The sequence below is a fragment of the Brenneria salicis ATCC 15712 = DSM 30166 genome, assembly GCF_003315515.1.
GTDB lineage: Bacteria > Pseudomonadota > Gammaproteobacteria > Enterobacterales > Enterobacteriaceae > Brenneria > Brenneria salicis.
Genome location: NZ_QNRY01000018.1, coordinates 1 through 57,671, shown reverse-complemented (window position 1 = coordinate 57,671; position 57,671 = coordinate 1). Strand labels below are relative to the sequence as shown.

Annotated in this window: 47 protein-coding genes (1 of these 47 running past the window's edge); 24 read left to right on the top strand and 23 right to left on the bottom strand. The window is 56.4% G+C overall.

The features are described from left to right. Window positions 1–1,501, top strand: partial view of a glycogen phosphorylase gene (gene glgP / locus DES54_RS09730; RefSeq protein WP_113866862.1) — the 3' portion only. It extends 947 nt beyond the left edge of the window; the window shows 1,501 of its 2,448 coding nt (coding positions 948–2,448); the start codon falls outside the window, past its left edge; it ends in the stop codon at window positions 1,499–1,501. A 115-nt stretch (window positions 1,502–1,616) separates the two neighbouring features. On the opposite strand, the gene DES54_RS09725 is transcribed toward glgP, so the two are convergent. From DES54_RS09725 to glpD, 7 genes are all read right to left on the bottom strand, one after another. Further along, entirely contained in the window at window positions 1,617–2,408 is a 792-nt protein-coding gene (locus tag DES54_RS09725; RefSeq protein ID WP_113866860.1) for a YdhT family protein, read from the bottom strand. 37 nt (window positions 2,409–2,445) lie between these two features. Beyond that, window positions 2,446–3,231 (bottom strand): thiosulfate reductase cytochrome B subunit, encoded by a 786-nt coding sequence (gene phsC / locus DES54_RS09720; RefSeq protein ID WP_113866858.1) that lies wholly within the window; start codon window positions 3,229–3,231, stop codon window positions 2,446–2,448. Further along, window positions 3,228–3,899, bottom strand: coding sequence for a 4Fe-4S dicluster domain-containing protein (locus tag DES54_RS09715; protein WP_113866855.1), 672 nt, complete (start codon window positions 3,897–3,899; stop codon window positions 3,228–3,230). Before DES54_RS09715 ends, phsC begins: the two co-directional genes overlap by 4 nt. A gap of 126 nt (window positions 3,900–4,025) precedes the next feature. Next, the gene (locus DES54_RS09710; protein ID WP_113866853.1) at window positions 4,026–4,718 is read right to left on the bottom strand and encodes a YdhW family putative oxidoreductase system protein; all 693 of its coding nucleotides are present in this window, start codon (window positions 4,716–4,718) and stop codon (window positions 4,026–4,028) included. Window positions 4,719–4,738: 20 nt separating this feature from the next. Then, on the bottom strand, window positions 4,739–6,841 hold the full coding sequence (locus DES54_RS09705) for an aldehyde ferredoxin oxidoreductase (RefSeq protein WP_113866894.1): 2,103 nt from the start codon (window positions 6,839–6,841) through the stop codon (window positions 4,739–4,741). Window positions 6,842–6,899: 58 nt separating this feature from the next. Then, the gene (locus DES54_RS09700) at window positions 6,900–7,529 is read right to left on the bottom strand and encodes a ferredoxin-like protein (protein ID WP_113866851.1); all 630 of its coding nucleotides are present in this window, start codon (window positions 7,527–7,529) and stop codon (window positions 6,900–6,902) included. Window positions 7,530–8,207: 678 nt separating this feature from the next. After that, window positions 8,208–9,707, bottom strand: a complete 1,500-nt coding sequence (gene glpD / locus DES54_RS09695; RefSeq protein WP_113866849.1) for a glycerol-3-phosphate dehydrogenase — start codon at window positions 9,705–9,707, stop codon at window positions 8,208–8,210. 608 nt (window positions 9,708–10,315) lie between these two features. Between glpD and DES54_RS09690 the strand changes: the two genes are divergently transcribed. Genes DES54_RS09690 through DES54_RS09680 form a run of 3 tightly spaced genes read left to right on the top strand, consistent with a single transcriptional unit; the run spans window position 10,316 to window position 14,454 of the window. Further along, entirely contained in the window at window positions 10,316–12,538 is a 2,223-nt protein-coding gene (locus DES54_RS09690; RefSeq protein ID WP_113866847.1) for a bifunctional diguanylate cyclase/phosphodiesterase, read from the top strand. 40 nt (window positions 12,539–12,578) lie between these two features. Continuing rightward, window positions 12,579–13,535: an amino acid ABC transporter substrate-binding protein gene (locus tag DES54_RS09685; RefSeq protein WP_205680187.1), complete on the top strand. Its 957-nt coding sequence runs from the start codon at window positions 12,579–12,581 to the stop codon at window positions 13,533–13,535. A 13-nt stretch (window positions 13,536–13,548) separates the two neighbouring features. Beyond that, complete coding sequence (locus DES54_RS09680) at window positions 13,549–14,454, top strand: amino acid ABC transporter substrate-binding protein (RefSeq protein ID WP_205680186.1); 906 nt, start codon at window positions 13,549–13,551, stop codon at window positions 14,452–14,454. 60 nt (window positions 14,455–14,514) lie between these two features. Here the strand turns inward: DES54_RS09680 and DES54_RS09675 are convergent, their stop codons facing one another. Then, a complete protein-coding gene (locus DES54_RS09675) occupies window positions 14,515–16,248 on the bottom strand; it encodes a sigma 54-interacting transcriptional regulator (protein WP_113866890.1) in 1,734 nt (577 codons plus the stop codon). Window positions 16,249–16,578: 330 nt separating this feature from the next. Here DES54_RS09675 and DES54_RS09670 point away from each other — a divergent pair, with 330 nt between their 5' ends. The 5 genes from DES54_RS09670 (at window position 16,579) to DES54_RS09650 (ending at window position 25,483) form a co-directional block, all read left to right on the top strand. Next, window positions 16,579–17,766 (top strand): diaminopropionate ammonia-lyase, encoded by a 1,188-nt coding sequence (locus DES54_RS09670; RefSeq protein ID WP_113866843.1) that lies wholly within the window; start codon window positions 16,579–16,581, stop codon window positions 17,764–17,766. Window positions 17,767–17,818: 52 nt separating this feature from the next. Next, window positions 17,819–19,210, top strand: coding sequence for a dihydropyrimidinase (gene hydA, locus DES54_RS09665; RefSeq protein ID WP_113866841.1), 1,392 nt, complete (start codon window positions 17,819–17,821; stop codon window positions 19,208–19,210). Between the two features lie 311 nt (window positions 19,211–19,521). Next, entirely contained in the window at window positions 19,522–22,629 is a 3,108-nt protein-coding gene (gene ygfK, locus DES54_RS09660) for a putative selenate reductase subunit YgfK (protein WP_113866888.1), read from the top strand. 3 nt (window positions 22,630–22,632) lie between these two features. Then, window positions 22,633–23,967, top strand: coding sequence for a putative aminohydrolase SsnA (gene ssnA / locus DES54_RS09655; RefSeq protein ID WP_113866840.1), 1,335 nt, complete (start codon window positions 22,633–22,635; stop codon window positions 23,965–23,967). 259 nt (window positions 23,968–24,226) lie between these two features. Then, complete coding sequence (locus tag DES54_RS09650) at window positions 24,227–25,483, top strand: OprD family outer membrane porin (protein ID WP_113866886.1); 1,257 nt, start codon at window positions 24,227–24,229, stop codon at window positions 25,481–25,483. 37 nt (window positions 25,484–25,520) lie between these two features. Here the strand turns inward: DES54_RS09650 and DES54_RS09645 are convergent, their stop codons facing one another. The 3 genes from DES54_RS09645 to uraD all read right to left on the bottom strand — a co-directional run bounded on the left by DES54_RS09645 (window position 25,521) and on the right by uraD (window position 27,382). Further along, complete coding sequence (locus DES54_RS09645) at window positions 25,521–26,426, bottom strand: MurR/RpiR family transcriptional regulator (RefSeq protein ID WP_113866839.1); 906 nt, start codon at window positions 26,424–26,426, stop codon at window positions 25,521–25,523. 123 nt (window positions 26,427–26,549) lie between these two features. Continuing rightward, window positions 26,550–26,885 carry a hydroxyisourate hydrolase gene (gene uraH, locus DES54_RS09640; protein WP_113866837.1) on the bottom strand — a complete coding sequence of 112 codons (336 nt, stop codon included), beginning with the start codon at window positions 26,883–26,885 and terminating at the stop codon, window positions 26,550–26,552. Then, window positions 26,882–27,382, bottom strand: coding sequence for a 2-oxo-4-hydroxy-4-carboxy-5-ureidoimidazoline decarboxylase (gene uraD / locus DES54_RS09635; RefSeq protein WP_113866835.1), 501 nt, complete (start codon window positions 27,380–27,382; stop codon window positions 26,882–26,884). The genes uraH and uraD overlap by 4 nt, the downstream gene beginning before the upstream one ends. Window positions 27,383–27,696: 314 nt before the next feature. On the opposite strand from uraD, the gene hpxO reads away from it, so the two are divergent. From hpxO to DES54_RS09580, 11 genes are all read left to right on the top strand, one after another. Further along, window positions 27,697–28,854 carry an FAD-dependent urate hydroxylase HpxO gene (gene hpxO, locus DES54_RS09630; RefSeq protein WP_113866833.1) on the top strand — a complete coding sequence of 386 codons (1,158 nt, stop codon included), beginning with the start codon at window positions 27,697–27,699 and terminating at the stop codon, window positions 28,852–28,854. A 94-nt stretch (window positions 28,855–28,948) separates the two neighbouring features. After that, window positions 28,949–30,367, top strand: coding sequence for a xanthine dehydrogenase small subunit (gene xdhA, locus DES54_RS09625; protein ID WP_113866831.1), 1,419 nt, complete (start codon window positions 28,949–28,951; stop codon window positions 30,365–30,367). Beyond that, window positions 30,360–32,699: a xanthine dehydrogenase molybdopterin binding subunit gene (gene xdhB, locus DES54_RS09620; protein WP_113866828.1), complete on the top strand. Its 2,340-nt coding sequence runs from the start codon at window positions 30,360–30,362 to the stop codon at window positions 32,697–32,699. The genes xdhA and xdhB overlap by 8 nt, the downstream gene beginning before the upstream one ends. A 295-nt stretch (window positions 32,700–32,994) precedes the next feature. Beyond that, complete coding sequence (locus DES54_RS09615) at window positions 32,995–34,035, top strand: ABC transporter substrate-binding protein (protein ID WP_113866826.1); 1,041 nt, start codon at window positions 32,995–32,997, stop codon at window positions 34,033–34,035. Between the two features lie 39 nt (window positions 34,036–34,074). Beyond that, window positions 34,075–34,854 carry an ABC transporter ATP-binding protein gene (locus tag DES54_RS09610; protein WP_113866824.1) on the top strand — a complete coding sequence of 260 codons (780 nt, stop codon included), beginning with the start codon at window positions 34,075–34,077 and terminating at the stop codon, window positions 34,852–34,854. A 15-nt stretch (window positions 34,855–34,869) separates the two neighbouring features. Next, a complete protein-coding gene (locus DES54_RS09605) occupies window positions 34,870–35,631 on the top strand; it encodes an ABC transporter permease (RefSeq protein ID WP_113866822.1) in 762 nt (253 codons plus the stop codon). A 44-nt stretch (window positions 35,632–35,675) separates the two neighbouring features. Beyond that, complete coding sequence (locus DES54_RS09600) at window positions 35,676–36,908, top strand: Zn-dependent hydrolase (RefSeq protein ID WP_113866820.1); 1,233 nt, start codon at window positions 35,676–35,678, stop codon at window positions 36,906–36,908. A gap of 28 nt (window positions 36,909–36,936) precedes the next feature. Further along, window positions 36,937–37,887: an N-carbamoyl-D-amino-acid hydrolase gene (locus DES54_RS09595; RefSeq protein ID WP_113866818.1), complete on the top strand. Its 951-nt coding sequence runs from the start codon at window positions 36,937–36,939 to the stop codon at window positions 37,885–37,887. A 238-nt stretch (window positions 37,888–38,125) separates the two neighbouring features. Continuing rightward, window positions 38,126–41,350: a molybdopterin cofactor-binding domain-containing protein gene (locus DES54_RS09590; RefSeq protein ID WP_113866816.1), complete on the top strand. Its 3,225-nt coding sequence runs from the start codon at window positions 38,126–38,128 to the stop codon at window positions 41,348–41,350. Next, the gene (locus DES54_RS09585; RefSeq protein ID WP_113866814.1) at window positions 41,347–41,805 is read left to right on the top strand and encodes a (2Fe-2S)-binding protein; all 459 of its coding nucleotides are present in this window, start codon (window positions 41,347–41,349) and stop codon (window positions 41,803–41,805) included. Before DES54_RS09590 ends, DES54_RS09585 begins: the two co-directional genes overlap by 4 nt. After that, complete coding sequence (locus tag DES54_RS09580) at window positions 41,745–42,479, top strand: nucleotidyltransferase family protein (RefSeq protein WP_240634951.1); 735 nt, start codon at window positions 41,745–41,747, stop codon at window positions 42,477–42,479. Before DES54_RS09585 ends, DES54_RS09580 begins: the two co-directional genes overlap by 61 nt. On the opposite strand, the gene DES54_RS09575 is transcribed toward DES54_RS09580, so the two are convergent. Then, window positions 42,383–43,243, bottom strand: coding sequence for an XdhC family protein (locus DES54_RS09575; RefSeq protein ID WP_211185854.1), 861 nt, complete (start codon window positions 43,241–43,243; stop codon window positions 42,383–42,385). The genes DES54_RS09580 and DES54_RS09575 overlap by 97 nt on opposite strands. Window positions 43,244–43,501: 258 nt before the next feature. On the opposite strand from DES54_RS09575, the gene guaD reads away from it, so the two are divergent. Further along, a complete protein-coding gene (gene guaD, locus DES54_RS09570) occupies window positions 43,502–44,833 on the top strand; it encodes a guanine deaminase (RefSeq protein ID WP_113866812.1) in 1,332 nt (443 codons plus the stop codon). A gap of 50 nt (window positions 44,834–44,883) precedes the next feature. Here the strand turns inward: guaD and DES54_RS09565 are convergent, their stop codons facing one another. Genes DES54_RS09565 through DES54_RS09540 form a run of 6 tightly spaced genes read right to left on the bottom strand, consistent with a single transcriptional unit; the run spans window position 44,884 to window position 49,319 of the window. Beyond that, a complete protein-coding gene (locus tag DES54_RS09565) occupies window positions 44,884–45,570 on the bottom strand; it encodes an L-ribulose-5-phosphate 4-epimerase (RefSeq protein ID WP_113866880.1) in 687 nt (228 codons plus the stop codon). Beyond that, a complete protein-coding gene (locus DES54_RS09560; RefSeq protein ID WP_113866810.1) occupies window positions 45,570–46,430 on the bottom strand; it encodes an L-ribulose-5-phosphate 3-epimerase in 861 nt (286 codons plus the stop codon). Before DES54_RS09560 ends, DES54_RS09565 begins: the two co-directional genes overlap by 1 nt. A gap of 9 nt (window positions 46,431–46,439) precedes the next feature. Continuing rightward, entirely contained in the window at window positions 46,440–47,093 is a 654-nt protein-coding gene (locus DES54_RS09555) for a 3-keto-L-gulonate-6-phosphate decarboxylase UlaD (protein WP_113866808.1), read from the bottom strand. A gap of 15 nt (window positions 47,094–47,108) precedes the next feature. Continuing rightward, entirely contained in the window at window positions 47,109–47,576 is a 468-nt protein-coding gene (ulaC, locus tag DES54_RS09550; protein ID WP_113866806.1) for a PTS ascorbate transporter subunit IIA, read from the bottom strand. Window positions 47,577–47,585: 9 nt separating this feature from the next. After that, entirely contained in the window at window positions 47,586–47,906 is a 321-nt protein-coding gene (gene ulaB, locus DES54_RS09545) for a PTS ascorbate transporter subunit IIB (RefSeq protein ID WP_113866804.1), read from the bottom strand. A gap of 15 nt (window positions 47,907–47,921) precedes the next feature. After that, complete coding sequence (locus DES54_RS09540) at window positions 47,922–49,319, bottom strand: PTS ascorbate-specific subunit IIBC (protein WP_113866802.1); 1,398 nt, start codon at window positions 49,317–49,319, stop codon at window positions 47,922–47,924. 414 nt (window positions 49,320–49,733) lie between these two features. On the opposite strand from DES54_RS09540, the gene ulaG reads away from it, so the two are divergent. The 3 genes from ulaG to glpE all read left to right on the top strand — a co-directional run bounded on the left by ulaG (window position 49,734) and on the right by glpE (window position 52,117). Then, window positions 49,734–50,798, top strand: coding sequence for an L-ascorbate 6-phosphate lactonase (gene ulaG / locus DES54_RS09535; RefSeq protein ID WP_113866800.1), 1,065 nt, complete (start codon window positions 49,734–49,736; stop codon window positions 50,796–50,798). A 138-nt stretch (window positions 50,799–50,936) separates the two neighbouring features. Beyond that, the gene (gene ulaR, locus DES54_RS09530; protein WP_113866798.1) at window positions 50,937–51,692 is read left to right on the top strand and encodes an HTH-type transcriptional regulator UlaR; all 756 of its coding nucleotides are present in this window, start codon (window positions 50,937–50,939) and stop codon (window positions 51,690–51,692) included. Window positions 51,693–51,793: 101 nt separating this feature from the next. Continuing rightward, the gene (gene glpE / locus DES54_RS09525) at window positions 51,794–52,117 is read left to right on the top strand and encodes a thiosulfate sulfurtransferase GlpE (RefSeq protein ID WP_113866796.1); all 324 of its coding nucleotides are present in this window, start codon (window positions 51,794–51,796) and stop codon (window positions 52,115–52,117) included. 48 nt (window positions 52,118–52,165) lie between these two features. Here glpE and DES54_RS09520 read toward each other — a convergent pair whose 3' ends face one another. Genes DES54_RS09520 through rbsK form a run of 5 tightly spaced genes read right to left on the bottom strand, consistent with a single transcriptional unit; the run spans window position 52,166 to window position 57,348 of the window. Continuing rightward, entirely contained in the window at window positions 52,166–53,677 is a 1,512-nt protein-coding gene (locus DES54_RS09520) for a tripartite tricarboxylate transporter permease (RefSeq protein ID WP_113866794.1), read from the bottom strand. Window positions 53,678–53,689: 12 nt separating this feature from the next. Beyond that, window positions 53,690–54,136: a tripartite tricarboxylate transporter TctB family protein gene (locus DES54_RS09515; protein WP_113866792.1), complete on the bottom strand. Its 447-nt coding sequence runs from the start codon at window positions 54,134–54,136 to the stop codon at window positions 53,690–53,692. A gap of 36 nt (window positions 54,137–54,172) precedes the next feature. Then, a complete protein-coding gene (locus tag DES54_RS09510; RefSeq protein WP_240634950.1) occupies window positions 54,173–55,123 on the bottom strand; it encodes a tripartite tricarboxylate transporter substrate binding protein in 951 nt (316 codons plus the stop codon). Between the two features lie 40 nt (window positions 55,124–55,163). Continuing rightward, window positions 55,164–56,093 (bottom strand): dihydrodipicolinate synthase family protein, encoded by a 930-nt coding sequence (locus tag DES54_RS09505; protein ID WP_113866790.1) that lies wholly within the window; start codon window positions 56,091–56,093, stop codon window positions 55,164–55,166. A 43-nt stretch (window positions 56,094–56,136) separates the two neighbouring features. Beyond that, window positions 56,137–57,348 carry a ribokinase gene (gene rbsK / locus DES54_RS09500; RefSeq protein ID WP_113866788.1) on the bottom strand — a complete coding sequence of 404 codons (1,212 nt, stop codon included), beginning with the start codon at window positions 57,346–57,348 and terminating at the stop codon, window positions 56,137–56,139. Window positions 57,349–57,671: the final 323 nt, after the last annotated feature.

The following is a 57,671-nucleotide window of genomic DNA, read 5'->3' as shown; positions in this document are numbered from 1 at the left end:
CATCCACCTGAACGATACCCACCCGGTGCTGGCCATCCCTGAGTTGATGCGGTTGCTGATCGACGAACATAAATTTAAATGGCAGGATGCATGGACGGTGGTGAGCAGCGTCTTCTCCTATACCAACCATACGTTAATGCAGGAAGCGCTGGAAACCTGGCCGGTGGGTATGCTGGGCAAGATCCTGCCGCGTCATCTGCAATTGATTTTCGAGATTAACGAAAACTTTCTGGAATATGTGCAGCAGCAGGCCCTAGGGGATAATGACCTGCTGGCCCGCGTCTCCATCATTGAGGAAACCAACGGGCGCCGGGTGCGTATGGCTTGGCTGGCGGTGGTGGCCAGTCACAAGGTGAATGGCGTATCGGAACTGCATTCGGATCTGATGGTGCAGTCGCTGTTTGCCGATTTCGCCAAACTTTTCCCTAATCGCTTCTGCAACAAGACCAATGGCGTGACACCGCGTCGCTGGCTGGCGCTAGCAAACCGTCCGCTGTCCAGGCTGCTGGATGATACCATCGGACACAACTGGCGCACTGATTTGAGCCAGTTGAGCGAACTTAAACAGCATATTGATTACCCAGCCTTTATTCAAAAAATCCGCCAGGTCAAGCTGGAGAACAAAGCGCGTCTGGCGAGTTACATCGCCGAAAACCTGAATATTGTGGTGGACCCTGAAGCGCTGTTCGATGTACAGATCAAACGTATTCATGAATACAAACGGCAGTTACTCAATGTGCTGCACATCATCACGCTGTATAACCGCATCAAGGATGATCCCGACGTCGAGCGCGTGCCGCGCGTGGCGATTTTCGCCGGGAAAGCGGCCTCCGCTTATTACATGGCGAAACACATTATCAATTTGATCAATGATGTCGCCAAGGTGGTCAATAACGATTCGGCGCTGCACGATCGGCTGAAAGTGGTGTTTATCCCGAACTATAGCGTGAGTCTGGCGCAGATCATTATTCCGGCGGCGGATCTCTCCGAGCAGATCTCGCTGGCGGGGACTGAGGCGTCCGGCACCAGCAACATGAAATTTGCATTAAACGGCGCTTTGACCATCGGTACGCGGGATGGCGCCAATGTAGAAATGCTGGAACACATCGGCGATGAAAATATGTTTATCTTCGGCAACACGGCGGATGAAGTGGAGGAACTGCGCAAAAACGGCTATAACCCGCGCCAGTTCTACGACAGTGATGAAGAGTTGCACCGGGTGTTAACGCAGATTGCGACGGGATTATTCAGCCCGGACGATCCCAGACGTTACAGTGATTTGTTTGATTCACTGGTGAACTTTGGCGATTACTATCAACTGCTGGCCGACTATCGCAGCTATGTCGATACGCAGGATCGGGTGGATGAGCTTTATCGCCACGAAGAAGAGTGGGCGCGCTGCACGGCGCATAATATCGCCAACATGGGCTATTTTTCTTCCGATCGCACTATCGCCGAATATGCGCAGGAAATCTGGAATATCAAGCCGATACGGTTATAGCGGCCCCGTTCCGCCAAAGCCGCAAGGTGATTTCCGCGCACCCAATAGCGCTGAACTTATCGATACCATTATCGGTAAATCTATCGCTGACAAACCGGCCTGCGCAGGCCGGTCGTTACTCATCGGCTTCCAGCGCAAACGCGCTGTTAATCCGGTATTTTACGCCCGCCATGATGCCGTTTTCCCCTTCGTAGACCACCAGAAACCGGGTGCGGACGCCATCGTGGTAGCTCAATGCCGCGCAACCGCCTTTCCCCAGTATCAGCGTATTCACCTTGCCGGAGGAGAGCAGCACCGCGTTTTCCCCTGTCATGTTGATTGAAACGTCGTCGCCGCTGCTGATTTTCGCCGCGTTTCCGCTGTTGCTGATGCGCGCCCGCCCGCCCAGATTGCCAATCCGACAGCGGGAGCCGCTATTGCTGATCCTCACCGCGAAACCGGCGTTGACCAGTTGGCCGGCGTAACCGACGCTGGCGATGCCGGCGCCGTCGCCGCTATTGCCCATAAAATTGTTCGCGCCAGACAGCGCAATCTGGCTGTGCGGCCCGATGCAGCCGATATCCAGCGCGGCATCGCCGGTGGCGAATTGCACCCCATAGGGATTCGCCGCGGGTTTAGCGACGGGACAGCGAGCGTTGACCTGAACGATACCGTTGCCGCCCGTAGTCAACTGCGTCACCATCGTTTGCGTGGTCTGCATTTCCTGCGCGATAAACGCGGGGGTATCGAAGCTGAGCGCATAGCTGTATTCCACCAGGCTTTCCAGCCATTCGATATAACCATCGCACATCAGCGCATGATGAACAGCCTGATAATCTCCGCCTTGCGGGAAACGCCGCAGGAACCAGCGGTAAATCCGCGGGCTGACCTGTAATGAATGTAACTGCTGCCGGGTAATTTTATTCATTCTGCCTTGCTGTTCCTGTGGCGCTGGGGTGACGGCGTCAGTGACGGTGATAGCCGTCAATCATGCAGCGGAACGTTTGGGTCGGCGTGCGCCCGGTGGTGCACAGATAAACATGTCCGCCGATAAAGAACAGACTGGTGACCGCCAGCAGCAGATGCAGCGGCAACAGCCACGCTTTGACCCGCACAAAATCAGCGGGCAGCCATAGCGGATGACTCAACAGCAGCCCGGTCGCCAACAGCGCCGGCAACAATGCGTACATCACGCCTAGATAAGCTATCTGTTGCAGCGGGTTAAACTTGGCGCGAGGCGTGGCCGGGAAGGGATGCGCTTCCCCTTTGATAATGCCGTACAGGTAAAAACGGACTTGCAGAAACGCGCGTTGTCCCCAGCTTTTACGGTCGATGAGGTAATGGTGTCCATTGCCGCCGAAGGCGTTAATCAGCACAAACGCCAGCCAACTGATCAACAACAGATAGCCGCACAGTTCATGCATCGCCACCAGCGTCACCCGGTCTTTTACCGAACCAATGGCGAAGTGGTTTAACAGGCCGCTGGCGAGCAGCAGAATGAACAGCAGCGCGTTGCTCCAGTGCCATAAGCGGATAGCCCGCGAGTAGAGATACACTTTTTCTTCCCCCGCCGGGCGAGGCGACGGCGCAAGTTTGTAGCGCAGCAATCCATGCAGAGTTAACACGCCCAGCATCCCGGCAAACAGGATACCGGCCAGAATCAACCACACCGGCCAGAAATCGGGCGTATAGATATAAACATATTGATAAAGCTGAGCCTGAAATAGCGGCGCATTGGGCATCATATTCATACATTCACCTTTTTGACGTCATGTGGACCGGGGCGACGATAAATATGCGGCTTACCGACATCAGGAAGTTGGTATTGGTAATATTCATGTGTTTTCAGCCAGGTTTGTACCGGTTCGCTGTCTTCCGGCCCAAAGATGAGCGCGTTCTGCGGACAGGCGCTGACGCAGATGGGCGCAAAGCCTTTTTGCAGACGGGAAACCAGACAGAAATCGCATTTGTCGGCTACGCTCGTCGTGGGGTTCAGGTAACGCGCCTGATACGGGCAGGCGGAAATGCAATAGCTACAGCCGATGCATTTCGCTTGTTCCACCCGGACAATGCCGTTGCTCTCATCCCGGTAGGATGCGCCGGTCGGACATACTTCAATGCAGGGCGCGTCGTCGCATTGCTGGCAGGAATGGCGGAAAAAGTGATAGACATTTCCCTGCTCCGGCGGCGTCAGCGCGATATGCGCGATACTCATGCGCGCCGCGCCAGTGGGGACGTTATTGACTTTATGACAAGCGACGGCGCAGATATTGCAGCCATTGCACCGCACTTCATCATGGATCATGGCGTAGCGCGTTCGCCCGTTTTTATCTGTTCCGCCGAAAGCGGAGAAAAGGGAGCCGCTGAAAAAAACCACCGATCCCATGCCGAGAACAAACTGACGGCGTGAGCATGTCATCTTCCTTGCCTCCCGGAAAATGCGCGGTTAGAAAATGTACGTCTCGTGGCCGGTTGCATCCGGGGCCTCAACGTGCGCTTTTTCATCTGTTCTCCAGTGGGGCGGATCACCGCCGCACGGTATGGATTATGGATTTTCATACTGTTCAACCTCGATCCACTCGCACAGCCCTTTTGCCTTGCCGTAACTCATGCATCGTTCGCTGAACAGATAAGGTTCGCCGTTGGACGCGGTGACGGTACGGATATCCCTGTAGCGGTCGGATTGAATGAGAAAGCGGAGCGCGTTATCAATCTTCTCCTGATCAAAGGAGTACGGCGGCAGCGTCAGCATGCTGACTTTGTAAGGCCGCGGATAGGTTTGGCACTCGAAACGCACGGTATCGGCAATGGTTTTGCAGACATCCTGCTCGTGAGTGAACAGTAAAATCCGGGCATAGTTGTGACTCATCCGGTGTTCGGCGTAGTGATAATGCTCCTCGCCGTTGCTGATGACGCAGATGTCCGCGCACTCGTCGCTGGCGTCAATCTGGGTAAACAGCCGATCAAGTGCTTCCGGCGTCAGCGAATAAGGCGGAGCCTGAAAGCGCCGGATATTGACCAGTTCTCCCGCCGCCGAACACTGGCGGATATAGTCCGCCACCACCAAAAACGGGGCTTTGGGCGGCAACGCACTGTCGTCGACGCCGTCATCGTCATCCACTGCTGCAGCTTGCGCGGATAACGGTAACAGCAGCCGCCTTTTGCTTAAATCAGGCTGGTCGTCCGCCGGCGTTTCCGTCACCGGCTGCGCAGACATGAGCGATAATGTTGTTTTCATAATCAATACCTTGCAATACGCTAGGCGGGGAGAAGATCCCGTGCCGCCAGATCGTCGGCGACCTCTTCCAGCCCCAATCTGATCAGCGTGGTTCTGGTCGGACAGCCCAGTTCAGGATCCCAACCCATTTCCTTATAGAACATCGTCAGCGATGTTTGCATATCTTCACGATCCATCTTGTCCGTGCCTTCGCTAAACACCGGGATATCCGGGTCTTTGTCGAATACCCACGAACAGATTTGGTCGTGCTCATGACGCATGTCTTTGGTATTCATCAGTTTCACGGTGTAGGCGCGGTGCAGCGTGAAGATCCGTTCCGCCGCCAGATCCAGGCTTTGTTCCGTGGTGCTTTCACCTGTGACGGCGGCGAAAAATTTGGCTTCCATCGCCAGATCGCCGCGATAGTTACGGCTTTTCAACGGGGAAACGGTCATCGGCCACACCCAGTTGCACAATGTCACCGCGTCATGCAGACAACTTTTAAGGATGCTCCATTTGGCATATTTGATTTTGGCGGGGTTTATCGGCGTGTAGTGTTTGGTTTCGTCATAGGCATCCGGGGATCCGAACAGTTCGGCGGCGATCTCTTTTTGCAGTTTCAACGGCAGCCCGCTGCCGATGTAATTGATGTGGGTGTGCGTCATGGCGTCACGGTTGAACATACAGTTCACGATAGCGCCCACCTGCGCCGAGGCTTCATTGGCGTGATGCACCGGAAAGCCCATCGGCGACCACAGTTTATTTTTGGCGGTCGCCCAGAATTCCTCACCCAATTCCCATCTTTGCGCCAGCAGATAAGATCCATCCGCCAGATGGCTGATTTCACCTTGTCGGTGCGCCAGCCGTAGATAGAGATCTTTAATAAACGCCGGATCGCCCGCCTCCAGCAGATCCCAACGAATTGAGGCGTACTCATCCGCGGGTAGCACGCGTTTGAACACATCATGTGAATAACAGTAAACAAAATCGCGCTGTAGCTGAGCGTAGTTGCACCACAGCCCCATATCATCAAATACGTTTAATGCGACAAAATTGGCGATGACCTTACCATCGCCTTTTTCCTCAAAATCTTTGGGACCGTGCGGGAACAGCGAGCTATGCGCGGTTTGGGCGACACAGGTATTTCCGCCGGTGGTCGGGACGCCGTATTCGCTGGCCTGCGGAACTTTCAACTGCGCCGAGCAGCGGATGGGGCAGGAGTGGCATCCGCCCATTTTCACCGTGTATTTTTCCGCGGCGGGGCCGAGGTCAAAGACCGATTTCATGGTGCGCAGGCCCACGGTATTCTGGTTGCCGGGAGGGATCTCGCCGGTTTCCACCGGACCGCCCTCCGCCGCTCCCCAGAACAGGCCTTTGCGGGCGTTCCAGCGGGATTTCGGGTGAGAATATTCCGCCCAGGCTTGCGGCGTGCTGGGCACCACATGGTTGTTATTCGCGCCGATGAGTTGCATCATCATGTAATCATTCAGGTTTTTCAACGCTTCCCGATCGGCGACGTTCACGCCACGGGTGCCGATAACCGAGATGGCCTTCAGGTTTTTGGCGCCGAGTATGGCCCCGATGCCTGCGCCGCCGCTGTGGTTACGGCTGTTGATTATGCCGGAGAGCGGCACCCGGTTTTCTCCGGCTGGGCCGATAGCGGCGACGCACGCTTCAACGTTGGTGGCCCGGCAAATTTCCTCGGTGGTGGCGCGGGTGCCTTTTCCCCACAGGAAAGCGGCATTTTCAATGCTGACGTTGTCGTCCTGAATATTAATCCATACCGGTTTGGCGGCTTTGCCCTCGATGATAATCGCGTCGTAGCCCGCGTATTTCATATAAGCGGCGAAAAATCCGCCCATATGCGCATCGACCACTAAATTACCGCGGGTAAAGGTGGATAATGAGGTGATATTAACGCGCGAGCTACAGGGCGCGCCGGAACCGGTTAACGGGCCGACGGCGAAGATGACTTTATTGGCTTCATCAAAAGGTTTGGTTCCCGGCGCCACTTCGTCATACATAATTTTATAACCAAAACCCATACCGCCAATAAACGCTTTAAACTTACTGGAGTCTTCTTTGGTAATAGCGCCGGAGCTTAAGTTGATGCGTAATATATTACCCGTCCAACCATTGATCATCATTTATTGTCCTGAGTGTGAGGCATCTTCTGAATTAAAAAAAAGCGATCTCGGCGAGTTATACCGTAATCTCTTTCCAGTCGATGATGCTTAATGCACCTGTCGGGCAAGCGGTGGCGCATTCGCCGCATAAATTACACTTGCCGGATTTTTTGATCTGTGGATTTACCGTCGCCATCATCCACGGACAAGCGGTAGTACAGGCCGAACAACCAATACAACGGTTGGCATCGACCGTAATACAACCACGCTCCTGGTTATAGGCAATGGCGTTTATCGGACAAACTTTCATACATTCAGGATCTTTGCATTGCCGGCAGGTGTCGGTGGTGAAATTAAGGTCACCGTATAATCCGCCGTCCGAACCAATGCCGCCATCGCCGAAATAAAAATGACGATGGATTTTCACCCGTGAAAAGAAAGAGCCGACGCTGCCGTCGTTATAGGTGGTACAGGCTGTTTCGCAACGATGGCAGCCCGTACAGCGGGCCCTTTTCGTCACCAGTACGCCTTTGGGGGTGGTGGTGAGCCCTACGGTTCCGCTATTAATTTCCTTCTGGTCACATCCCAGTAAAGACAACAATGCCGGTGCAAGGGTTATTCCCGCCAGACCTTTGCCTGAAACACGCAGGAACTCCAGTCTTGTTAATCCCAGATCCAGTAAAGGATGTTCAACCTGATTAGGCATTTAATTCTCATCTCCCGCAAAATGAGTAGGGAAGTAATCCATAGCAGAATGGGTAAAGACAAGTACGATAGAAAATAAGCGGCAGCCAGCGTTAAAGTCGCTATATAATAAAATAAATAACGATACTGATGTTCTCAGTAATTACTTTTATTATGCTGTTGGTTAGTACTTCATTAACCCTATCCATCATGTGGTTAATGTGCCTTTTATTCTGTGATTGGCGTCATATAAATTATTTATTCTGAGAGTTTTTATTGATATTGATTCTTATTATTATTTTATGAATTTATTATTCTTATTTTGAATTTGCTTAAAGCGTAAATAATTAAAACACCACAAACAGCATGAAATAAGACCAATGACTATTTGATCATGACGATGGTCTGTCAAAGGCGAGGTTGCAGGCTAAAAAGAGAGGTGAATAATCTATTTTTTGATTTTTTCGGGATGGCAAAATATAAAATTTTTGCAGAAAAATGATTTAAATATTAATTCAGCGGCATCTTGCCGGTTAAATAAGGATAAACGGCATAGCGCAGTCAAACTGAATAGGGACGCGGGGATGTTTTTGATACGAAAATGTTACTTCCAGGTAGCGGTTCGTTTTTTGAGCGGTATCGCCGCCGTGAGGCCCGCGCTAAGCGCGGGTCTCAAAACATCGTCTGACAACCGGCGGGGTTAGCTGACGTGGGCTGCCTGATGGCGGTAGGTATCCAGCCACGCGCTTACGCGCTGTTTCTGCTCTTCATTTAGCAGCATGCCCAGTTTGGTCCGCCGCCAGATGACATCATCCAGCGAAATGGCCCACTCTTTCTCCGCCAGATAACGCAATTCCGCTTCATACAGGTCATGACCGAAGCTTTCCCCCAGATCGCCGAGCCCTTTGGCGTTAGCCAGGATCAGTTCGCTGTTGGAGCCGTATGTGCGGCTATAGCGGCGCGCCAGCGCTTCCGGCACGTTAAAACGACGGCGCAACGCGGCGGCGTAATCGTCACGCGTACCGGCGATATTCCCGCCGGGCAACACCGCATTCTGGGTCCAGGCTTTGCCCGCCTGCGGATAATATTTTTGCAACTTATCCAGCGCATGTTCCGCCAGCTTGCGATAGGTGGTCAGTTTGCCGCCAAACACGGAAAGCAACGGCGCCTGACCGTTGTCATCGTCTACTGACAGCGTGTAATCGCGGGTGATGGCCTGTGGAGAATCTGATTCATCATCACATAGCGGGCGCACGCCGGAATAGGTCCAGACGATATCTTCACGGGTAAGCGGTTTCCTGAAGTGATCGTTATGCACGTCCAGCAGATAGCTGATTTCGTTATCATCGATCTCTACGTTATGCGGATCGCCATGATATTCCACATCGGTCGTGCCGATGATCGAGAACGCATCCTGCCACGGGATGACAAACACGATACGGTGATCTTTATTTTGCAGAATATAAGCCTGAGGCTGGGCGTGTACTCTTGGCACCACAATGTGGCTGCCTTTGATAAGGCGAATGCCATAGGGTGATTTCAACTGCAAACCATTGTCGAAGAACTGTTTCACCCAGGGACCGGTGGCGTTGACCAGCCCTTTGGCGCGCCAGGTGAATGTCTCACCGCTGAGCGAATCAACGGCTTCCACCACCCACAGACCTTGCTCGCGGCGCGCGCTGACTACATTCGTGCGGGTGCGCACTTCGCCGCCGCGTTTTACGACTTCCTGCGCATTCAGCACCACCAGCCGCGCATCGTCCACCCAGCAGTCCGAATACTCGAAGCCGCGCGTCAGTTCGGGTTTCAGCACCGAGTCCGCACCGAATTTTAATCCCTTGCTGGCGGGCAGACTGACCCGCTTACCGATGTTGTCATACATAAACAGACCAATACGGATCATCCAGGCTGGACGCAAATGCGGCTGATGCGGGAGGCGAAAGCGCATCGGGAAGATGATGTGAGGCGCCATTCTGAGCAGCGTTTCGCGTTCGGACAGCGCCTCGCTGACCAACCGGAATTCATAGTGTTCAAGGTAGCGCAAACCGCCATGAATCAATTTGGAACTGGCGGAAGAAGTCGCGCTGGCCAGATCCTGCGCTTCCAGCAGCAGAACAGATAATCCACGCCCGGCGGCATCCGCCGCGATGCCCGCACCGTTAATCCCGCCGCCGATCACGATCAGATCTTTGATTTCCACGTTTCTTCCTCCACCGTAAAAATAAATAAAATGCTCGTTTTCGAGCATATGATAATCGAAAACAAACAACTCAGCCAATGGTTAACCAAATAAAAACATTTATGCGTGATGTAGATAACAATTTTGCGAAGGATGCCTTTGCAAAGATTGTCGATAACAGAAGAAAGTGTGTTAGCGTCGTCATCAGTCAAGTCACCGATGGATGGCGGCTGAAACGGCCTTTCCGGGGGATTGATTACGCACCGGGTTCAACTCTCCTGGCAACCAATTGCTTACCAGAGCCACTCACCAGTGAGGCGCTATGATAGTCCCGTAAAACCTATTGAATATATAGGGATAAACTATTTCGAATAAATCATTGTTAACTTAAATTTTAATGGTATAACAAATGGAGGCGCCTAAATATTTATAATATTCTGAGTTTATTATGAACAGGCGCATTAGTTGTTTTTTAACGATCTCTGATAATGTTTTTATTATCGGCCAAAACCTGTTATTTAATATAACGCCTGTAGAACTACTCTCTGTAACGAATAATCTTTAAATAATTGGAATTATTAGATTATTTTCCTAATCAGATATAACCAATATAAGTTTTTTAACTGATCATGCCACGAATTCGATTAAATAAGGAAGTAACAGACATAAAGGATGACAGCGACCCGCCTGCGCGGGGCCTACGGTTTGGGTATGGTTCAATCCTGGGTAAAGTCACGTTATTTATTGTTATCGGCATTGTTTTTTCTTATGCCATCGGCGCGGCGGCGGGCTGGATGATCGTGGACAGAAGCTCGCAGGAACAGTGGCACCGTCAGGCGAAAATGAACGCCCATATTACCAGTTATATTATTCGCAGCATTTATACCTCGATTGCGGTGGATATGAACGAGATGGGACAGATTACCGGGATTGTGACCGACCGTTTTCCGGGCGATGACGAATATATCCTTGAGACGGGGTTCAGTCCCGCCGATGTTCTGGCGCTGGCGGCAACTCAGACGCGCAATGATGTCTGGCTTTTTCGTTATACCGAGGAGGCGGGGTTTATCAGTATCGCCAATGCGGATGGCGTTGCCGGCGGCATCATGCTCGAATACGAAGACGGAAAAGCCATCACGCCGCAGCCGCTGAAAAATGTGTTCTCCGGCTTTATCCGTCTTGATCGGAAGGTGTATTTTGCCAGCATTCTTCCGGTAGTCACGCCCTCCGGCACGATGCTTGGCGCGATTGTGAGCAGTATTGGCGGGAAATCGGATCTGTATAAAATCCACAATACGCTGCTGCGTAATTCTTTGCTGGCGTTGTTTGCGATTTTGCTCGCCACCAGCCTGATCGTCGTTTTTCCCGTGAGACAATTTTTCTATTCGGTTCCGGTGCTTATTCAGGCGTTGGCCCGTATCGCACAGGATAACACGGGCAACGTCACGCCTTTTCTGGATCGCAGCGATGAAATCGGTCGCCTGGCGGGGGCGATCGAAAAGCTGAGGCAGGCGGTGGTGGAGCGGGAATATCTGCAACAGGTGAAGGAAACGGCGCAAAGAATGGAGTATATGGCGCACCACGACTCGCTAACCGGTTTGCCGAACCGTACCTTTTTCAGTCTGGCGTTGGATACCGCTATCGCGAAACTGATGTCGAAGGACGTGCATTTTAATCTGATGTTGCTCGATCTCGACCGCTTTAAAGCCGTCAATGATATGTTCGGACATGCGGCTGGCGATGAACTGCTGAGCAATGTAAGCTCACGCATCACGGTGTTGCTCGGCAGCGATGATGTTGTCGCCAGACTGGGAGGGGATGAGTTCGCCGTGATCCAGTCGGTACGGCGCAATCAGGTGTTGGAAGCAAGTCAACTGGCCGAACAGATTATCAAAGAAATTTCCTTGCCTTTTTATTACGCAGGCAATGAACTGCGTGTCGGTATCAGTATTGGCATCGCCTGCGCCCCATTATATGGCGATACCGCGCATGTGCTGATGGAGAATGCCGATCTCGCCCTCTATACCTCTAAAAATAGCGGTCGCGGGAGTTACCACTTTTTTGAATGCGGCATGACGATGCCGCATTTACGCAGCCATCTCTATAAGTGGGATATCGAAGGCGCGATCAAACGCGATGAATTTGAGCTTTATTACCAGCCGCAGTGCCTTGCCGACCGCACCATCGTCGGTTATGAAGCGTTGGTTCGCTGGCGTCATCCCGAACATGGATTATTACCGCCGGACGCGTTTATCACTCTGGCGGAAAAATCCGGGCTGATCGTCATGTTGGGCGAATGGATTATCCGCCGTGCATGCGCCGACGCCATGTTGTATATGGATGACCAGTTTGTGTCGGTGAATGTCTCGATGGTTCAGCTTAATCGCGCCGGTCTGACAGCGGTTATTGAACGTGCATTGGCGGAAAGCGGCTTGCCGCCTTCCCTTCTGGAGATTGAAGTGACGGAATCCGTGATGCTGGATCGTAAGATTGCTCTGCCGGTGTTGCAGGCGATCCGCGAACTGGGGATCGGCGTCGCGCTGGATGATTTGGGAACAGGTTATGCCTCGCTGGACTGTCTGACGGACTTTCCGTTTACCAGAGTGAAGCTGGATCAAGGGTTGATAGCGGGTCTGGCCGAACGTGACGCCAACCGGATTATCGTCAGTACGATTATCGGGCTGGTGAGGCGCTTGGGAATGGAAGCCGCGGCGGAAGGGGTGAAAACCGCGCAGCAACAACAATGGCTCATTAACGCCGGGTGCCAGTATATGCAAGGTGAACTTTTCGGCGACGCGCAACCCGTTACCTGTATCGTGACACCGCGTGATGTGCGCGCTATTCAGAGTTAAACCATCAAGAGTTGAATCATCGGGGGCGGGCAGGGAGAATATGCAGAGACAAAAAGCGGGATTTCCCGATGTGTTCGCGGCGTGGTATCGCCGTTGGCGTTCGGTTATCAGGGCGGGCGCGATGATCGCGGTCATCTCTTCGCTGCTTTGGCAACCGGGTAGAGCGGCGATCCCGTCAGACAGTACGCTGGCGACCATTGCGGCCACCAAAACGATTAAGCTAGGACACCGTACCGACGAACTGCCTTTTTCTTATGTGGTAGACGACAAGGTGGTGGGTTATTCGGTCGATCTCTGTTTACGGATTGTTGATGAGGTCAAAACGTATCTGAAACTGGATGAGATCCATGTCGAGTTCGTCCCGGTGACGACCGCGACCCGTTTTCCCCTTATCAGAAACAGAGGGATCGATCTTGAATGCGCGGCGACCACCAACAACGCCGAACGGCGCAAAATAGCCGAGTTTTCCTTTCCTCATTTTGTGACGGCGACGCGTTTTGTGGCGAAAAAAAGCATGGGGATAAACCGTATTGGCGATTTGGCCGGACGCAGCGTGTCGGCGGCGACCGGGACGATCAACGTCGGGCAACTGATCGCCACGAATCTCCATAGGAAACTCAATATTTCCGTCGTGTTGAAAAAAACCAATGAGGAAGCGTTTGCACAGGTGGCGGACGGCAAAGCCTCGGCGTTTGTGATGGATGATATTTTGCTGGCCGGATTAATCGCGTCTTCGCCCAACCCTGATGATTTTGTGATTTCAGAAGAGGCGTTAAGTCGGCCTGAACCCTATGGTATTTTAATCCCGCCGGGCGATCTGGCTTTCAAAGAGGTGGTGAACACCGCGTTGGGCGCTATTTTTACCAGCGGCGAAATCAATGATATCTACGCTAAATGGTTTTTGGCCCCCCTCCCGCCACAGGGCATAAACCTGAATTTCCCGATGCCGTCGCACCTTAAACCTTTTTTCACCGAACCGAAAGCGTATCTGGACTAAAGGAGAATGACGTATGCGAGAACATGGCAGGCGCTTGTACCGTATCTTTCTCTCTGTGCTTATGCTGTTCGCTATCGCGCAAAGCGGCCTGTCACAAGCCGAATCATTACCCGGTTCAACGCTGGAGCGAATCCGGCAAACGGAAACGTTGCGCATAGGTTACGGTATTACGCCGCCCTTTTCCTATATTGGCCCCAACGGGCGCGTCATGGGGTACTCCATCGAACTGTGTGAACGGGTGGCGCAATCGTTGCAGGTCCAGCTTGGGCTGAAACGGCTTAATATCGAATATGTATTTCGTACCCCCGGCAACCGGGTGCAGTTACTCAATAGCAGGATGATGGATATTGAATGCGTGGCGAGCACCAATAATGCCGAGCGTCGTCGCCGCGTGGCGTTTACCCGCAGTCATTTTCTCGTTACCACCTATTATGTCTCACTGGCGAAAAATAACCTGCGCACGCTGACCGATCTGCGCGGCAGGAGCGTAAGCGTCGCACTGGGTACGGTGAACGTCAGCCAGATCACCCTGATGAACCGGGAAAAAAAGCTGAATCTGTCGATTATCGCGGTCGATACGCTGCAAAAGGCATTCGAGTTGGTTGGTCAGGAAAAAGTATCCGCTTTTGCGATGGATGACATTCTGCTCCATACCATGATTGCCGCCTCGCCCAACCCCCAGGATTATGCGTTATCCAGCGAACCGGTGAGTGAACAGATGTCTTATGGTTTTATGGTGCGACTTGATGATGACGCTTTCAGAGAGGCCGTTAATACCGCGCTGAGTCATATTTTTCGCAGCGCCGACATGGAAGGCATCTATGCGCGCTGGTTTACCCAGCCGCTGCCAGGTAGCGGCATCAATTTAAACTGGCCGATGAGTGATAGCCTGAAGGCGCAATTACTTACCCGCGAATAGCGGCTACGCGCTGTCCGGCGTCCGGGAGCGGTAAGTCCTCGTTGGCGGAACCGGGGCGGATCAGGCTTTGTCGGACAAACCGTATTTCTTGATTTTTCGATACAGGGTGGCGACGCTGATGCCCAGTTCCTGAGCTAACTGGGTTTTGCTGCTGCCGCGTTGCAGTGCTTCCGCCATTAACTGATATTCCATCTGTTTCAGGTTGGAAGACGCCGGGGACACGGTGTCCGCCAGCGGCGTCGAGTACACCTGCGCATGACTTAATGCATGGAAGTTGGGCGGCAGCAGCGCGCGATCTATCACCTCGCCATTGGGGACGATATTCACCAGATATTCCAGCAGATTGCTGAGTTCGCGCACATTCCCCGGCCAGCGGTAACGACGCAGCAGACCCATGACTTCGCGGCTAATGCCGGGGTAGACGTTGCCAAGCCGCTGGGTATGAATGTTGAGAAAATAATGCACCAGCATATCAATGTCTTCGACCCGATCACGCAGCGGCGGAATAACAATCGGGATCACATTCAGCCGATAATAGAGGTCTTCGCGAAATTTGCCTTCGCTGATAAACCGTTCCAATTGCTGATGGGTGGCGGAAATAATACGGATATCCACCGCCACCGGCTTGCTGGCCCCCAGCGGGAGCACTTCGCGCGCTTCCAGCGCGCGCAACAGTTTGGCTTGCAGCGTCAGCGGCATGTCGCCGATTTCATCCAGAAACAACGTCCCGTGGTTGGCGGACTGAATGAGGCCGGTTTTGCCATTGGGCGAGGCGCCGGTAAAGGCGCCTTTAACGTAGCCGAACAACTCGCTTTCCAGTAAATGCTCAGGAATGGCGGCGCAGTTGATGGCGATAAACGGGTGGCCGCGTCGTTGGCTCAACCAATGGATAGCCCGCGCCAGCACTTCCTTACCGCTGCCGCTTTCACCGGTGATCATCACGCTGGAGGGGCTGTCGGCGACCCGGCCAATCAGTTGTTTCAACGTCCTGACGACGGGAGAGTTGCCGATGAACTGGTCGAGTTGCGTTTCCGCATGTTGATAATCCGCCGAGGCGGAGCGATCGGCCTGATGGAATGCCAGCAGAAACAGTTGCAGATCCTCCCCGGTATGGTGCTGGCCGATCACCACCTCCGACTGACCGGCAAACGTGATGACGTGCTGCGCGTGTCCGTTGGCAAAATTCTTGTCGGAAATCAATGGCCGAATAACGACCGGGGTACGCGTCAGTTTCTCCCAATGGGTATTGAGTTGTTTCAGGGCGTTCTGATTGGCGAACTTGACGTGATCCTGCTCATCCAGTACCAGAATTCCCTGATCCATACTACCGATCAACGTGGTGAACAATTGGCCCATCCCGTCGCTGGCAACCTGATTTTTCATCAGGTTGGCGATCAGCAACGTGGAAATATGGCGGATATAATCGGAAAAAACGTCGGCATTCTCCTGCAAGCGCTGCTGTTGTTCAGCGTTGACCGCCACCAGACTGATCACTCCCAGGCAGGTATCCTCGTGGATAACCGGCAAGCCGAGAAACGCCAGTTCCTCGCATTGGCCGTACTGATTGCAGGTTTGACAGAGCGGATCGTGGCGGGCGTTAAACACCACCTTGGTTTGCTTCTGATCCATCACGTATTGAAGCAGCCGCGTATTGGCGGACGGGTGGCCGAGGTGGGTGCTGTAAGGGCCGCTGCCGGCCACCCGCAACAATTGGCTGTCCACTATCTCCACCTCAAGCTGCAACACCCGGCTAAGCATTTGCGTGAAATGCCGAATGGTCGGTTGGATTTGCATCAAAGACAGTTTCTTGGCTGACACGGTATACGCCCCTGTTTAATTTATAAAAATCATGTCAACCGTCGCGACGGCGCGTTGTTGGGCAACATTCGCATTTTGAGAATCGGGCGCAGCATTGTGCGACGGTGAAAACCATGCCGATCGGGGTTCCCCGATGGGAATGGCGGCGGTGACGGCGCCGTAAGGTGCGGAAATCCGGCTCAAGTTCCATTTGGTCACGATTTTTGATTATTCGATATTGAACCGTGGTCTGCAACCATGAACTGGCACAAATATTGATCATATACCGGCAAACCCTCATTCTTTTCACTGCAATCAGGATGTGACATGTCAACTTTTTCATTACGGATGCAAATCGCCGATAACGCCGGTTTCACGGCGACCGGCCCCGCTCTGTTTACCCGTCGGCAAGCGGAACAGGCGCTGGCTTTCCACCGGCGCATGCCGGGGTATCAACCCACTCCGCTCTATACGCTTGATGCGTTCGCCGCCGTATTGGGGGTGGAGCAGGTGCTGGTGAAGGATGAATCGCAACGCTTTGGTCTCAATGCGTTTAAGATCCTGGGCGGCGCTTACGCCATTGCTCAGCGGGTGTGCGAGAAATATCACTGGGATATCAATACGTTTTCCTTTGAACAGTTTCGCGCCGCCCAGCCGGGTACGATGACGTTCACCACCACGACCGACGGTAATCACGGACGCGGCATCGCCTGGGCCGCCAGAGAACTGGGGCAGCGGGCGGTTATCTATATGCCGAAAGGTTCGTCGGCGGAGCGGGTGGCGCACATTACCAGTCTGGGCGCGGAGTGCATCGTCACCGACATGAATTATGACGATACAGTGCGTCTGACTATCGCCACCGCACGGGAAAATGACTGGGAAGTCATTCAGGATACCGCCTGGCCGGGTTATGAAACCATCCCTGCCTGGATTATGCAGGGCTATGCCACGCTCGCGGTGGAGATCACCGAACAGATCCGTCACAGCGCCGCGCCAACCCATGTTTTCCTTCAGGCGGGCGTCGGCGCGATGGCGGCTGGCGTACTGGATTATCTGGTCAATATCTATGGCGCGGACCGGCTGCATGCGGTCATTGTCGAGCCGGAGCGTGCCGACTGTCTGTATCGTTCGGCGCAGCAAGGCGAGATTGTCAACGTGGGCGGGGAGATGGACACGATGATGGCGGGACTGGCTTGCGGCGAGCCTAACCCACTTGGCTGGCCGCGACTGCGGGACAGCGCGCGTCAGTTTATTTCCTGCGAGGACAACGTGACGGTGCTGGGGATGCGGGTGCTGGGCAACCCGTTAGCGCGGGACCCGCGCATTATTTCCGGCGAGTCCGGGGCGGTGGGCATGGGCGTGCTGGCGGCCATTCTGCATAGCCCTGAGCGGGAAGCGTTGCTGGCGCGCCTGGGATTGGATGCTTCATCCCGCGTGTTGCTGATTAGCTCGGAAGGAGATACCGATCAGCAGCATTACCGGGAAGTGGTGTGGCAGGGACAACCGGCGATATAAACCTGAATACGACGCTGTTTTTTAACGGCAACCGATTTAACGGGAACAGATGATGAAACGTTTAATCAAAGGCGGCATGTTGGTCGATCATCGTGGGCGCTATGACGAAGACCTGTTGATTGATCAGGGAAAGATTGTCCGACGGGGCAAGGATATCGTCATTGAACCGGATATGACGGTGATCGACGCCGCCGGTTGCTGGGTGATGCCGGGCGGGATTGACGTTCACACCCATTGCCATATCGATGTGGGCATCGGGCGCAGTTGCGATGATTTCTTCACCGGCACGCGGGCGGCGGCCTGCGGCGGAACCACCACCATTATCGACCATATGGGGTTCGGCCCGGCGGGTTGCAGTCTGCATCATCAACTGGCCCGTTACCACGACTATGCCCACGGACAGGCGGTGATCGATTACAGCTTCCACGGCGTGATCCAGCATGTGGATCAGGCCATTCTGGATGAAATGGCTTCAATGGTGACGCAGGAAGGGATCAGCAGTTTCAAGCTCTATCTTACCTATCAGCATAAGCTGGATGATGAGTCGATATTACGGGCGCTACAGCGTTTGCATCAGGTGAACGCGCTGGCTACCGTCCACCCGGAAAATGACGCGGCGATCCGCTGGCGGCGCGATACGTTCGTGCGCGAGGGGAAAATCGCGCCGATTTACCACGCGCTGAGTCGGCCTATCCCCTGTGAAGCGGAAGCCGTGGCGCGGATGATTAATCTGGCGGCGCTGGCGGGCGACGCGCCGTTGTATATCGTACATCTGTCCAACGGACTGGGGTTGGACTATATCCGTCTGGCGAGACAGGCGGGACAAGCGGTTTGGGCGGAAACCTGCCCGCAGTATCTGCTGCTGGACGACGCCCTGTATCTGCGCCCGGATGGGATGAAATATATCCTGAGCCCGCCGTTGCGCGATCAGGCCGAGCAGGAAAAACTGTGGCGCGGGCTGGCGGATGGCGGCATTGCGACGCTGGCGACTGATCACTGCAATTTCTCATGGCGGCAGCGGCAACAGCTTGCCGACGGCGATTTCAGTCGTTGTCCCAACGGTCTTCCCGGCGTGGAAAATCGTCTGACGCTGCTGTTTTCTTATGGGGTGGCGACAGGCCGGATCAGCCCGGAACGGTTTGTCGATCTGACCAGCGCGCGTCCGGCGCAACTGTTTGGCCTGTGGCCGCAGAAAGGCAATCTCAATCCCGGCGCGGATGCCGATCTGGTGCTGTTCGATCCTGAACGACAGGACACCGTGCGCCATGAGGCGCTGCATGACAACGGCGATTATTCGCCCTATGAAGGCATGCTCTGTCACGGCTGGCCGGTGATGACGTTGTGTCGGGGGGAAATAGTCTGTCGGGACGGCGTATTTACCGGACGGCCAGGGTACGGGCGTTTCCTGCCGCGCCAGCCCTTTGTCGCGCCGCCAGCGGAGTAACATGGCGCGAACCTCATCAAGCGAATGATGTTTATCAAAATGAGAAACGCCCGATGAATAATGAAAAAACGGCGTCGCGGCAACGGAACCTCAACCTCATCATCTACAGATCATAGTAATTTCCTCTGACGAGGAAACACGCCGCCACTGATTCCTTCGCCCGCGCAAGATGCGTGGCGCTGGGGATCTCCCCGCTTTCTGGCCTGCATATTGCTTAGCCCGATCCGCCATAAAAAAGATAACTCCCCGGTGATGAAAGCCGGAAGCACGGGCTGGATTATTTTTCCTGACAACAGATGAAGGAGATGAAGGTGGGTGATGTGATGCGTCCTGTTCCATTTGAGCAGTTACTGGAAAGAATGTTTGCCGAATATCGGCAGAGCCGCGCTATTTTCGGTATTCCTGAAAGCCAGTTTTATCGGCGTGATCCTTCCCTGCAGATGCGGGTTTTCGGGGAGCGCTGCGATACGCCGGTTGGACCGGCGGCCGGACCGCATACCCAGTTGGCGCAGAATATCATTACCGCCTGGCTGACCGGCGGCAGCTTCATTGAATTAAAAACCGTCCAGATCCTTGATCGGCTGGAACTGGAAAAACCGTGCATTGATGCCGAAGACGAAGGATTCAATACCGAATGGTCCACCGAATTTACCCTGCCGAAAGCCGCGGATGAATATCTGAAAGCCTGGTTTGCCCTCTGGCTGCTGGAGTGCCTGTTTGCTCCGCGTCAGCCGGAGCAGGGACGATCATTTATCTTCAACATGAGCGTGGGTTATGACCTGAAAGGCATCAAACAGCCGCCGATGCAGAACTTTATCGCCACCATGATGGACGCGTCCGGCACGCAGGCGTTCAGCCGCTATCGGCAGATACTGACGCGCTGGGTAACCCGGCCTGATCGCCTCGGCGATATCATGCCGCTGGCGCGGCAGGCGGCGTTGCGTGCGTTGCCTGAGCGGATTTCCCCTCATCTGGTGCGCGGCGTCACCTTGTCCACCATGCACGGTTGCCCGCCGGATGAAATTGAAGCCATCTGCCGCTATATGCTGCAAGAAAAAGGGCTGCATACCTTTGTCAAACTGAATCCGACCTTGCTGGGTTATCGGCGGGTGCGCGAGATCCTGGATTGCTGCGGATTCGACTATGTGCGGTTGAACGAAGCCGCTTTTCTGCACGATCTGCAACTCGACCGGGCGCTGACCATGCTGGAACGCCTGTTGGCGCTGGCGCGCCAACAGCGGCTGGAGTTCGGCGTGAAGCTGACCAACACGCTGGGCGCGGTCAACCACAAGGCGCGTCTGCCGGGAGAGGAAATGTACATGTCCGGGCGGGCGCTGTTCCCGTTGTCCATCAATGTGGCGGCGGTGCTGTCGCGGCATTTTCAGGGACGGTTGCCCATCTCCTACTCCGGCGGCGCCAGCCAGCTAAATATTCGCGCCATCCATGAAACCGGCATTCATCCCATCACCCTGGCCACCGATCTGCTGAAACCGGGCGGCTATCTGCGACTTGGCGTCTGCGCGCGCGAACTGGAAAACTCGGATGGCTGGGCGCGGGAGACGGTGGATGTCGATCGTCTGGAGATGCTGGCCGCCGCCGCGCTGACCGCGCCTTATCACCAGAAGTCCTGGAAAAGCGACGAGACGATCACGGCGGGCGACAGCTTGCCGCTGTCGGATTGTTATGTCGCGCCCTGCGTCAGCGCCTGCGCCATTAAACAGGATATCCCGGAATATCTGCGTCTGGCCGGGGAGGGACGTTACGTCGATGCGCTGGAGTTGATTTATCAGCGCAACGCGCTGCCAGCCATCACCGGTCATATCTGCGATCATCAATGCCAGAATAACTGTACCCGGCTGGACTACGACCGCGTGCTGAATATCCGCGAGATCAAACGCATCGCGTTGGAAAAAGGCTGGCAGGGCTATCGGCAGCGCTGGTTCAAACCAGCCGGGTCCGGCAACCGCCATCCGGTCGCGGTGATCGGCGCAGGCCCCGCGGGGCTAGCGGTCGGTTATTTTCTGGCCCGTGCCGGTCATCCGGTTACCCTGTTCGAACGGGAAAAGGAAGCGGGCGGCGTGGTGCGGCATGTGGTGCCGAGGTTTCGTATTCCGGCGGAGAAAATTCAGCATGACATTGATTTCGTGGCCGCACACGGCGTGAAATTTGTCTATGGCTGTGACGCCGAACTGACGATCGACCAACTGCGCCGTCAGGGATTTACCTATATCTGCGTCGGGACTGGGGCGGCGCAAAGCCATCCGGTCACGCTGGCGGGGAACAATCCCGCCGTCTGGCCTTCGTTCCACTTCCTGCGGCGCTTTAATCAGGGGGAAAACGTCCAACTGGGGCGGTCGGTGGCGGTGCTGGGCGCGGGCAATACCGCGATGGATTGCGCCAGAGCCGCGCTGCGTGTGCCGGGCGTCGAACAGGTCACGGTGTTGTACCGGCGTGGCGAAAACGACATGCCCGCCTGGAAGGAAGAGGTGCGGGAAGCCAGAGCGGAAGGGGTGAATTTCCGCTTTATGGTCAATCCTGAGCGTTTCGAAACCGACGGCACGCTGCTATTGCGCGTGATGACGCCGGGTGAACCAGACGCGCAGGGGCGTCCGCGTCCGGTCGCCACCGAACTGCTGGAAACCCTGCACATGGATGCGTTGATTACCGCAGTCGGCGAGACTCCCGATGACCGGCATCTGGCGCGGATGGGCATCTCGTCCGGGGATGAAGGCAGACCGGCGGCGGACCCCCGCACGCAAGAAACGGCGCGGGAAAATGTCTTTCTGATCGGCGATGTGCAGAGTGGTTCCGCGTCGATTGTCGCCGCCATCGGCGCGGCCCGACGAGCGGCGGATACCATCCTGCGGCGGGAAAATATCCGTGACGGTCATGCCGCCAGACGTTGGCTGAATACCGATCCTGAAGATATCTACGCCCGCAAAGGGCAGATCGCCATCCGCTCGCTGTCGGCTGACGAGCCGGACGCGTTTGCCCGACAGGAAGCGCAGCGCTGTTTGTCATGTAACTACGTGTGCGCCAAATGTGTGGATGTCTGTCCCAATCGGGCCAATATTTCCGTTGCCGTGCCGGGTTTCCGCGATCGCTTCCAGACGTTGCATCTTGACGCTTATTGCAATGAGTGCGGCAACTGCGCCCAGTTTTGTCCCTGGGAGGGCAAGCCCTACCGGGACAAAGTGACGATCTTCAGTTTGCCGCGGGATTTTGCCAACAGCGGCAATCCCGGTTTCCTGCTGACCGACGATGGCGTGCGCGTGCGTTACCGCCAGCAGGTTTATCACCTGGATATCGACTCGCGGGGCCGCCTTGACGCGCCGCCGCCGGAGCTAACCGACATGTGCCGGATTATCACCCATATCTATCAACACCATCATTATCTGCTGGGCGCGGTGGAGGAATAAAGCATGCTGATACTACAGAACGTCACGGCGCTACAGTTTGTCCCGGCGCAGGTGAGCGAAGGAATGGATATCGCCATTGAAGGCGGCGTGATCGCCGATGTGGGCCGCAATCTGGCCTCACGTTATCCCACGGCGACGGTCAAAGCCATGCATGGCCGGCTGGCGATGCCGGGCATGGTGTGCGCCCATAGCCATTTCTATTCCGGGCTGGCGCGCGGCATGCTGGCCGATATCGCGCCCTGTCCCGATTTTATCTCCACGCTGAAACACTTGTGGTGGAAGCTGGATCGCGCCCTCGATGAAGAGTCACTCTATTACAGCGCGCTAACCTGCGCGCTGGAGGCTATTAAGCAGGGATGTACGGCGGTGATCGACCATCATGCCTCGCCCTCGTTGATCAGCGGTTCGCTGGATATTCTGCGCCAGGGGTTTCTCAAGGCCGGTCTGCGGGGCATGACCTGTTATGAAACCACCGATCGCAACGGCGGGCTGGACGAACTGCAACGGGGCGTGGAAGAGAATATCCGTTTTGCCCGGCGGATTGACGCCGACCGGCAGGCCGGACGGGAACCTTATCTGGTGGAGGCGCACATCGGGGCGCACGCGCCGTTTACCTTGCCGGACGCCGGGCTGGACATGCTGGCCGACGCGCTGCGGGAAACCGGACGCGGGTTGCACATTCATGTGGCGGAAGATCGTTACGACGTGTCTCACTGCCATCATCATTACGGCGTCGATCCCATGACGCGTCTGGAACAGGCGGGGTTACTCAACGAAAAAAGCCTGATTGCCCACGGTCTTTTTCTCTCCGCCGACGAGGTGGAAACCATCAACCGGCATCAGGCCTGTCTGGTGCATAACGCCCGTTCCAATATGAATAATCAGGTCGGCTACAACCAGCGGCTGGCGCAATACCGGCATGTGGCGCTGGGGACGGACGGTATTGGCGCGGACATGTTTGAAGAACTGAAATTCGCCTGGTTCAAACACCGTGATGCCGGAGGAACATTGTGGCCGGACAGCTTTCTGCGTTTTCTGCATAACGGCAACCATCTGCTCGAACAGAATTTTAACGCCCGCTTTGGTTGTTTGATGCCGGGTTATCAGGCCGATTTGACCATTTGCGATTACCTGCCGCCCACCCCGTTGTGCGGGGAGAATGTGGCCGGACACCTGGCTTTCGGCCTTAGCGCCGCCAGCGTACACAGCGTCATGGTGGCGGGAAATATGGTGTATGAGGATCGCCGCTTTCCGTTCGAGGTGGATGAAATCTACCGTCTTGCCCGCCAGAGCGCCGCCGGACTCTGGCGGCGGATGGATAAATTATCCATCCAATAGCGGTTGAATCACGGCGACCCGGAAAACGAAGGGGATCTCGAAATTAATAATAAGCCTGCAATTAATTGTTGTTCATCGTGATTTGGTGCGCTTGGTCAGCCATAAGGGTGACCGTATTTATTGATTAACGCTGGGATGGTTCAATATGAATAACCTATTACTTGTCGATAACATTGGGGAAATTCGTCAGTCGGGGACAACAGCGTCGCGGTTGTGTGGCGGCGGCATCCGTTCTTTTCGGTTATTGGGCGGCGCAGGCATGCTGGCGCTGGCATTATTTCATCCACCGGCGTGGGCCGATGAAACGACCAATACGGATAACGCCGCACGGACCTGTCAGCAGAGCGACAGCGGCGTGGCGAATTTTACCGCTATGTTCACCTGCGGTACGGTGCACGGTACGTTTCGTACTCTGTACTACTCCACCCATAATGCCTATTTCGTCAAAAACAATAATCAGGACACCGCCAGCTACGGCGGCAGCATCAAATACCTGACCGCCCCTTACCTGGGGCTCAGCTTCGGGGTCAGCGGCATCTTGCAGCGCGGTCTGTGGCACGGCGACGACAGCCGCATGGTTTCGGAACTGCGTGATAACCAGGATAATATCGGCGAGGCGTATGTTAACTGGCAGTATCGGCAATTGCGCATTACCGCTGGCAACCAGCGCCTCAATATTCCCTTTATCAGTGATTATGACTGGCGCATCACCCCGATCCTGTTCCGGGCGGTGGATGCGCGTTACGGGGATAAAGAGAATTTTGTTCACGCCACCAAAGCTTATCGCTACAAACCGTGGGGTTCCGATCAGTTTCTCAGCACCACCGCTTATACCAGCGTTCAGACCAAAACCAACGGCGTCTGGGCGGTGGGCGGCGGACAGGCGGTGCAATTAGGCGCGCAGAAACTGAAGGGCGAGCTCTGGTATGACGAGTATGACGACTATGTGCGGCTGTTTTTCACCGAAGCGCATCTGATTGACACCGACTCCGCCTGGACGCCCGACCTGGGGCTACAGTTCATGCGCGGCACCAGCGAGGGCAAGGCGTTGGCGGGCGAGGTGGACAATGTCAGCTACGGCGCGCAGTTCAGCTTTACCCCGACTCGAGACATCAAATGGTCGTTCAACTATAACCATATCGCCGCCAGCCACGATGCTTACGGCAATGGCGCGTTGGTGACGCCGTACTCCCGTCAGACCTCGTCGGGACGCTATTTCGCTCAGCCGTTCTTCACCAGTACTCAGGATCTGGGTTCCGGCAACGCCTATTCCACACGCTTATCCTATCAGGCGACGCCCGCGCTGACCGTGGGCGCTTATTATTCGTTTATGGATCTGCGCGAGTCGGTCAACCTGCCGAGCCGCAATCAGTCCGAATATCTGGTGTTCGCCAGCTATCAATTCAGCGGTGCGCTGAAAGGGCTGAGTCTGTCCGATTTCGTCGGTGTCCAGACCTCGCCGCGCTACGATCAGGATTTTTGGCAGAACCGCCTCTCGCTCCAGTACACTTTCTGATAACCAGCACGCCCGGCGATAGCCGGGCGCACACGCATCAGGGTTGCTCGTCGTGATCCGGCGATAAATCGCCAGTGGCCTGATGGATGCGCTCAATCTCTTCCATGCGCTGACGCGCCTGATGCGGAAACTGTAACGCCATTTCCCCGGCCAGAAAATTAATCACGCTGATGCTGACGGCATAGGAATCGAAGATGGTGCGGCTGCTGGTCTGGCAGGCCAGCACCACGTCCATCCGCGCATTGATGGAGGAGATCAATTTTTCGCACAGACAAATCATTTTGACCTGTTTGCTTTGCGCCACCGCCACCAGCTTGTTGAGGATGCTGACCCGGCGCGGAAAATCCACCACCAGCAGCACGTCCTGCGCGTGCATATCGGCGAGGTTATCGACAAAGCGTCCGGCATTATCATTCACCAGCCGTACATCGGGACGGATATTGGAAAACACCGCCAGCGCGTAATAGGCGGAAATATAGCTGTTGCGAAAGCCGGTAACCCAGATATGACGGGCATCGCCCAGCAGCCTGACCGCCTGTTGCAGATTGTCGGTGAAGACGGCGTCGTGCGTGCGGTCCAGATTCTTTTTATCGGTATCGATATGCGCTAGCCAGCGATCGTAGGTGTTTTGCGCGCCGTGCCGGGTGTTATCAAAATGGGTTAACGGCGACTGACCGGCGACTTGCGGCGGTCGGAACGTATTGCGGAACTGGTTGAAATCGGCAAAACCCAGATGACGGAAGCAGCGTGCCGCTGTGGATTTCGACACCTCCGCCAACTGCGCCAGTTCGGTCGCGCTATAGCTCGCCAGATTATGCTGGTGGTGCAACAACGTGCTGACGAATTTCTGTTCCGCCGCCGACAAGGTGGGATGCAGTCGGCGGATCAGATCCTGCAAGTCACCCAGTGTCGCCACCGGATGGGGAGTAGACCTCTTTGGCATGGGCGATCGCTCATTTTGATACGGTTGTTTCTCATTGATTGTCGGATTGAAACAACAGGGCCAGAAAAAAGCAAGCCCTGAACTGTGTGGGCAGGAAAATAGTCAGACGGGCCGTCGCGCATTTCAACTGCCGCGATAGGTGGACCAAGACCACGGCGAGATCAAAAACGGCAGATGATAATGACCGCCGTCATTGGGCAGCGTGAATTCAATTTGGGCGATCACATACAGGGTATCGCGCTGGTGGGCGGCGAACCACGCGCCGATATCGGCGGTCAACCGATAATGGCCGCCCGCCAGCGGCGTCGGCGTCAAATCTCGGATGCGCCCGTCCTGATCGGTCTGGCGCTCGGTCAGGCCGCGCCAGCGCTGCGCCTGATACTGTTCCAGCCGCACGGTCACCCCTTGCGCCGGCGCGCCCAGGGCGGTGTCCAGAATATGTGTGGTAATGGTGTTCATGGTTGTACTATCCCTTCCAGTCGCAATAAGGTGATCTGGCGTAATTGCGCCAGCGCTTCCTGAATTTCCTGTTGTTCGCTGTTCTGCAAACGTCGCTGTAATTCCTGCAAGATTTCTTCGGCGCTGCGCCCGCTGGCGCGGATTAAAAAAATGCGTCCGAACGTCGCTTCATAGCGGGCATTACCTGCCTGTAGCGCCAAAAGCGCCTCATTGTGCGCTGGCGTCACCCCGGCCTGTTCCTGACGCGACAGGCGTGCGTGCGCCACCTCGCCCTGCGGTTTCTCGCCGATGCGCGGGTGCGCCGACAGCGCCTGATCCAGATCGCCGATCCGCCAGCCCTCGCTGGCTTGGGCGGCGGCGGCCAGCAACGCGGCCCGGTCAGAATAGGGACGACCGGAAACCACGCGCGCCGCCCAGTCGGGCAACGCGACGCACGGAGACAACAGCGCCGTGGCTTGCGCCGCGTCGATCTGATTGAAATGGTCGAGTGTTATCACAATGGGACTGCTCCTGTGTGCCGATGTCATCATGGTTTACTGTAAACGTGTAGCAATTCATATGCCACGCCGATAGTGACCGCTTAACAATGCTGGCGGGTTACTGCGCCGACCATGCAACAAAAGGTTTATTGCTGAGTCAATAAGCAACATTAATTTCACTTTTAGCGCAAATTTCTGCTTTTTTGCACAAAAATAGTGCGAGTGGGCATTGGCATTGTGGCGTGTTGCGTCTATCTCCCTTGCCTTCAGCGCGATCACCGGGGTTGGTATGCAAATTGCTGGCTTGAAGAGAGCATCTGATGGAGAGCGATATGAAAGCCTTGGTGATTGGCGCGGGGATCGGCGGATTGTCCGCCGCCGTCGCGCTGCGCAATATTGGCATCGACTGCGAGGTATTTGAAGCGGTAGAGGCCATCAGACCGGCGGGCGCGGCGATATCGGTGTGGCCTAACGGCGTGAAATGCATGAACTACCTGGGAATGGGCGACGTGATGCGACGCCACGGCGGGCTGATGAACAGCATGGCCTATTGCGATTTCCGCAGCGGCGATGATCTGACGCGCTTTAGTCTGGAACCGTTGGTAGAGCGGGTGGGGGAGCACCCCTATCCGGTGGCGCGGGCGGAACTGCAACAGCAAATGCTGGCGTTCTGGGGGGAGTCACGCGTGGCGTTCGGTAAGCGGCTGAATCAGGTGCAGGCGGATGACAACGGCGTGCGCATTGGATTCACCGATGGCGGCGAGGCATACGGCGACTTCCTGATCGCCGCCGACGGTACCCATTCGGCGGTGCGTCCTTACGTGCTGGGTTACGCCCCGGAGCGCCGCTATGCGGGCTATGTCAACTGGAACGGTCTGGTGACGGCGGATGAAACGCTGGCGCCGACCCAGCAATGGACCACCTTCGTCGGCGAGGGCAAACGCGTGTCGCTGATGCCGGTGGCGGATGGCCGCTTCTACTTCTTCTTTGACGTACCGCTGCCCAAAGGCTTGCCAGAGGATCGCACCACGCTGCGTGCCGATCTGCAACGCTACTTCGCAGGCTGGGACGATCGGGTGCAGCGGCTGATTGCCACGCTGGAACCGCAGACCACCAACCGGATAGAGATCCACGATATTGAACCGTTCAGCCCGCTGGTGCGAGGCCGGGTCGCGCTGCTGGGGGATGCCGCGCACAGCACTACGCCGGATATCGGGCAGGGCGGCTGCGCGGCGATGGAGGATGCGGTGGTGCTGGCCATGACGTTGCAAACCTATTCGCTGGGGATAGAGGATGCGCTGGCGCGGTATCAGGCGCGACGTCTGCCGCGGGTGACGGATCTGGTGCTGAAGGCGCGCAAACGTTGCGATATCACCCACGGCAAATCCTGGCCGCACACCCAGGCGTGGTATGACTCGCTGCGCAGCGAAACGGGCGAGCACATTATGGCCGGTTTGTATGACACCATTGTCGGCGGTCCGTTGGGCTGACGGTGTGGTTCCTTTATCGGTGCGGCAGCGTGCGCCATGCCGCTATCACTTATTACCGGCCCGCCGACCGGAGTGACGTTAGACAGGAGAACTAATGATTGAATTCCTGCTTGGATCGACGCTGGTCAGCGAAACATCCATTGATCCGAATACCACCGTACTCAACTACCTGCGCCGACAACGAGGGCGCATCGGCACCAAAGAGGGCTGCGCGTCCGGTGATTGCGGGGCCTGTACCGTCGTCGTGGCGGAGGTGGAGGATGACCGGCTGCGTTATCGCAGCGTCAACGCCTGCCTGACATTATTGTCCGCGCTGCATGGCAGGCAATTGCTGACCGTGGAAGATCTGCGTCAGCAGGGACAACTGCATCCGGTGCAACAGGCGCTGGTGAAGCATCATGCTTCGCAGTGCGGCTTCTGCACGCCGGGCATCGCCATGTCGTTATTTGCCCTGCACAAGCACCCGGAAGCGCGTCACAGCCAGGCGTTGAGCGGCAATCTGTGCCGTTGCACCGGTTACCGGCCGGTTGCCGATGCCGCGCGCGAATGCGATCGCGCGCTGGCGGATAGTTTCAGTCAGGATGAGCGGCAAACCGTCGCCAGACTGCGGGCGATTGCCGGGCCGACGACGCTCACCGGCGGCGGACATCACTGTCAGATCCCGGCGGATCTGGCGCAGTTGGATGCCGCTATCGCCAGCGCGCCCGACGCCCGCCTGATGGCGGGCGGCACCGATCTGGCGCTGGAGATAACTCAACACCGGCGCGTCTTATCGCACTTGATTGATATCAGTCAGGTGGCGGAACTGCATACATTGGAAGCCAGACCAGACAATTTGCTGATTGGCGCGGCGGTGACGCTGAGCGACTGTGAAACCTTTCTACAGCCCCATCTGCCCGCGTTCAGCAAGATGCTGACCCGCTTTGCCTCGCGCCAGATCCGTAACCGCGGCACGCTGGGCGGCAACCTTGCCAATGCTTCTCCTATCGGCGATGGCGCGCCGACGCTGCTGGCATTGGGCGCCCGGCTGCGGCTGCGTTGCCGTGGGCAGGAGCGGGAACTCCCGCTGGAGCAATTCTTTTTGAGTTACCGCCAGACCGCGTTACAGCCGGGCGAATATATTCGTCAGATTGTCATCCCGCGTCCGGCGACGACGCAGCGGCTGCTGATCGCCAAAGTGTCCAAGCGGCGGGAGGACGATATTTCCGCAGTGTTTGCCGCCTGTCTACTGGAGTTATGCGACGAGCAGGTGGCGAGCGTGCGGCTGGCCTACGGCGGCATGGCGGCGATCCCGGCACGAGCGGCGGGCGCCGAAGCCGCGTTGCTGGGACGGCGGATGGATGCGTCGGCGCTGGCGGACGCGGCGCAGGCGCTGGCCCAGGATTTCGCGCCGATCAGCGACCTGCGCGCCAGCAGCCACTATCGGCTGCGGGTGGCGCAGAATTTGCTGCGCCGTTTTGCCTTATCCAGCCACCTGTCGGCGGCGCAACTGGAGGTTGATGACTATGTCTGATACGTCTTTTGGCGCTGAGGCTGACGATCGCCGGCAATGGTTTGCCGAACCTGCCGTTGGTCAGGTCGGCAAATCGCTGCCCCATGAGAGCGCTGAACGCCATGTGAGCGGCGAGGCGTTGTACATCGACGACAGACCCGGAACGGCTGACGCTCTGCATCTGGCGCCCCGGCTGAGCGAACACGCGCATGCCCGCATCCTCGGCATCGATATCGCCCCTTGCTATCGTATCCCCGGCGTTGAGAAAGTGATCACCTGGCGCGACGTGCCGGGCGAGTTGGATGTCGGCCCGTTGGTGCCTGGCGATCCGCTGCTGGCGCGTGACGAAGTGACCTATCTGGGGCAGGTGGTGCTGGTGGTGGCCGCCATTGATGAGGACACCGCCCGCCGTGCCGCCGCCGCTGCGGTGATCGACTATCAGCCGTTGCCCGCGCTGCTGGATGTTGAGGAAGCGCTGACGCGCGGCGAATTCGTCGATCAACCGCACCAGCATCGGCGCGGCGATGCTGACGCGGCGCTGGCTGCCGCGCCGCACCGGTTGACGGGGCGGCTGCATATTGGCGGACAGGAGCATTTTTATCTGGAAGGACAGGCGGCGATGGTGACGCCGGAGGAAAACGGCATGCTGGTGTACAGTTCGACCCAGAATCCGACCGAGGTGCAGAAGCTTGTGGCGTCGGTGCTGGGGCTGCATCAGCATGACGTTACGGTGGACACGCGGCGCATGGGCGGCGGTTTCGGCGGCAAAGAAACCCAGGCGGCGGGCATCGCTTGTCTGTGCGCGGTGGCCGCCCGTATTACCGGGCGCACGGCGCGCATGCGGCTCAACCGGCGCGACGACATGCTGATGACCGGCAAGCGGCATCCGTTTCTGGCGCGTTATCAGGTGGGCTACGACGATCAGGGCCTGCTGCTGGCCCTGAAACTGGATTTGATCGCCAATTGCGGTCACTCGGCGGATCTGTCGGGATCGATTGTCGATCGCGCCATGTTTCATGCCGACAACGCTTACTACCTGAGCGATGTGATCATCACCAGTTATCGCTGCCGTACCCACACCGCGTCCAATACCGCGTTTCGCGGTTTCGGCGGGCCGCAGGGAATGATGGCCATCGAGAATATCATGGATGCCATCGCCCGCGAACGCGGACGGGATGTGCTCGCGGTGCGTCGGCTCAATTATTACCGCGACCCGCAGCGTAATATCACCCATTACGGCCAGCGGGTGGAAGACAACCTGCTGGAAGAGATGACTGAACAGTTGTGTCGCAGCGCGCAGTACGCGCAGCGACGGGCGGAGATTGACGCCTGGAACCGCGCCGATCCGGTGCTGCGTCGCGGGCTGGCGCTAACGCCGGTCAAATTCGGCATCTCCTTTACCGCCAGCTTTCTCAATCAGGCCGGCGCGCTGCTGCTGATGTATACCGACGGCACCCTGCAACTCAACCACGGCGGCACCGAAATGGGACAAGGGCTGCATACCAAGGTTATCCAGGTGGTGGCCAGCGTATTGGGCGTGTCGCCGGAGCATATCCGCATCACCGCCACCAGTACCGGCAAGGTGCCTAATACCTCGCCCACCGCCGCCTCTTCCGGCACCGACCTTAACGGCAAAGCGGCGGAACAGGCGGCGCTGACCTTGAAACAACGGCTGGTGGATCTGCTGTGCCGCGAATATGGCCTGACCGCCAGCGACATCGACTTTAATAACGGACTGGCGCGCGCCGGTGAACGGCTGATGACGCTGGCGGAGGTGGCGAAACTGGCGCATTTCCGTCAGGTGTCGCTGGCCAGCCAGGGCTACTATTCCACGCCCACGGTGCACTACGACCGCAGCAGCGCGCACGGCAGCCCGTTTTACTATTTCGCTTACGGCATGGCCTGCGCCGAAGTGGTGGTGGATACCCTGACCGGCGAATACCGGGCGACGCAGGTGGATATCCTGCATGACGTCGGCGCCTCGCTGAATCCGGCTATCGACATCGGCCAGGTGGAGGGCGGTTTTGTGCAAGGCATGGGCTGGCTGACCAGCGAAGAACTGGTGTGGAACGACGAGGGCCGTTTGCTGACCGACGGCCCCGCCAGCTACAAGATCCCCACGTTCGGCGACAGGCCGACGCGCTTCAATGTCCGGCTGGTGGAGAACCGGGTCAACCCGAAACAGACCGTGTTTCACTCCAAAGCGGTGGGGGAACCGCCGTTTATGCTGGCGATTGCGGTGTGGTGCGCGTTACGCGACGCGGTGGCCGGGCCGCACGGGAAAGCGGTGCGGCTGGATGCGCCCGCCACGCCGGAACGGGTATTGGCAGCGATTGAAGCGGCGCGATCATAGGCTGTCTCAACAGGTGCAACGGCAGAGGAGCATCACGCCGTTGCACTGTATCGGCGCACCAAAATGAGACGTCCGGTGGACGGTTCACCGCTATCGTTGCCAACGATGAAATAAATTTTATATTCATATCAAAAAATTAACAAATGTGACCCGATGATGACGATCTGGTATCGATATTGCTTTATCTGGCACAGTTGTTTTGGTTTTTATTTTTTTCTGAAAATGTTGTGCCAATCGTTATCCACAGCCAGCAGTCGGCTGCCCGACATGACCCTGACAAAAGGAAAGTAAAACGATGCTGATCCCCAGGTTTCACCCGTTGTCTCAACTGTATCGCGCGGCTGTGTTCGCCGCCGCCGCCGCTCTGTCGCTGGCTGCCAATGCAGCCGAACCGATAAAGGTCAAATTCTCTCTCGACTGGCGTTTTGAAGGCCCGTGCGCCCCGTTTCTCATGGCGCAGGCCAAGGGCTATTTCCGTGATGAAGGACTGGATGTGACGATTGATTCCGGTAATGGTTCGTCCGGCGCCGTCACTCGCGTCGCCACCGGCGCTTATGATATGGCTTTTGCTGATTTCAACTCGCTGGTCGAGCAGGAATCACAGCATCCGGGCATGGGGATCAAGGGTGTGTATATGCTCTATAACTCCACGCCCGCCGCCATTTTCGTATTGAAAAGTTCAGGCATCACCAAGCCGGAACAGCTACGCGGCAAGACGCTGGCGGCGCCGGTATTCGAAGCCTCACGCAAATCCTGGCCTGCGCTGGCGCAAAAGGCCGGCATCAATAAGGACGACGTCACCTGGCAAACGGTGGATTCCACCGTCAGCGCCAACATGCTGGTGCGGCGCAACGTGGACGGCATCGCCAACTTCTTTTTCACCGGTCTGCTGAATCTGGAGGCACGCGGGCTGAAAGAGAGCGATCTGGTGATCTTTCCCTATGCCGACTACGGCGTGAACCTGTACGGCAACACCGTGATCGCCAGCAAAAACATGCTGGATAACCATCCTGAGGCGGTAAAAGGTTTCCTGCGCGCGCTGAACCGGGCGCTGAAAGAGACGCTGGCCGATCCAGAGGCGGCGGTGCAGTTCGTCAAGCAGAAGGATCAACTGATCAATGTCGCGCTGGAAACCCGCCGTCTGAAGCTGGTGATCGATAAGCTTGTCATCACGCCGGAAAGTCGTCGGCTGGGGCTGGGCGATGTGGACCCGGCGCGGATGCAGCAATCCATTACCACCCTCGTTGACGCTTTCGGCCTGAAAAACGCCCCGGACAGCGCCACATTGTTTACCCGCGAGATGCTGCCCGCGTCGGCTGAACGCACGTTGCCGTAATCCGTAATGTTCAACCGTGGTTAACGGAGAGGGAACCTGATGAGCTTCGTGAAATTTGACAATGTCAGCCTGGCTTACAACGCCGATGGTCAACTGGCGATTAAAGACATTAATTTCCAGATTAATGAAAACGAGTTTGTGGCGTTGGTCGGGCCATCCGGCTGTGGTAAATCCACCTTTATGAAATTGACGTCAGGTCTGATTTCCCCCACGCAAGGCTATGTTTTTGTCAACAATCGCGAGGTGAAAGGGCCGCAGAAAGGGGTGGGCATGGCGTTTCAGGCGTCCAATCTGTTGCCGTGGCGCACCACCTTACAGAACATCATGTTGCCGATGGAAATTGTTGAGCCATTCCGCAGCACGCTGCGCCGCCAACGCAAGGCGTATGAGGAACAGGCGCGCGCGTTGCTGGCGCGCGTGGGGCTGGCGGGATGCGAGGACAAATATCCCTGGGAACTGTCCGGCGGCATGCAGCAGCGCGCCTCTATTTGTCGGGCGCTGATCCACAAACCGCGATTGCTGATGCTCGACGAACCCTTCGGCGCGCTGGACGCCTTCACGCGTGAGGAACTGTGGTGCATGGTGCGCGATCTGTGGCAGGACTCGCCGTTTACCGTGGTGCTGGTGACGCACGATCTGCGGGAGGCGGTGTTTCTGGCCGATACGGTATATGTGATGAGCACCCGGCCAGGACAGATCGTCAGCCGCCGCACTATCGATCTGCCGCGTCCCCGGCAGATCGACGTCACCTTTACCGATGCCTTCTCAGCCCATGTGCTGGCGCTGCGCGGGCATATCTCTTCCGTGCGTTCTTCGTAATAAAGGCGTTTATCCATGGCTCGCGTTTCCCATTCAACCCTGATGAAGCTGGCCCCCTGGTTGCTTCTGCTGTTCATTGTGCTGCTGTGGCAGGTGATTGTGACGGCGTTCAGCATTCCTGAATATCTGTTTCCGTCGGTGACGCAGGTGGCGGTCGCGTTGGTGGCCGACTGGCGTCCAATCATGACCCACTCGTTGCAAACGCTGTACACCACGCTGGCGGGGTTTGCGCTATCGATTGTGGTCGGCCTGCTGCTGGGCATTGCGGTCGGCGCGTCCTCGCTGGTCTATCGTTCGCTGTATCCCATTCTGGTGGGATTCAACTCGATCCCTAAAGTCGCCTTTGTGCCGGTGCTGGTGGTGTGGTTCGGCATCGGCACCATTCCGGCCATCGCCACCGCGTTTCTGATCTCGTTTTTTCCGATTGTGGTCAACGTGGCGACCGGGCTGGCGACGGTGGAGCCGGAGCTACAGGACGTGCTGCGTTCGCTGGGCGCCTCGCGTCTCGACATTCTGAAGAAAGTCGGCCTGCCGCGAGCGCTGCCGTACTTTTTCGCCTCGCTGAAAGTAGCGATTACGCTGGCGTTTGTCGGTTCGGTGATCTCGGAGACGGTGGCCTCCAATCTGGGTATCGGCTACCTGATGATGTCCGCCAGTTCCACCATGAATATGGCGTTGGTGTTCGCCGGGTTGCTGGTGATCGGCGCCATGGGCGTGGTGATGTATGAACTGTTCGCATTTATCGAGAAGCGCATGACGCATTGGGCGCATCGCTAATCCGCCGCGGGCGGCAAGGCGTCCGCGGTGGTTAAGGAAACAACATGAACCAAAGTCTGACAATCAACGGCGATCGCCTGCTGGCGTCGCTGCAAGCATTGGGCGCGCTGGGCGTATTGCCTGGCGGCGGCGTTTGTCGTCTGGCCCTGACGGAACAGGATCGCCAGGGCCGCGACTGGACGGTGCGGCAGATGCGTGAACTGGGGCTGACGGTACGCGTGGACGCCATCGGCAACGTGGTGGGCATCATGGATGGCGCGCAGCCGGGTGCGCCGGTGATGATGGGATCGCATATCGATACCGTCGCCACCGGCGGCCTGTATGACGGCAACTACGGGGTACTGGCCGGGCTGGAGGTGATCGCCGCCCTGCGCGATGCCGGCGTTACGCCGCGGCGTCCGCTGGCGGTGGCCTTTTTCACCAATGAGGAAGGTTCGCGCTTTCAGCCGGACATGATGGGCAGTCTGGTGTATCAGGGCGGTCTGGCGCTGGACGCGGCGCTGACGACCCAGGGTATCGACGGGGTGACGGTGGGCGATGCGCTGCGCGCTATCGACTATGACGGCGACGCGCCGGTGGGTTGTCCGCAGGTGGACAGTTATCTGGAATTGCATATCGAGCAAGGCCCGGTGCTGGATCAGGAAGGGATAGACATCGGGGTGGTGGAAGGGGTGCAGGGCATCTGCTGGACGGCGTTCACCTTGCGTGGGGTAGCCAATCATGCCGGCACCACGCCGATGCGCCTGCGCCGTGATGCCGGTTACGTGGCGGCGCGTATTGCCGTCTTCGCCCGTGAACTGGCGCAGCATCTTGGCGGCGATCAGGTGGCGACGGTCGGGCATGTGACCGTGACGCCGAATCTGGTCAACGTCATTCCCGACACGGTCGAACTGACGGTGGATTTGCGCAATACCGACGCTCAGGCGCTGAACCGCGCCGAGCAGCAGCTTCTGGCGTTCGCCGACGAACTGGCGACGGCGGAGGGCGTCAGCCTCAGCGCCCGATCGCTGGCGCGTTTTGAACCAATCTCATTTGATGCCGACATGGTGGCGTTGGTGGAATCCCAGGCGCGGGCGCTCGGCCTGTCGACGCGGCGCATGCCCAGCGGGGCGGGACACGATGCCCAGATCCTGGCGCGCGTCTGTCCGGCGGCGATGATTTTTGTACCCAGCGTCGATGGCCTCAGCCATAACATCCGTGAATTTACCGCAGCCGCCGATCTGGTGGCGGGCGCGAACGTATTACTGCGCGCCGTACTGCAACGTACCCAGCGATAGGGACGCCAGCAACCCAAGGGAGAAGATGATGACCCGTTATATCAATGTCGCCATCGGCCAACTCGGTCCGGTGAACAGGAACCATAACCGCGCGTCGGTGGTGGCGCGCCTGATGAAACTGATGCGCGAAGCGCACACGCTGGGCGCTGATCTGATCGTGTACCCGGAACTGGCGCTGACCACGTTTTTCCCGCGCTGGTACATCGAGGACGAGCAGGAGTTGGACGCCTGGTTCGAATCGTCAATGCCGAATGCGGACACCCAGCCGCTGTTCGAACTGGCTGGCGAGCTTAACATCGGTTTCTATCTTGGCTACGCCGAGTTGGTCGTCGAAGCGGGAGTAAAACAACGTTATAACACCGCCATTCTGGTGGATAAGACCGGCGAGATTGTCGGTAAATACCACAAAGTTCATCTGCCGGGACACCGGGAACACGAGCCCTGGCGCGCCTTTCAGCATCTGGAGAAGCGCTATTTCACGCCAGGGGACGATTTTCCGGTGTACGCCGCTTTCGGCGGCGTGATGGGCATGGCGCTGTGCAATGATCGCCGCTGGTGCGAAACCTACCGGGTAATGGCGCTCAACGGGGTGGAGATGGTGCTGATTGGCTACAACACCCCGGTGCATAACGCGCCCGCGCCAGAGCATGATGATCTGTCGCTGTTTCACAACCAGTTGTCGATGCAGGCGGGCGCCTATCAGAACGGCACCTGGGTGGTGGGCGTCGCTAAGGCCGGTAACGAAGAAGGGGTGGAGCATATCGGCGGTAGTTGCATTATTGCGCCGTCGGGAGAAGTGGTGGCCCGCTGTGTGACCAAGGGAGACGAAGTAGCGATCGCCCACTGCGATCTGGACTTTTGCCAGCGATACAAACGTACCACCTTTGATTTCGATGCCCATCGTCAGCCGCGCGCCTACCAGCCAATCGTCACCCTGAAAGGAGAGACGCTGGCGGCTGACGGTACGCCGCGTCCTTGATAACTGTCTTTCGTCGTTGATAACGATCTCTCAATGTGAGACGGCGTCGCGCAAAATGAGAATTCGTCGCCGTCCATTCCTGATGTGTTGATCTATTACATTGAATAATAATGTAAAAAATAAAATTTATTTTCATGTTCGGTTGGTATGGCGATTGCTCTGTAAACGGGTATCGCCGCTGCCGGTACAGGGGCATGATTTTTTTTGAACGGTTTTTTGTGAGCCTTGGAGAACAGTTATGCAAACATCCCTGGCGGGCCGGGAAGTCCCGCGTGTAGATGGTCAGGCGAAGGTGAGAGGCAGCGCGATCTATGGCGACGACATCAAAATGAAAGGGATGTTATATGGCGTCTGCCGCTATGTGGATATTGCCGCAGGCAGCATCGAGGCGCTGGATCTGAGCGCCGCGCTTCAGGTGCCGGGGGTGGTGAAGATCGCCACCTGGCGCGATGTGCCGGGCAACAATAAAATCGGCGTGGTGATCGCCGACTATCCGCCGCTGGTTGAGCGTAACGTCGCGTTTCGCGGCGACGTGGCGGCGGTGGTGGCTGCCGACAGCTATGAAGCGGCTTGTCTGGCTGCTGAACGCATTCGCATCGATTATGCGCCGCGCGAGCCAATCACCTCGGTGGAACAAGCGTTGGCGCCGGGCGCGCGGCTGATTCATCCCGATCGCGACAGCAACGTCATCAATCACCATCATACCGTCAAAGGGGATATCGACGCCGGATTCGCCGCATCGCATCATATTTTCGAGCGGGAATATCAGGTGGGTTATCAGGAACACGCCTATATCGAACCGGAGTCCGTTACCGCCTATCTGGATGCCGACGAGCAGATCATGACCATTGCCGGTTCGGTGCAGAACGCGCACCGGGTGCGCGGTATGGTGGCGCGCTATCTCGACTTGCCGCAGGCGCGGGTGAATGTCAAACGTTCAGTGCTGGGCGGTTCGTTCGGCGGCAAGGACGACATCATCGATCATCTGGCTTGCCGCGCCGCCCTGCTGTGTCACCTCACCGGGCGGCCGGTGAAGTTCAGCTACAACCGCGAGCAGTCGATGCGGGAGAGCTATAAACGCCATCCCTATATCATGAAGTACAAGATCGGGCTGGACGAGCAGGGACGTATTCTGGCCATGAAAATCGGCATTCTGGCCGATGGCGGCAGTTATGCCGGCCAGACGCCGTTCGTTACCTGGCGCAGTTCGGTACAGGCAGCCGGCCCGTATCTGATCCCCCATGTGCGGGTGGATATCACCGGCGTTTACACCAATAACAATTACACCTCGGCATTCCGCGGCTTTGGCGCGCCGCAGGTGATTTTCGCCAACGAATCGCTGCTGGATGAAGTGGCCGCCAGCCTCGGCCTGTCGCCGGTGGAACTGCGGCGGCGCAACGTGCTAAAACAAGGCGATACCAGCATGGCTGGTCAGGTATTCGATCGGCATACCGTGTCGGCGCTTCAGGCGTTGGATGCCGCCTGCGCCAAGGTGGAGTTCGAGCAAAAGCGCCGGCATTACGCCCAACTTAACGCCCAGGGCGGGCCGGTGCGCTATGGCATTGGTCTGGCGCTCAGTCACCGCGGCTGTTCGCTCGGCGCGGAAGGATTGGATGCGTCGTCGGCGCTGCTTCAAGTCAATGCTGACGCCAGCATCAACATCTCCACTTCGGTGTCGGAGAACGGGCAGGGGTTGCAGACCGCCATGTCGCTGATCGCCGCTGAAGCGTTCGGCGTGCCGCTGGAACGGGTGATGTTCAGCGATCCGGCAACCGCGATGATTGCCGATGGCGGCTCCACCGTGGCCTCGCGCGGCACGTTGATGGGCGGTCAGGCGATCCTCAACGCGGCGGAAACCCTTAAGCGGCGCATGGCGTCGGTGGTGGCGTCCGCTCTGGGGGCGGAGGACATTGACGACCTGTGCTGGCAGGATGGCATGGTCTTCAACCGCGCCGTACCGATACATCGGCTGACCTTTCGGCAGGTGGTGGACATGACCCGCGCCACCGGCGCCAATCTGTCCGCTTATGGCTGGCATGTGGCGCCGGATATCCACTGGGACGAGGAGAAAGGCTGCGGCAGCCCCTATTTCACCTGGGTGTACGGCTGCCAGGTGGCAGATGTGGCGGTTGACACCCGCACCGGCAAAATCACTCTGCTGCATGCCACTGCGGTGCATGACGTCGGCAAAGTGATCAATCCGGTGGGGTTTGCAGGCCAGGTTTATGGCGGCGTGGTGCAGGGCATGATCGGTTATGGCATGCTGGAGGATTTCAACATCGAACAAGGCGAGGTGAAGTCGGAAAATTTCGACACCTATCTGCTGCCCACGATCCGCGATGTACCGGAAATCGATGTCATCGCGCTGGAAAATCCTGATCCGGCGGGGCCCTACGGCGCCAAAGTGATTGGCGAACCGGTGCTGGAACTGGGCGCGGCGGCGCTCAACAACGCGGTCAGCTTCGCTATTGGCCGCTGGAACCGCACGTTGCCGCTGACGCTGGAACAAGTACGTCTGGGTTACAACCTGAAAAAGCCGGTGCGTCAGAGCGAGGTGAAAACCAGCATGACCGGCAAACAGACGCCGCGGCTCAATACCCTGACGCTGATGCAGCCGGCTTCGCTGGACGAGGCGCTCAGCCTGATGGCGCAGCCTGATACGGTGGCGATCGCGGGCGGCACCGACCTGCTGGTGCAGGCGCGTATGGCGTCCGGCCCGGTGAACGCGGTCAATATCGCCGGGCTGACGGCGTTGTGCGACATCCACGCCGACGAGCAAGGCGTATCCATTGGCGCTGGCGTCTGTTTCAGCGATCTGGCGGCGCACCCGATATTGCGTCGGGATTATCCCTTGCTGGTCAACGCCTGCCGCACCATTGGCTCATTGCAACTGCGTAACCGCGCCACGCTGGGCGGCAATATCGTCAACGCCGCGCCGTGCGCCGATTCGGTGCCGCCGTTGATTATTCATGATGCACAGGTGGAGTTGCGCAGCGCGCAACACACGCGCAGGTTGCCGCTGGCGGCGTTTATCACCGGCGGCTATCGCACCTTATTGGCGCAAGGCGAACTGTTGACGCGGGTTTTGCTGCCGCCCCCGCCGTCGATGCCGTTGCGGCAGCATTATCTGCCGTTGGGCCGCCGCAACGCGCTGAATATTACCCGTCAGAGCCTTACCGCGCAGTTCAGGTTGGACGACTATGGCGCGGTTATCTGGTGCCGTCTGGTGGACGGCGCGTTGCTGAACCGTCCCCAGCGTTTGCTTGCCGTAGAGCAGGCGTTGTCAGGGCGACCGCTAACGGCGCAAACCATCGATCTGGCGGCGGAGGCGCTGCGTGCCCTGGCCGAGGATGCCATCGGCGGTCGCTGGTCGGCGGGCTATAAAATACCGGTGTTTGTCGACATGTTCCGTCAGGTCGCCGATGAGGTGTTGCATGACTGGCGGCAAGGAGCGAAAAAATGAAGAATATCTCACTGAAAGTCAACGGCATCCGCGTGCGCGCCGAGGTGGAGGACCAGACGCGGCTACTGGATTTTCTGCGCGAGGATCTGGATCTGACCGGCACCAAGGAGGGTTGCTCGATCGGGGAGTGCGGCGCTTGTACCGTGATCATGAACGGGCGGGCGGTGTGCGCCTGCCTGTTGCTGGCCGCCCAGTGTCAGGACGCGGAGATCACCACCGTGGAAGCGTTGCAGCACGATCCGGTGGGCATGCGGCTGCAACAATCGTTTGTGCGGCATGGCGGCGTACAGTGCGGCTTCTGCACTCCCGGCGTGCTGATGAGCACCAAAGCGCTGCTGGATCGCAATGCCCATCCTGACGACGAGGAAATCCGTGAAGCGCTGGAAGGCAACCTGTGCCGTTGCACCGGCTATTTGCCGATTATCAAGTCCATCAAAGCGGTGCTGGCGGAGTGAACGGCGACGGCGGCATGCCGGAGAAAGTGTGCGTGATGCTGGCCGCCGGGTTGTCCAGTCGGATGGGCGAGTGGAAAATGATGCTGCCGTTTCAGGGCGGTACGGTGCTGGACAGCGCACTGGCTAACGCGCTGGCGTTTTGCGATCGGGTGGTGCTGGTCACCGGCTATCGCGGCGACGTGCTGCAACGACGCTATGCCGGACATCCGCGTATCGTCGCGCGCCACAACGCCGACTATCCGCAAGGCATGTTCTCTTCGATCCGCTGTGGCGTGGCGGCCACGCAACCGGGGCCGTTCTTTCTGGCGCTGGGCGATATGCCGACCGTGACGCCGAGGGTGTATCAGCAACTGTGGCGGCAACGCGACGACCAGTGCCTGATCCCGGTGCATGCCCACGGTAAGGGACATCCGGTATTGTTGCCCGCCGGACTGCGAGCGGCGATCGGCGCACACAGCGGGGACGCTTCGCTCAGGCAGCTTATTCAGGATTACGGCGCCCGACTGGTGCCGGTGGATGACCCCGCCATTCACTGGGATATGGACACGCCACGTCAGTACGCTCAATTATTGGCGCATCAGTCGGCGCGCGTCGGCGTAAGCGATGAGTTTTCGCCGGACGCGGCATTCAGCGGGATAGCGATTTTATCCACCACATTCATGGATTGTCCGTGAGTGCGGTTTTTCACCTGCAAAAGTTCGGCCAGGACGCTGATGGCGATCTCCTCCGGTGTTTCCGCGCCGATATCCAATCCGATGGGCGAACGCAACTGATTGATCGTCTCTTCGCTAACGCCTTGCTTGCGCAGCGCGGCTTTCAGCGTCTGCACTTTGCGTCGGCTGGCGAGCAAACCCAGATAAGCAACCTGAGCAGGGATAAGCCGGGTCAGCGCTTCCCGATCCTGATTGTTGGTGGCGATAATCACGAAGCAGTTGTCATTCAACTGTAGTTCGTCAATGGCCAGGGTGAAGGTGTCGGCGTGAATGCGTCGGCATTGGGGCGGTAATTGCGCAGGGTCCAGATTACCCGGCCAGATGTCCAGCACCGTGATACGAAATCCCAGCGGGGCGGCCGCCTGCGCAATCGCCCGGTTGACGTGGCCGCCGCCGACCAGGATCAACGCAGGCCGTTGCAGATGCACCGCGATATGCACAGTCATCGCCCCGCCGCAGTCCGAACCAATGGCGCCTTCCCCTTGTCGGGCCATACGTCCCTGAAAGACGCGCGACTCGCCTTGCGCCAGCGCTTGCAGCGCCTGTTCCAGCACCAGTCTTTCCATCATGCCCCCACCGATGGTGCCCGTCATATTTCCCTGATCATCCACGATCATTCCGGCGGCATGGCGCGGCGTGGAACCGCGACTCTCGATAATCTGAATAAACGCGAAACTGAGGTTGTTCTTTTCCAACTCAGCCGCATGAGCAAACAGTCCGATCATTCAGGTTTTCCCCTTTTGTTGTCAGTTGGCCTGCACCGCCGTGCGTGGAGGTTCCAGAGCGATTTACCATAGCGATTTACCATAGCGATTTACCATAAAAACTAAGCAAAAGTTGTGCCTGTTCGCCGCAGCGGTAGCGTTTATTTTTAAGCGTATCTTTTTTAAATTTTCATTTTTTAAATTTTAATTGTGGTATGGCAATTGCTAAATAATTGTTAATAGATACATCATGAGCAGGATCAGCAACAGGGGATGAACATGTCGGCGACCTATACGCAGGCCATACGAGGCAGTTTTTTTGATATTACCGCGCCAGCGGAAAACCCGGCGCAGATTGTTCGTCAGGCGCGTTACTTTGAGGATGGATTGTTATTGATTAATGCAGGCAAAATTCTCAGTCTGACGCCGTGGCATGAGGGAGAGAAACTGCTTGATGATGGACAAGAGATTATTGATTACCGGGGTAAAATCATTATGCCGGGGTTCATCGATACCCATATTCATTATCCGCAAACTGAAATTATCGGCGCTTACGGCGAACAATTGCTCGAATGGTTGCAGCGTTACACCTTTCCGGCGGAAAGCCAGTATGGGTGTCCGCGTCATGCGGCGCGGATGTCGGCGTTTTTTCTGCGCCAGTTGCTCAGTAACGGCACCACCACCGCACTGGTTTTTGGTACGGTGCATCCAGAATCGGTGGAAGCGTTGTTCAGCGCGGCGCAACAGTTGGAGATGCGGTTTATCGCCGGCAAAGTCATGATGGATCAGAACGCGCCGGATGAACTGACAGAAACCCCGGCGGACAGTTATCAGCAGACGCGGGAACTGATCCTGCGTTGGCATAAGCGTGGCCGTCTGGGTTATGCCCTGACGCCACGTTTCGCCCCTACGTCGTCGCCTGCATTGTTATCCGCCGTTCAGCGTCTGCGTGAAGAGTTTCCTGATGTCTGGATGCATACGCATCTGAGTGAAAACCAGCAGGAAATCGCCTGGGTCAAATCCCTGTATCCTGAACATGACGGTTATCTGGATGTCTACGATCACTACCATCTGACCGGACGGCGCAGCGTGTTTGCTCACTGTGTGCATCTTGAGGAACATGAGTGGGATCGCCTGCGCCACACCCGGTCATCGATCGCGTTTTGCCCCACCTCCAATCTGTTTTTGGGCAGCGGCTTATTCCGGCTGCAAACCTGCTGGGATAAGTCGGTATTGATGGGCATGGGGACGGATGTCGGCGCGGGAACCACGTTCAGCATGTTGAAAACGCTGGGAGAGGCCTACAAGGTGGGTCAGTTGCAGCATTATTCCCTGTCCGCCTGTGAAGCGGTTTATCACGCCACGCTCGGCGGCGCCAGAGCGCTGGATCTGGATACGGTGGTCGGCAACTTCAATAGCGGCAAAGAGGCCGATTTCGTGGTGCTTGATCCGGCGGCGACGCCATTGCAGCGATTGCGTCAGGCGAACAGCCAGACCATTTTTGAACGGTTGTTTGTCCTGATGACGCTGGGCGACGAGCGCAATATCGCCGCTACCTGGATAAACGGCCAATGTGTCTGGCGGCAGGGCGACGAGGAGATGGTGGCCTGAATCCGGCGCGGCATGACTTTTTTCTTGTCCGCCGCCGCGCCGCCGCTTTGTCACCGCTGCCCGTAATAGGCATTGGGGCCATGTTTGCGGCTGAAGTGTTTATTCATCAGGTGATCGTCGATAAGCCGCAGGCGCGGATTAATGGAGCAGGCTATCCACGCCATTTTCGCGACTTCCTCCATCACCACCGCATTGTGCACAGCTTCATCCGCGTCTTTTCCCCAACAGAAGGGGCCGTGCTGATAAACGATGATCCCCGGCGTATGTAACGGGTTGCCGTCGCCGAGGGTTTCGGCGATGACCACGCCGGTGTTTTTTTCATACGCTTGCTCGACTTCTTGCGGCGTTAATGGCCGGGTGCAAGGGATATCGCCATAAAAGTAATCGGCGTGGGTCGTTCCCAGCGCCGGGATCGCCAGCCCCGCCTGCGCCCAGGCGGTAGCGTGTGTGGAATGCGTATGGACAATGCCGCCGATTTGCGGATAACGACGATAAAGCGCCAGATGCGTCGCCGTATCGGATGAGGGCCGGTATTTGCCCTCGACGACGTCGCCTTGCATATCCACCACCACCATATCGTCAGGTTGCATCACCTCATAGGCGACGCCGCTGGGCTTGATGACGATAACCTGCCGTTGCCGATCGATGGCGCTGACGTTGCCCCAGGTGTAGGTCACCAGTCCGTAATGGGGCAGCGCCATATTCGCCTCGAACACCTGTTGTTTTAGCTGCGCTATCATGCGGTTTCCTCCACCAGCAATCCGGCCCGGACCATCTGTTGCTTAACCCAGTCACGCGCGGCGGTGATTTCCTTTATCGGGTCGGATGATGTTTCACTCCACATTTCAATGAGATAAGGGCCGCAATAGCCGCTTTCTCTGAGTGTGGTAAAACAACGTGCAAAATCCACCACGCCGGTGCCGAACGGCACGTTTTTGAACACGCCGGGGCGCGTGTCCTTTACATGCACCGCCACGATGTGGCCTTTACCCGCCCGTAGTTCCATCTGCACATCGTTATCCCACGCGGACAGATTGCCGATATCGGGATAAAGCTGAAACCACGGATTATTAAGGTAGTTGGCATAACCCAGCGCTTTGCTGATGGAGTTCATCAGCGGGTAGTCCATGATTTCCATCGCCAGCGTCACCTGCGCGCGGCTGGCCATTTCCACCGCCAGTTGCAGGCCGTGACGAAAACGCTCCCTGGTGGCGTCGTTAGCCTGTTGGTAGTAAACATCGTAACCTGCAAGTTGGATCACGCGAATGCCGACATCCTGCGCCAGACGGATCGCCTTGCGCATGATGTCCAGCCCCTGATTTCGCGTATCGTCATCTTCCGAACCCAGCGGAAAGCGGCGATGCGCGCTCAGACACATCGACGGAACCCGGATGCCGCTGAGGGCCACCGCGCTCACCAGTTCCAAACGTTGCTCACGGCTCCAGTCAAGGCGCGCCAGACGGTCATCACTTTCATCCACCGACATTTCGACAAAATCAAAACCCAGCGTTTTCGCCAGTTGCAGACGCGTCAGCCAGCTTTCATCCGGCGGTAGGGCTTTTTCATAAATACCGAGCGGAACAGACTTCATGAGCATGAGATCACCTTATCCCCAGAGTTGAGCGATGCTGTGTTTGAACTCGCGTGCGGCGTCCACCGGATTGGCCGCATCACGGATACTGCGACCGGCGATAAACACATGAATCGGGATCCCTTTGAATAACGGCAGATCCGCCAACGCCAGTCCGCCGGTCACCGTGACCTTGAAGCCCATCTCCGCCAGCCGCTTAATGGCGCTGATGTCGGCGTCGCCCCAGGCGATACCCGCAGCCTGAGCGTCCCGGCTGCGGTGATACACCACTTGCCGGATACCAATATCGCGCCAGGCCTGCGCCTGCTCCCAGGTCCAGAAACCGGTCAGTTCAATTTGAACATCGCCTTTGAATTCGCGTGCGACTTCCAGCGCGCCCGCGGCGGTGTTGATGTCGGCGCAGCAAATCACGGTCACCCAGTCGGCCTGGGCTTCAAAGCACATGCGCGACAGAATCTTACCGGCATCGGCAATTTTGGCGTCGGCCAACACAATCTTGTGCGGATACAGCGATTTCAAATCACGCACGGCGCGCACGCCTTCGCCAACGCACAGGATGGTGCCGACTTCAATAATGTCCACCTCTTCGGCGATCAATCGGGTGGTCTGGTAAGCATCGGCCAGCGTCTGGTTATCCAGCGCCACTTGTAGCATCGGTAAATGAGACATCAATAAACTCCTTAATCAGCATGCCGTCTTAGCGGTCTGGTCAATCAAATCCAGTACGTCCTGCTCGGTGCGACAGGCGCGCAGGCGATCGAAATTGGCTTCGTCTTCAAAAAGTTGCACGATCTGCATGATGCCCACTTCCTGATGGGTATTGGCATCAATGGCCGCCATGGTGATCAGGATATCCACCGGGTCGTTATCTTCGTGGTTGAAAACCAGCGGCGTTTTCAACGTCACCAGCGCAAAGCCGGTTTTTTTAACCCCTTCTTCCGGGCGGCCATGGGGCATGGCGAGTCCTGGCGCGATGACAAAATAAGGGCCGAATTGTTTTACGCCGTCCAGAATCGCCTGGTAGTAGCGCGGTTCGACGACATCGGCAGCGACCAGCAGATCAACCCCGATTTTCACCGCCTCCTGCCAGGTGTCGGCTTCGGCCTGCAAACGGATGGAATGATTTTCCGCCAGCGAATCACGTAGTTTCATGCGCGCTCCCTATTGTTTTAAGCCTTGTTTTAGATCCGTCGGAAAGTGCGCATGGATAACGTCCAGCAATTTGGGGCCGAAATCCGCCGCGGAGAGCATATTGCGCACGCCGACCACATATTTGTTGCCGCTGACCGTGATCTCATCGGCAACATGGGTAGAGGCGATGATGATGTCGGCCCCGCTCAGTTCAGCCTTGTATTCGCCCACCGCACAGCTATTCAGGCTGTGGGCGATGCCCTGTTCGGTCAGAAATTGGCCGACTTTCATTTTCATGATCATGGAACTGCCTTGTCCGCAGCCGCATACCGCTAAAATTCGTACTGTCATGATGGTGTCTCCGAGTCAGTTCACGGGAGTTTCAGTAAGTTGCTTTTCCGCATCTTCTTCAGCGCGTAATGTCCGGCTGGCAAAGACCATGTAAATCAGTGCAATAACAATGACGACGCTCATAAACCACAGACCGAGCGTCAGTCCCTGCATCAACGGCGGGGCCAGAATCGACCAGTCCGCCATGCCCATCCATGCGCTCAGTCCGGTCAGTTTGACCGCCCAGACGCAGCCGAAGATTTCGAACATGCCCATCACCAGACAGATCTTCAGCGCGGCGCGCCAGCCGCCGAAATGGTTGGCGAATACGCCGATGGTGGCGTTAGAGAAGAACATCGGGATAAATCCGGGGATGATCATGATAGGCGAGCCGATGCCGATCAGAATGCCGACAGCGATTAACTGACCGATGGTGCCCCACATAAAACCCCATACCACGGCGTTGGGCGCGAAGCTGTAAATGGCGGCGCAATCGATAGCCAGCACCGCGCCGGGAATCAACCGTTGGGAAATGCCGTTAAAGGCTTCGGAAAGTTCGGCGACGAACATTCGCACGCCTTGCACAATGATGAAAATGGCGACGGCGAACTGAAAACCGGTTTGCAGGATATAAATCGACCAGTGCACTTTGCCTGCCATCTGCTGCAAGGTGTCCAGCCCGAAGGAGAGCAGGATCGCGCCAAAGAATACCGTCATGACAATGGCGGTGGAGACGATATTGTCATGGAAGATGTTCAGCCAGCCGGGGAGTTTCAGATTTTCCACGCTCTCTTCTTTTTTCCCCAGATAAGGCGCGAGCTTATAGGCCAGCCAGGAAGCAAACTGTTGCTGGTGGCCGATGGAGAAGCCGCAGCCATCGGTGACCGCCTGCGTGGGTTTGTACATCATGTTGGAGGTAATCCCCCAGTACAGGGACACCAGCACCGCGCTACAGATGATGGTGGTCCACATGGGATAACCGAGAATATAGAAGAAAACCGCGAGCAGACCGGCCTGCTGAAACATGATATGGCCGGTCAGCATGATGGTGCGGATACCGGTGATACGGCGCAGCAGCACATAAATAATATTCAGGGCCAGCGCCAGCAGCACGGCATAGCCCACCCAACTGTAGGCGTCGCCCATGCGTTCGATGGTCGCCATCATGGAAGCATAGGTGTCTGATATCGCGCCATTGATGCCATAAACGTCGGACATTTTGGCCACGAAGGGTTTGAACGTACCGGTCAGAATCCCGGACCCTGCCTGTAACAGCATAAAACCGATAATGGTTTTAATGGTTCCTTTAATGATAACGGTAGCGGTTTTGCGTAGTAGTAAATAACCCAGAAACGTCACAATCCCCAGCAACAGCGGGGCATTGGTCATAACCTGATTAAAGAAAATCGTGAAAATATTATAGAGAGTTTCCATAAACACTCCGTTCGGCTTTTTTTGGTCATCCTGTTACGCGTCCTCTTCGAATGCGCTGGCGCGGTCAGGCCTTTTTTGTAGACGCAATCACTCTATCAATCACTTGTAATCATAAAAGATAATTTTTTGATTATTCGTGAGGGGCATCGCAATTATCTTTTTTACGCACGATTATCCTTAATGTAAAGATTTAATTTATATTTTTTTATTATTATTCATGTTGTTATATTGTTTTGTGAGATAATTTTAATGATGTCTTTCTTTGTGTTTTTACCCACATTGTAATGATTTTTGTAAAAAAAACCGGATTGTTATCATGCTTTAATAGTGATAAGTTTTCATTACTAATCATTAATTATCATTTAGTGATTTTTTTTGATAACACACCAATATGCCGATGATGAGGTTCACACGATGAGTAAAGTCGAGAGTATTACCCGCGAGTCATGGATCCTGAATACCTTCCCGGAGTGGGGGACCTGGCTGAATGAAGAGATAGAACAAGAGCAGGTGGCGCCAGGCTCATTCGCCATGTGGTGGCTGGGCTGCACCGGCATCTGGCTGAAATCGGAAGAAGGCGCGAATCTGTGTGTGGATTTCTGGTGCGGCACCGGCAAGCAAAGCCACGCCAATCCGCTGATGAAGTCAGGCCACCAGATGCAGCGTATGGCGGGCGTGAAAAAATTGCAGCCTAATCTGCGCACCACGCCATTTGTCCTCGATCCGTTCGCCATTCGTCAGATTGATGCGGTACTGGCGACGCACGACCATAACGATCATATTGATGTGAATGTGGCGGCGGCGGTGCTGAAAAACTGTGACGGCAATGTGCCGTTCATCGGACCGCAAAGCTGTGTGGATTTGTGGATCGGCTGGGGGGTGCCGCAGGAACGCTGCATCGTGGTGAAACCCGGTGATGTCATCGCCATCAAGGATGTTGAAATTCATGCGCTGGATGCGTTTGACCGCACGGCATTGATTACGTTGCCCGCGGAAGAGAAGGCGGCAGGCGTTTTGCCGGATGGTATGGATAAGCGGGCGGTAAACTATTTGTTCAAAACGCCGGGCGGTAATCTTTATCACAGTGGCGATTCGCATTACTCCAACTATTACGCCAAACACGGCAATGAGCACCAGATCGATGTGGCGCTGGGGTCTTATGGCGAGAATCCGCGCGGCATCACTGATAAAATGACCAGCGCGGATATATTGCGTATGGCCGAAGCGCTGAACACCAAAGTAGTGATCCCTTTCCATCATGATATCTGGTCGAATTTTCAGGCTGATCCGCAGGAAATCCGCGTGTTATGGGAAATGAAAAAAGATCGGCTGAGATATGGCTTTAAGCCTTTTATCTGGCAGGTCGGCGGCAAATTCACCTGGCCGCAGGACAAGGATAATCTGGAATATCACTATCCGCGCGGATTTGACGATTGTTTTACCCTGGAGCCGGATCTGCCGTTCAAATCGTTCCTATGAGACTGCCGAAAGGGGCATGGCATCATGCCCCGTCATCGTCTGGATACACCTGCCGTGCGAACTTTTGATAAGTTATGATTCAAATCATTACAAACGCTCATTATAATCGGTATTCAGAATCCATTTAGCGGGGCCAGCATGACTGAATCTCAGCGCCATAATGCCATCATCGATTTTCTGCAACGACAAGGGCAACTGACGGTTGCCGATCTGATCAAGCACTTTGATGTTTCTCCAGCCACGGCAAGACGCGATATCAACAAGCTTGATGAATCCGGTAAGTTGCGGAAAGTGCGTAACGGCGCTGAAGCGGTGAATACTCCGCGTGCGGCCTGGACGCCGCTGAATATTTATCAGGCGCAGAATCTGGATGAGAAAATGCGTATCGCCAAAGCTGCGGCGCAATTGTGTCGTCTCGGGGAAAGCGTGGTGATTAACTGTGGTTCGACGGCTTTTTTGCTTGGACAGGAGATTTGCGGCAAAGACGTGCAGGTGATAACCAACTACCTGCCTCTGGCGAATTATCTGATCGAACAGGAGCACGACAGCGTGGTGATCATGGGCGGGCAATATAATAAAAGCCAATCCATCACGTTGGCGCCGCAGGAAGGCGACGCCAGCCTGTATGCCGGACACTGGATGTTCACCAGCGGTAAAGGGCTGACGGCGGAAGGGCTGTATAAAACCGATATGCTGACCGCGATGGCGGAGCAGAAGATGCTGCGTTATGTCGGCAAGCTGGCGGTGGTGGTGGACAGCAGCAAGATTGGCGAACGCGCCGGGATGCTGTTTAGCCGGGTCGAACAGATTGATGTGCTGATCACCGGCAAGCAAGCCAATGCACAGATTATCGCGCAACTGCGTGAACAGGGCGTCGAGGTGCTATTGGTGTGACGGTGCGGGTTTTCGCTGCCGTCCGGCGAGTTGTCTGGTTTACTCCGCGCTGCTTCAGGTTACAATAATGCTCCTTGTAATTAACGTGGTTGTAACCTCTGATGGAACAATTTGAATCGCTAGACATCGATCAGGCGTATGCCCGCTGGCAGCAGGGCGGGATTATCGCCGATATCCGCGATCCGCAGAGCTTCGCGGCGGCGCATGTACCCGGCGCGCGACACCTGACCAACGAGACGCTGTCGGATTTTGTTCGCGACGCCGATTTTGATACGCCCGTCATGGTGATTTGCTATCACGGCATCAGCAGTCGTAATGCGGCGCAGTACCTGGTCAGTCTGGGTTTTTCGTCGGTGTATAGCATCGATGGCGGCTTTGAAGCCTGGCAACATCGCTACCCGCAGGCTATTCAGGCGCAGGGGTGATGAATATCGGGCCTGACGCTTCAGGCCCTTTCGCGTGTTCATTGCTGCTTATCCGCGGTTGTTTCTGAATACCTGAATGATGCTTTTGGCCTGCATGATCATCACAATGAAAAACAGCACGGCAAGGAAAGCCGAGATGGGGCGTTCCACAAAGGCCAGCAGATTGCCATCGGATTTCAGCAAGGAAGAGAGCAGACTTTTCTCAAACATCGGCCCCAGCACCATGCCCAGGATCACTGGCGCTATCGGGTATTTATGCTTTTGCAGGAAGTAACCCACAATCCCCATCGCCAACATCACCACCACCGATGCCATCGAGTTATTCATCGCAAAGGCGCCGACGATGCTGAACACAATCACCACCGGATACACAATATCCTTGTTCACGGAGATCAGGCGCTTGAGGAAGTTCACCACGATCATCGCCAGCGGCAGCAACGCGAGGTTGGCGATAAAGAACAGCATGAAAATGGCGTAAAGTTTCTCCGGGTGGAAGATGAACAGGGACGGCCCCGGCTGCATGTCTTTCATATACAGCACGCCGATCACAATGGCGGCTACGGAATCGCCGGGAATGCCGAATACCAGCATGGGAATGTAACTCCCCGCCAGACTCGCGTTGTTGCTTGATGAGGCGTTAATAACGGCTTCTTCCGAGCCTTTGCCATATTTTTCCGGTTCACGGGAGAATTTTTTCGCCACCGCATAGGAAATCCACGCGGCAATATCAGCGCCCGCGCCGGGCAATACGCCGATCAAGGTGCCGATGGCGCTGCTGCGGACAATGCCTGTCCGGTTCTTTTTCAGCGCGGGGCCTATGCCGGACAGGATATTAAACGACGATTTTTCAGCGGGCGGCGGCGCGGCGTCGGCTTGTTGCACCTTGTCGCGGTGACGATTGGCGTAATATTCAATCGCGTTGGCGATAGCGAACATCCCTATCATGGCTGGAATAAAACTGATCCCTTCCAGTAGCGCCACCTGACCGAAGGTGAAACGCGGCTGTCCGGTAAATTCATCATAACCGATGGTGGCGAGAACCAGCCCCAGCAGGAGCGCCATCAGGCTTTTGACGATATATTGTCCTGAAATCAAGGTTGAGCAACTGAGCCCCAGTAACGCCAGCCAGGTGTATTCAAACGAACTGAATTTCAAGGCGAAGGAGGCCAGGATCGGCGAGGCGAACGTCAGCACAATCGCGCCAATGATGCCGCCAATCACCGAAGTGCTCAGGCCGAGGCCGAGTACGTAGTTGGTTTTCCCTTGTTGGCTTAGCGCATAGCTGTCATCCACATAGGCGGCAGAGGCGGGCGTCCCCGGAATACGCAGCAGCACGCCAGGGATATCCCCGGCGTAGATGGTGGATGCGCCCACCGAGATCATCATGGCCAGCGCGGGGATCGGGTCCATGAAAAAGGTGAAAGGCACCAGCAGGGCGACCGCCATGGTCGCCGTCAGGCCGGGTATCGCGCCGACAAACAACCCGAACAGGCCTGCGGCGAAAATGGCGATGATGGCATTGAGGGTAATGTATTCACTGGCGTTGATCAGGATATCCATCGTCACGCTTCCTTAAAAAAGACTGCCTGAGGGAAGTGGCACTAATAATAGTTTGGAAAACAAGTAGTAAATGCCGCTCGACAGCCCCACGGCGGACAGTGCGGCAATCAGCTTGTTTTTGGGCAGGAAGAACACCAGCAGGCCCGCCATGATGAGGCTGGTTGTCACAATAAAGCCAAGTAATTCAACGAAATAAATATAGAAAATCACCATGAGCGCCACCAGGCACACGCTGAGGATATCCCGTTTCCCGTTGTCTGAAGCTGGGTTATCATCTTTTTTCAACCGTATCGTAGCCAGGTCCAGAATCGATAGCAAAACCATCAGGCAACCGAGGATGGCAGGCATAAATCCCGCGCCAAACGCGGCCACATCACCGAGTTGAATAAAGGCGTAAGCGGCGACGCCGGCACCGAACAGCAGGAAAATCAGCGGGAGTAACAAAGATAGCTTCGGCATATTGTTCAGGCGTCATTTGCATGACGCCTGCCTGTTTTATTGGTCGTCGGAAAGCAGGCTTCCAAACTGAGCGTCTTCATCCTTCATGAATTGATAAAGTTCGTCACCGTATAGCGCGCTGACTTCAAACCCCTGATTATTGGAGAATTTCTGGAGCTTGCCGGAGTCATAGACCTTTTTCATCGCGGCGGTCAGTTTATCGGCGATCTCAGGCGGCAGCCCTTTCGGGGCGGACAGCACGTTCCATGTTGTCAGCGACCAGTCGTATGGCGTCGCCTGATTGAAGATAGGGATATTGGCATACAGCGCCGAGGCCTGATCGGACATGATAGCCAGATGGCGCACCATACCGGCGTCTACCATGCTTTTGGCTTCGCCGGGGGAAGAGGTGACGAAATCAACGCCGCCGGAAACCAACTCTTGCAGCGCGGCGCTGGCACCCTGGGATGGAATATAGCGGACGGCGTTTTCCGGCAGGTCGGCGCTTCTCAGCATCCCCAGGGTATTAAGGTGCCAGACGGATTTCAGTCCGCTGCCTGAGGCGCGCAATTTACCCGGTTGCTGCTTAATGGCGTCGATTAACTGGTTGGCATCCTGGTATGGCGAGTCTTTGGCGACCTGCAAGCCGCCGTAAATCACCGCCAGCCGACTGATGGGGGTGTAATCCTGATAGCTGAGATTGGTCATTTTCTGGTGGTGCATCATGGCGATTTCCACCGTCACAATCCCCAACGTATAACCATCCGGCTTGGCGCGATTGATCGCATCATGGCCGACAACGCCGCTACTACCGGTGCGGTTGACCACATTGACGTTTACGCCCAGTTCTTTTTGCAACCCTTGAGCAACCAGACGCGCCACCGTGTCGGTATTTCCGCCCGCGCCCCAGGGGACGATGATGGTGATAGGTTTTTCCGGCCACGCCGCCAGCGCGGAGCAAGAGAGTAAAAGCGTACTTAACGCCGTCAACCGAATGCGTTTCATCATCGGTGTTTCCTTCTTGTAGGGGTATGAGGAAAAAAGGTAATTAGTTCTTGAGATTTATTTTGTTTTGATAATCAGCCGTGCCGTTGCGGATTTGCTCAAGGATCACCGCCAATCCCCAATATTTTTCCAGCACATCGTCTTTATTGACCCGGCAGTAAGCACTGCTGAAGGTTGCCAGGCGTTGGTGATAAATTTTGGCATTCTTAGGATAGCCCAGCGTTTCCGTCACTGCGGCGAGTGAAAGAAACGTCGCCAGTTCCTGCGCCAGTGCCGGGTTACTGTGATGGTGATGGTAAAGCCAGCCATATAACTCAGGATGGAAGTTGGTGAACACGCCGCTGAAACCTTTTGAACCGGCTTTCATCGCATCAAAGGCGATGGCGGCATTCGCATTGATGATATTCAGCGGGGTATCGGCGACCAACTTCACCCGGCGAGTCACGGTAGGCAGATCGCAACTCACATCTTTCAGCACCACAAAACGTCCGGTATTGGCGCAGTAGCTCAGTTCTTCATCGCTCAGCAAGCGACGATATGGCGCCGGACATTCATAAAGTCCCAACGGCATTGAAGCGGGCAGGGCAGCCAGCAACTGATTCAACGTAGAGTAAAAGACATCGCTGCCCTGATTGTTCGAGTCCAGATGGTTGGTGACCAGCACCAGCGCGTCAATGCCGGTTTCGGCCATGGCGCGGAGTTCGCCGATCTGCTCATCCAGATCGTCGCTAATATGACCTGAAGCAATGACCGGAATGCGGCCCGCCGCTTTTTCAACCACGAAACGCGCCAGTTCCACGCGTTCCGCCAGACTGAGAAACAGCATCTCGCTTGACTGGCAGACGGCGAACAACGCATCGACGCCTTTGGCGAGATACCAGTCGATAAGCTTTTCCAGTCCGGGATAATCAATGTCGTTATTTCCGGTAAATGGGGTCAGCATGACCGGGACAATGCCGTCGATTTGTTTCATTGTTTACTCCTGGCGGAATGAGGTGATGGATAAATGTAGTGAGTCAGCGCTGTGACAGCCGCAGCCTGACCTGTCGATGCTCCGGCATATTCGCCGCCCCTTCGCGCTCCACCGCTAGCGAGGCGAAGGCGGAGGCGTAAGTCGCGGCCTGAAGCAGCGTCTGTCCGTTGGCAATGGCGGCGGCCAGCGCGCCGTTAAACGCATCGCCTGCGCCGGTGGTATCAATGCTGAGCGCCGGAAATGCCGGGATATGCTGGAACTGGCTGCCTTCAAACAGCAGCGCGCCCCGCGCACCCATCGTGATAATTACGCAGCGGGCGCCCAGCGCGACGATTTTCTGCGCCGCCTGTTTCGTGCTGTCCAGATCGTGGACATCGATCCCCGACAGCAGGGACGCCTCGGTTTCATTCGGCGTGATGACATCGAGATAGTCCAGATAAGGCAAGATGTCGCTGGAGTAAGGCGCCGGGTTGAGAATAACTTTTTTACCCAGCGCGTTAGCCAGCTTCATGGCGTTTAATGTGGCGGAAAAATTGTTTTCCAACTGGAGCAACAGCACGTCGGCGTGGGAGAGTTCCGGCGTGATGGCGGCAACTTCTTCTTCATTAATCGTCTGATTGGCGCCGGGATGAATGGCAATCATGTTTTCGCCATTCTGTTGCGAAACATAGATGATGGCGTTGCCTGTCGGCTCCGTTTCGGACTGATAAAGCGTAAAAGAGAGGATCTCCGACGAGGCGAGATGATCATAGGCGAACTGGCTAAACTGATCTTTGCCCACCTTGGAGACGAAGTGGACGCGCGATCCCGCACGACTGGCGGCCATGGCCTGATTCGCCCCTTTCCCGCCCGGCCCCAGCGTGCTGCCCTGCGCCATCAGCGATTCGCCGCCTTTGGGGAAACGCGCGACTTTAGCGACGATATCGACGTTAAACGAACCCAGAATACAAACCTTACCGTTCATCCTGTTTCCTTTGTTTTTTACGCCTGACGGTCGGGGTTGTTTGCCCAGCCGTTTCAGCAAAACTTCAAAGTTCTCGCCACTGGTGGTGATGAGTTCGGACTGTAAGTTGCGACGTATAACGATAGCGCCGCCGTGACAACGTTGAATCAGGTTCATATGCGCCAGCGCGTTCAAATCGCTGCGTATCGTTTCTCTGGTCACGGCAAACTCTCTGGCCAGAAACTCCACGCTAGCCCGCCCGTGCCGGTCCAGGTAGGTCAGGATCCTATTTCGTCTTTCTTCGAGAAACATAGCGCCTCCCTGTTTATGATGGAGAGTAGAATAGTCCCGTTGATTAAAAAGTGACTAATGTCATAGGAAACAGGCTGAAACGGAAGTAAACAAAAATAAGTGATTTGGTTACCAAAAAGAGAGGGAAATGATTTGGTGTTGTTATGTTGAGCGGAATTTGTAACGAATAACAGGAAATATTCACGGTGCTGAAATGATATTCTCGCGCACATCTCGAGCCTGTAAATCAAATTGTGTAATTGCCTGTTTTTGATATCGTTATCCGAACAGCGGAGACAGGCAAATTATGGACGAGAAGAAACTTCAGGCACTTGCTACAGAAC

What these genes read in the sequence shown, in the direction of transcription:
- DES54_RS09725 (WP_113866860.1), bottom strand. Translation starts at nt 2,408, where the DNA reads ATGAATAAAATTACCCGGCAGCAGTTACATTCATTACAGGTCAGCCCG.
- phsC (WP_113866858.1), bottom strand. Translation starts at nt 3,231, where the DNA reads ATGAATATGATGCCCAATGCGCCGCTATTTCAGGCTCAGCTTTATCAA.
- DES54_RS09715 (WP_113866855.1), bottom strand. Translation starts at nt 3,899, where the DNA reads ATGACATGCTCACGCCGTCAGTTTGTTCTCGGCATGGGATCGGTGGTT.
- DES54_RS09710 (WP_113866853.1), bottom strand. Translation starts at nt 4,718, where the DNA reads ATGAAAACAACATTATCGCTCATGTCTGCGCAGCCGGTGACGGAAACG.
- DES54_RS09705 (WP_113866894.1), bottom strand. Translation starts at nt 6,841, where the DNA reads ATGATCAATGGTTGGACGGGTAATATATTACGCATCAACTTAAGCTCC.
- DES54_RS09700 (WP_113866851.1), bottom strand. Translation starts at nt 7,529, where the DNA reads ATGCCTAATCAGGTTGAACATCCTTTACTGGATCTGGGATTAACAAGA.
- DES54_RS09690 (WP_113866847.1), top strand. Translation starts at nt 10,316, where the DNA reads ATGCCACGAATTCGATTAAATAAGGAAGTAACAGACATAAAGGATGAC.
- DES54_RS09685 (WP_205680187.1), top strand. Translation starts at nt 12,579, where the DNA reads ATGCAGAGACAAAAAGCGGGATTTCCCGATGTGTTCGCGGCGTGGTAT.
- DES54_RS09680 (WP_205680186.1), top strand. Translation starts at nt 13,549, where the DNA reads ATGCGAGAACATGGCAGGCGCTTGTACCGTATCTTTCTCTCTGTGCTT.
- DES54_RS09675 (WP_113866890.1), bottom strand. Translation starts at nt 16,248, where the DNA reads ATGCAAATCCAACCGACCATTCGGCATTTCACGCAAATGCTTAGCCGG.
- DES54_RS09670 (WP_113866843.1), top strand. Translation starts at nt 16,579, where the DNA reads ATGTCAACTTTTTCATTACGGATGCAAATCGCCGATAACGCCGGTTTC.
- hydA (WP_113866841.1), top strand. Translation starts at nt 17,819, where the DNA reads ATGAAACGTTTAATCAAAGGCGGCATGTTGGTCGATCATCGTGGGCGC.
- ssnA (WP_113866840.1), top strand. Translation starts at nt 22,633, where the DNA reads ATGCTGATACTACAGAACGTCACGGCGCTACAGTTTGTCCCGGCGCAG.
- DES54_RS09650 (WP_113866886.1), top strand. Translation starts at nt 24,227, where the DNA reads ATGCTGGCGCTGGCATTATTTCATCCACCGGCGTGGGCCGATGAAACG.
- DES54_RS09645 (WP_113866839.1), bottom strand. Translation starts at nt 26,426, where the DNA reads ATGCCAAAGAGGTCTACTCCCCATCCGGTGGCGACACTGGGTGACTTG.
- uraH (WP_113866837.1), bottom strand. Translation starts at nt 26,885, where the DNA reads ATGAACACCATTACCACACATATTCTGGACACCGCCCTGGGCGCGCCG.
- hpxO (WP_113866833.1), top strand. Translation starts at nt 27,697, where the DNA reads ATGAAAGCCTTGGTGATTGGCGCGGGGATCGGCGGATTGTCCGCCGCC.
- xdhA (WP_113866831.1), top strand. Translation starts at nt 28,949, where the DNA reads ATGATTGAATTCCTGCTTGGATCGACGCTGGTCAGCGAAACATCCATT.
- xdhB (WP_113866828.1), top strand. Translation starts at nt 30,360, where the DNA reads ATGTCTGATACGTCTTTTGGCGCTGAGGCTGACGATCGCCGGCAATGG.
- DES54_RS09615 (WP_113866826.1), top strand. Translation starts at nt 32,995, where the DNA reads ATGCTGATCCCCAGGTTTCACCCGTTGTCTCAACTGTATCGCGCGGCT.
- DES54_RS09610 (WP_113866824.1), top strand. Translation starts at nt 34,075, where the DNA reads ATGAGCTTCGTGAAATTTGACAATGTCAGCCTGGCTTACAACGCCGAT.
- DES54_RS09605 (WP_113866822.1), top strand. Translation starts at nt 34,870, where the DNA reads ATGGCTCGCGTTTCCCATTCAACCCTGATGAAGCTGGCCCCCTGGTTG.
- DES54_RS09600 (WP_113866820.1), top strand. Translation starts at nt 35,676, where the DNA reads ATGAACCAAAGTCTGACAATCAACGGCGATCGCCTGCTGGCGTCGCTG.
- DES54_RS09595 (WP_113866818.1), top strand. Translation starts at nt 36,937, where the DNA reads ATGACCCGTTATATCAATGTCGCCATCGGCCAACTCGGTCCGGTGAAC.
- DES54_RS09590 (WP_113866816.1), top strand. Translation starts at nt 38,126, where the DNA reads ATGCAAACATCCCTGGCGGGCCGGGAAGTCCCGCGTGTAGATGGTCAG.
- DES54_RS09585 (WP_113866814.1), top strand. Translation starts at nt 41,347, where the DNA reads ATGAAGAATATCTCACTGAAAGTCAACGGCATCCGCGTGCGCGCCGAG.
- DES54_RS09575 (WP_211185854.1), bottom strand. Translation starts at nt 43,243, where the DNA reads ATGATCGGACTGTTTGCTCATGCGGCTGAGTTGGAAAAGAACAACCTC.
- guaD (WP_113866812.1), top strand. Translation starts at nt 43,502, where the DNA reads ATGTCGGCGACCTATACGCAGGCCATACGAGGCAGTTTTTTTGATATT.
- DES54_RS09560 (WP_113866810.1), bottom strand. Translation starts at nt 46,430, where the DNA reads ATGCTCATGAAGTCTGTTCCGCTCGGTATTTATGAAAAAGCCCTACCG.
- DES54_RS09555 (WP_113866808.1), bottom strand. Translation starts at nt 47,093, where the DNA reads ATGTCTCATTTACCGATGCTACAAGTGGCGCTGGATAACCAGACGCTG.
- ulaC (WP_113866806.1), bottom strand. Translation starts at nt 47,576, where the DNA reads ATGAAACTACGTGATTCGCTGGCGGAAAATCATTCCATCCGTTTGCAG.
- ulaB (WP_113866804.1), bottom strand. Translation starts at nt 47,906, where the DNA reads ATGACAGTACGAATTTTAGCGGTATGCGGCTGCGGACAAGGCAGTTCC.
- DES54_RS09540 (WP_113866802.1), bottom strand. Translation starts at nt 49,319, where the DNA reads ATGGAAACTCTCTATAATATTTTCACGATTTTCTTTAATCAGGTTATG.
- ulaG (WP_113866800.1), top strand. Translation starts at nt 49,734, where the DNA reads ATGAGTAAAGTCGAGAGTATTACCCGCGAGTCATGGATCCTGAATACC.
- ulaR (WP_113866798.1), top strand. Translation starts at nt 50,937, where the DNA reads ATGACTGAATCTCAGCGCCATAATGCCATCATCGATTTTCTGCAACGA.
- glpE (WP_113866796.1), top strand. Translation starts at nt 51,794, where the DNA reads ATGGAACAATTTGAATCGCTAGACATCGATCAGGCGTATGCCCGCTGG.
- DES54_RS09520 (WP_113866794.1), bottom strand. Translation starts at nt 53,677, where the DNA reads ATGGATATCCTGATCAACGCCAGTGAATACATTACCCTCAATGCCATC.
- DES54_RS09515 (WP_113866792.1), bottom strand. Translation starts at nt 54,136, where the DNA reads ATGCCGAAGCTATCTTTGTTACTCCCGCTGATTTTCCTGCTGTTCGGT.
- DES54_RS09510 (WP_240634950.1), bottom strand. Translation starts at nt 55,123, where the DNA reads ATGATGAAACGCATTCGGTTGACGGCGTTAAGTACGCTTTTACTCTCT.
- DES54_RS09505 (WP_113866790.1), bottom strand. Translation starts at nt 56,093, where the DNA reads ATGAAACAAATCGACGGCATTGTCCCGGTCATGCTGACCCCATTTACC.
- rbsK (WP_113866788.1), bottom strand. Translation starts at nt 57,348, where the DNA reads ATGTTTCTCGAAGAAAGACGAAATAGGATCCTGACCTACCTGGACCGG.